We start from the raw sequence: 44,033 nt of genomic DNA on the forward strand, positions 1-44,033 counted from the left end.
CGCAGTTTGGCAACAGGGGGTTATACCCCAAGAGCAAACCACCCGTTGGACGGGTGGTTATGATTTGCTCAGCGCTAGCTGCAATATAAAGGTAAACCTGTGTGTCCATCTGTACGATTTTTTTCTACAAAAAGGCGAGAACTAAGGCGGCTGGCCAGCTCTATCGCGATCCGGGAAAGCGGGCAAGGAATCAATCCTCAAGTGAGCACTCGTCCGCATCAAGCTATCGCTCATTTGTGCCTCTAGAAAGACTATTCGAGAGGCGTATACTAAGCATTTTCAGGCGTAAATGAAAAGAACTCCGGGAGCTTCTCCAAAACTATAGGAGGCCAAAGAATAAGGTAAGGAACGGCCCTCGACTCCCCCAACACCCGCTGTAGAGAATCCGAAGGGATGGCCATAAGAACATACACCATCAAAGTCAGAATTAGGGTGGCCTCCAGCATACCTAAGATCGCCCCCAACCATCGGTTCAACCCGTTGAGTCCCGGTACCTTCGCCACTACATGAAGCACCCTCCCCAGGAACGACCAGGCGATTTTGACGATCAGAAATACAGCGGCAAAAGCTATCGCGTTGTAAATATAAGTTTCAAGCCGATAATGGCTTATCAAAAATTCATAGTTGGAATTAGAGGTAAACGTCTTGAGGGGGATCCACTCTGCCAGATAAGCGGCCACCTTGTCATAAAGGAAAAAGGCCGCCAGCAAGGCGGCCACCAAGCCAAGGACCGAAACCAACTGGCTGATCAACCCTTTGCGGAAACCGGCCGCGAAGGAGGCGATCACCGTGACGGCAGCTATCAAATCGATAATATTCATCATCGGTCCGCACGCTAGGCTTTCGGGCCGGTTTCATCAATCACCAGCTCGATCCATTCATTATATTCTTTCTTCAATTTCTCGTATTCAATCTCGAGCAGCCGGTACTTTTCTTCCAGTTCCTTATTCTGCTCTTTCTCGCGCAAAGCCCTCTCGTTCGCCAATTGCTCGTTTAATTGCTCAATGATCTGCAATTGACGTTTATTTTCCTGACTGAGCTCTTCCGCCAGAAGGGCTTGTCCCGTTTCCTTCTCGGCTGCTGCGCTAATTTCCTTACGGAGGCTCTCAACCTCCTGACGGAGCCGCTTCCTCTCTTCCTCACGTTCTTGCTGCTCCAGCTCCCATTCCTCGAAAAATTCCTTCATCGAGGCGAGCTCTTCCTGAGCGGCGGCAACCTCACTGCGGCCCTGCATCTCGATTCTGCGGAGCTTGTCCAGCTCGGACTGCTGCTTTCTCAGACGATCCTCGATCGCGACCTTCTCCTCCGTCCATTCGGATTGGCGGGCTTTCCATTCCCGATCCTCACGCCGCAGACGTTCCAGTTCGCGATTGAGCTCCTCCAGTTGCTGATCCCGCAGCTGCCGCTCTCTATGGGATGCTTCCAGATCGTTATGCAGCAGCCGGATAGTTTCTTCCAGGGAGACAGAACGTTCCCTCTCCTCTTTGCTCGTTGCCTTCACCTCCAGAAGCTCTGCTTCCAGGGCATGGATGCTTTCTTCCAACGAAGCGGTCCGTTCCTGCTCTTCCCGGCCCGATTTCTTCGCCTCGAGCAGCTCGGACTCCAATACGCGAACTTGATCCTTCAAGGAGGCGGCTTGATCCTTCTCCTCCTTGCTGGTTCTCCTCAACTCGGCAAGCTCCGACTCCAGTGTGCGAAGCTTCTCCTCCAGCGATGCCGCACGTTCCTTCTCTTCTTGACCGGACGTCATCGCCTCGAGAAGCTCCGTTTCGAGAACGCGAATGTTTTCCTCCAATGAAGCTGCACGCTCCTGCTCTTCCCGGCCCGATTTCTTCGCCTCGAGCAGTTCGGACTCCAATACGTGAACTCGCTCCTTCAAGGAGGCGGCTTGATCCTTCTCCTCCTTGCTGGTTCTCTTCAACTCGGCAAGCTCCGACTCCAGTGTGCGAAGCTTCTCCTCCAGCGATGCCGCACGCTCCTTCTCTTCTTGACCGGACGTCATCGCCTCGAGAAGCTCCGTTTCGAGAGCGCGAATGTTTTCCTCCAATGAAGCTGCACGCTCGAGGGTCTTCTGTTCGGCAGCCTTAGCGGCTTGAGCCGTATTTTGTAACTCGCCCATTTCCTTACTAAGGCTCTCTATCTTCGATTGCAAAGCAGCAATTTGCTCCTGCCGGGTCTTTTCGTTAATTGCTGCAGTGTTGAGAGAAGCCTGCAGCTTGTCTTTCTCCGAGGTTAAAGAAGTAATTCGGCTATGCTGCAGTTTCTTTAACTCGCTCGCTTCCTTCAGCTCCGTCTCCAACTGAAGCTTTTCCTTCTCCAGGCGTTCTTTCTCTTCCTGCCAGCCGGTCTGCTGAGTTTTCCAAGCGGCTTCCTCTTGACGCAGATTCTCTAATTCTGCACGGAGCTCTTCTATTAAGCCGGCCTGGCCCTGCTCGGCTTCCTTCGACTGGCGGACGGAGGCCTGCAGCTCTTCGATGGTAGCTTTCATCACGGCCGCCTCTTCCTGCTGGCTGAGCGCGGATTCTTTCGCTTGCCGGAGCTCGCCTTCCAGACGGAGGATTTCCTCATCCTTCGCCGCAGCCTGCTCCTTCAAGCTATGCTCAGCCTGCTTCGCCTGCTGGAAGGAGGTCTCAAGCTGCATCCTTTCGGATTCGAGAAGAGCGATCCAGTCCGTCTGGCTCTGAGCATTCTCCTCGGCAAGCTGCAGATCGCCTTTCAGCTTCTCGACCCGGCCCTCCCATTCTTTGCGCTCCTCGGCCCATGCAGCTTCAAGCTTGCCATGCTCTTCATGACCGCGTTGGAGCTTGTCCACTTCCTGTGTCAGCTCTTCGACACGGGCCGCCTGCCGCCTTCCGGCTTCCTGCGATTCAGCCAAAGCCGTCTCCAGCCGGGCGGAATGCTCCTGGACGGCAGCAAGCTTCTCCTTCATGTCTGCTTCCGCCCCTGCGGCCTCGTCCAATGCCGTTTGCAGCTGCCGGCAGTCTGCCTCCAGCGAGCTGATCCGTTCCCTGTAGCCCTCTGCCGCCTCCTCTGTCGCATTCAGCACAGAATAGAGCCGATTCTGCTCCGTCTCCAGCTCTTCCAGACGCGCACGCTGAATCTGGCCGCTCTCCTCCGCCTCCCTGAGCTCACTCTCCAGCTTGGCGACGGCAGCCTCCAGCCGGTTCCGGGTTCCTTTCCATTCCGCCTCCCGTTCCCGCCATTGTCCGACCTCAACCTTGAGCTTGTCGGCCAATTCGGTCAGCTTCCGCACTTCCTCGAGCTGCTCCTCATATTTGGCTTCTATTCCGCTCAGATGCTCGGCATCGGATTTCATTTTGAAATATTCATCCGCCATATTCACTGCGGCGAGCACGGCTATTTTCATGGAATCCAGCCGGGAATTCAGCCGGGATATGCTGTGCATCTGCTCATTCACATGAGCGGCCACTGCCTTAATATAATGCGGACTGGTGCTGCCCATTAATTTATAGTTGGTACCATATATGTCAACCATAACGCTTCTCTTTTGTTGTTCCTCGTCCATTAGCGCTCCTCCTCCCTACCTTGATCTCAGATGTCTATGATGTCAAAAAGAAGACCAGCTTTATCGTCACTAAAATAGTATTCGATAAAGCCGGTCATTTTCCTGCTATTTTCGAAGCTCCGCGCCAAAAGTTTGCTCCAGCGCCGCAATGGTCTGATCGTTTCGTTCCGTAACCTCTTCGTCGGTCAGCGTCCGGTCCGGATGCCGGTAGACAAGTGACAGAGCAACGCTTTTCTTGCCGGCAGGCACCTTGTCCCCGGTATAAATGTCGAACACCTGGATCGATTCAAGCAATGAGCCGGCGGCTTCCTTCACTTTCTTCTCCATCTCGCTTACAGCCACCTCCGCGTCGACCACAAGCGCGAGATCCCGAGTCATGGCCGGGTAACGCGGGAGCGTCTTGTATTGGATGGAGAAATCGGCATAACGGGCCAGAGTATCCAGCTCGATCTCCGCCATATATGTCTCATCCAAATCCTTCTCCTGCTGTAAATCGGGATGCAGCTGGCCGACCGTTCCGAGACGCACCGGTCCCTCGGCGGTGGATACCCAAATCTCGGCCGTTCTGCCCGGGTGGTAGCCCTCCGGATGAGCCGCCTTGTATTCCACGGTCAATCCGAAATAATCCGTCACCTTCTCCAGCAGGCCCTTCACATCGAAGAAATCGACCGGTACCGGCTTGGAGGACCAATGTGCGGGGCGATTGGAGCCCGTCCACAGAATGGAGAGCATCAGCCTCTCCTCCGGCTGCCTGGTCAGCTCCTTCTCATCGGTCACGAACACCCGGCCGATTTCATATACGGCCACATCGTCGATGCTGCGATTCCGGTTGTAGAGAGCCGTCTCCAGCAGATTCGGAAGCAGGCTGGTACGAAGGGTGCTTCTGTCCTCGCTCATCGGCGTCGACAAGCCAATAGGCCGTGCGTCCTTGTATTGTCCCGGCAATGATTCGATTTGCTTCGGATTGACGAACGTATAGGTGATAACCTCATGCAATCCGCTTTGCGACAGAAGCGAGCGGAGAGCGCGGCGAACCTTCTGCTCCCGGCTGAGGGAGCCCGGCGTCGTCACTCCGGTCATCAAGGTGGTCGGGATATGATCGTAGCCGTACAGACGCGCTATCTCTTCAATCACATCGACATCCCGCGAAATATCCCCGCGGCGGCTCGGTATCCGCACCGCAATCTGTCCGTCCGCCGTTTGCTCATAGGTGAAATGAAGCCGATCAAGCAGGGACAGGATCGTATCCGTCGGTATTTCCGTACCGAGGAAGCTGTTGATGCGGTCCGTGCTTACGGTCACCGTGACCGGCTCATGGCCGCCTGCTGCGGCTTCGGCGATGCCTTCGGCCGCCTGGCCGCCGGCATAGCGGCAGATCAGCGACGCGGCACGGTCCAGCGCCGGAAGCACCGCCTCCGGGTTCACTTCCTTCTCGAACCGGAGGCTCGCTTCGGAGCGCAGCCCCAGCTGACGCGACGTCCTGCGCACGGACGAGCCGGCGAATTTCGCCGATTCCAGCACGATGCAGGTCGTCGACTCCGACACTTCGGAGTTCGCGCCGCCCATCACACCCGCTATTGCAATCGGCTTGGCCCCGTCCGTGATGAGCAGCATGCCGGCGTCGAGGGTGCGTTCCGCGTCGTCCAATGTGACGAACCGCTCGCCCTCGGCTGCGGTCCGGACATCAATGCGGCCGCCCTCCAGCTTGTCGGCATCGAACGCATGAAGCGGCTGGCCGTACTCCAGCATGACATAGTTCGTAATATCGACAATATTATTGATCGGCCGCACACCGGCAGCCATCAACCGGTTTTGCAGCCACAAGGGCGAAGGCCCGATTTGCACCCCGTCTATACAGCGAGCCGCATAGTGGCTGCACAGCTCCGGTTCGCTGATCGTGATGTTCAGACGCTCCGCAGCCTTCCCGCCGCCGGTAACGAGCCCGTCCTCCGGCGCCGGAAGCTTGATCTCGCGCCCCAGAATAGCCGCGATCTCGTAAGCAACCCCGATCATGCTGAGACAATCGGAGCGATTTGGGGTTAAATCCAGCTCCAGCACTTCATCATTAAGTCCGAGCACATCCAGGATGCTGTCCCCAATCTGCGCATTCTCCGGCAGAACAAGAATGCCTTCCTGAATTTCCTTCGGCAGCAGGCGATCATTCATGCCCAGCTCTTTCGCCGAGCAGATCATGCCCTGCGATTCCACTCCGCGCAGCTTGGCCCGCTTGATCTTCAGTCCGTCCGGCAGCGAAGCTCCGACCAAAGCAACGGGTACCTTCTGCCCGGCATCCACATTTTTCGCCCCGCAGACAATCTGCAAATCTTCTCCCTGTCCGGCGTCCACTACACAGACATTCAGCTTATCCGCATCGGGATGCTTTTGCTTGGATTTCACATAGCCGACCACCACTTGGTGGACACCTTTATTTCTCGATTCGATAATGTCAACCTCAACCCCGCTTCGGGTCAGCTTCTCCGCCAAGTCCGCAGCGGAATATCCTGTCAGATCGACATAGTCTGAAAGCCACTGATAAGATACCTTCATCGTTTCTACCTTCCCCTCTGCTATAGGTTATACTCGTACAAATTGCTGCAAGAAGCGCAAATCATTCGTATAAAAATGACGGATATCGTCAATTCCGTATTTCAGCATCGCTATTCGCTCCACACCCATTCCGAAAGCAAACCCGCTGTATTCGCGCGGATCGTACCCCGCCATCTCGAGCACGCGCGGATGCACCATGCCGGAGCCGAGAATTTCCAGCCAGCCGGTTTGCTTGCAGGTCCGGCAGCCTTCGCCGCGGCACATCATGCAGCTCACATCCACCTCGGCGCTGGGCTCCGTGAACGGGAAGAAGCTGGGGCGCAGGCGGATCTTCGTATCCTTGCCGAACATCTCCTGAACGAATTGCAGCAAAGTGCCTTTCAAGTCGCTCATGCGAATATGGCGGTCAATCACCAGACCTTCTATCTGGGTAAAGACGTGGGAATGTGTCGCATCGTCGTCATCGTGACGGTATACTTTCCCCGGACAAATAATTTTGACGGGGACGTCGCCCTTCATTCTTTCCATAGTCCGTACCTGGACCGGAGAGGTATGGGTTCTCATCAAGATCTCGTCGGTGACATAGAAGGAATCCTGCATGTCCCTCGCCGGGTGATTCTTGGGAAAATTCAGCGCTTCGAAGTTGTAATAATCCGTTTCGACCTCGGGTCCCTCTTCGACGGTATATCCCATACCGAGGAATATATCCTCGATCTCTTCAATGACCTTGCTGAGAGGATGCACGGCCCCAGCCGGCTGCTTCCGGCCCGGCAGCGTAATATCGATCGTTTCCTGGCGCAGTCTCTTGTCGGTCTCTTCCTTGCGGAACTGCTCCTGCTTCCGCTCAATGACTTCCTCGATGGCCGTCCGGACCTCATTGGCCACCTGACCGATGATCGGCCGTTCCTCGGCGCTAAGCGAGCCCATTCCCCGCAAAATTTCGGTCAACGGACCCTTCTTTCCCAAATATTTGACACGCAGCTCATTCAATTGCTGGCTTCCGTCCGCTTGCTCCAATTGCAGCAGAGCCTCCTGTTTGAGTGCCTCCAACCGTTCTTTCATTTTCTCGCCTCCAATAACTGATTTTCCGCCTCCAGGCGGGATGATTCGCGCGCGGCAAGTTTGGAATTAGTTGCGGATCGCCGTCATCGGCAGTGCTTGAAATCGAATGATCTAGCGACCGCGACTGCTTTTTTCAACTCCAAACCTGCGGCTTCGTTTCCTCACTCATCTTACTTACGAAATCCGGCCGACGGATGAAAATGCTGCCTACCGTCTGACCGCATGCCGGATTTTGCTCCATCAAGTTGGCCCCTTTCTGCCGCCATAGTTACCCCTACGGTAAAAATACTTTGGCAAATGAGCCGCCAATTTCGTTTCGCCGGATAGATCGAAGGGGGATACGGGAACGGATTCTTAACAAATAAATAACCCCACAAAGTGACGTATACCTTCGAAGCTTATTCCGTCCGCACTCCAACGGAGTCGGCGTCTAAACCTTCCTCTAAACGCGGTCGCTCTTCCTGACCTTGCTTCGATAAATGTTTATACAGTACTTTGCGGGGAGCCCTGTAAATACCCCACAAAGTGACGTGTGACCTTCGAAGCGTATTCCGAGTACTTTGCGGGGAGCCCCGGAACTTAAAAAAGGCGATCCGCCCCCATCAAGGGACGAAATCGCCGTGGTACCACCCTTATTAAAATAACGAACCTTCTGCAGACCGCCCAAACCGGGCCAATCTGAAGGCAATCGCTATTTTCACTTCGCGAATAACGGCTCGTAACCGGTATCTCCTACTTCCACCACGTATCCGCAGGACGGGTTCAGAGAACTGCTCCGGAGCGAACTTCGGCAGCCTGTTTCTTCAAAGACGCTCTCAATCCGCGGCGTCTTCTCCCTGTAAGTCAGTACTGCTTACTCTTCTCCTTCATAGCATTTCAATTGAATTAGACACGGGAAGCAAGTTCCCGCACCATCTTTTATAACAGATATTATATGCAATTGTCTGCGTGAGTGCAAGCCGTGTTCCTACTTGTTTAAGTTGTTCCGCTTTGCAATCCTATATTCTGTCACAGGGATTATTTCATAAAGCCGGATTTCGGACCTACCAGTACAATGGAGGCGACAATCCTCAACGATAACGGGATTCTTTTGGTTAGCTTCTGCTTCACAGCCGCTCCCCTCCTTTCTAATATCCGTCCTATACCTGAACAATCTGGAGCCCTGTTTGCCTTCTATGCTTCTATTGTACAAATGTTTATGCCCGGGTCATACAGACTCCGGACGGACTTTAAGCTGGACAAAGGTCCAGCTTACTTGCGGGAATTTACATTATATAATGAGAGCAGAGCAAAGTACGGGGAACGCCTGACTGACGAATCGCGAGAAACCTTACAAATCTTTAAGGTTCTTGTCATGCAAATCGATAGGAGTTCCGGAGGAATCCGGCTAATATGTAAATATGGAGCCCTAAATGCCTTTCCTATTTGACAAGGAGGCTGAAATTCGTATGCATAAGACTGCCATTTATAAAACTAATCATAGACCGAATCAAGCACAAATCCGCCGATCCGGAAGGTCCTTCCATCTGTCTTTGCGCCAGATTCTGATCCTGTGTTCCGCTGCCTTCCTGTTGTTCATGACGGTCTGGATTTCCATGGTTCTAATCGGCCATGCCCTGATAGACGAACGGAAGCTGGCCGCATATCGCCATCCGGATTCGATGCCCGTTCAAGGAATGGATGCGCCGATTCCCCGTGATTACGTTCACCTTAACGAAATGCCCGATTATCTGCGGAATGCATTCGTAGCGATCGAGGATCATCGTTTCGAGAATCATATCGGCATTGATCCGATTGCATTGGCCCGTTCTCTATGGGTCGATTTGGTCCAGGGACACAAAGCACAGGGCGGCAGCACCATTACGATGCAGTTGGCCCGCAACATGTTTCTGACGAATGAGAAAACCTTCGACCGAAAGTGGAAGGAAATGCTCATATCCGTATATCTTGAACAGAGATTCTCCAAGGATGAAATTTTGGAAATGTATTTGAATAATATTTATTTCGGACACGGAATTTACGGAATTGAAGGTGCCGCAAGCTATTATTTCAACAAAACGGTACGCTACGGATCGAACGACAAGCCCTTAATCAACTTAAGCGAAGCCGCCATATTGGCCTCCCTGCCGAAAGCTCCGGAATCCTACTCTCCCGTCAGGAATTGGGATAAGGCGAAAGCCCGGCAGCAGCTTGTCCTTCGCCGGATGAACGATCTCGGATATATATCGCAGGATCAGCGAGAATCGGCTATCGGGCAGCAAGTCATCGTCAAGCCGGCATCCTGATCATTGGAAGCACTAAATGCATAAACAAGCAGCGTGCAGCTCCAAAGTTCCTTCATAAGTAGCTTAAGCAGCCCTCTCCTTTCGGAGGGGGCTTTTTTGTATGAAGGCTCTATATTGCAGATAAAATCGACATTGATGTTCCACCAATTCCCAAATCATAGTTACTTAAACTATTAATCTATTAAAAAGTCTATTTTTCTATCATAATGAGGCTCCCTGCATAATATAAACTATAATCGAAAAAAGGGGGAATTACTGTGAACTCGCCCAGCCCGCTCTGTCAGGATTTTGCAAGAATACTTGGGGGAACTGCGGAAGTTGTTAACGGGGTTTGTACGGTCACCCGGATCCGCAGCAATTTAAAGCCTCTAATCCAAGGCAGAAGAACGAGATCCGCCTTGGCCATTGCCGCTCTGTTCTCATTCGAGGATTTGGACAGCAGAGGCAACGCGTTGAACTTGGGAGAAACGGTTATTTTGCAGGAGGAGGTCAATCCCTTCATATCGGCTCTGCGCGCCCGTGGAATTGAAGTGACCGCTCTGCATAATCACTGGCTGCTTACCGATCCGGTGCTCATGTTCATCCATTGGAAATCCATTGAACCTCCTCTTTCTTTTGCAAGGAAGACGGCGGAAGCCTTCCGGGTATTAACGACCCGGACTATAGCTCCGAAGAAAAGCTCCTCAAGCGGAGGACACAGATCGAGCCGCTCCAGCCATTCAAGCAGAAAACGGAGATCCGTCTCCCGTTTTTCCGGCAGTAAGCACAGGTCCGTTTCGGGTCGATCCGGCAAATTATATTCCTCAAAAAGCCGTCGTGTGAAGTCTTTGCACAGATTAAGAAGTGTCAGACCTTCATCTGTCAGCCTTAGATCCCGGAAATTGAAGTAAACCGTGTGCCCAACAATAAGCTCTTGTGAGGAATATATTGCCGTAGGTGGGGCTATCAAGACGGGTGAACGAGATTTTGACACGATTGTAGTCACATGCGATAAAGCACATTAATTGCCTTGTGCCTCCATGCGGGAACTGCCACCAAATGCTTCTTAAATATTGCCCTGACATTAAGGTGATTTTGATTGATGCGCAAGGAATTCCTGTTAAAGTTGAAATGCCTCTAGGGCCTAAAATCGTATATTTCCAAGTGAATAGAGAGGGCGATAATGAGATGATATTGTGGTTTAGAAATTTGCCGCAGCCAAGTACGGATTTGTCTAAATGGACTCCTTTTATTAAAAATAATTGGTTTCGAAAGCATTATATGAAGCTAGTGTATCTATTGATGGTTATAATCTTTCTAGCACCCAATTGGCTCGGAATAAGGTTTGCTCATATGTCAATATTCTCCATTATTCTGACCGTTGTCTTTGTTTTTATATTACATGAAATCCTTCACATTCTTGTGATACATAAGAAAGCGATATTAGCTTAACGTTCAGCGGAATATTTTTTTGGCTTAATACAAATGCAATTCTATCCAAGAAGAGATTTTGGGTCTTTATGAGCTTGCCTCTTATTGTATTATCGGTAGTTCCTGCTATTAGTTCATTCTATTTATCGGGTAATATCAAAACATTTATGTTATTTATTAGTTGGATAAACTTGATCTTCTCCTCTTCCGATATCGTCAATTCATTTTTAATCTTAATAAAGCCTAATAAATCCGTATTTTGTAGAGGATATTATCGAGTAAAAAGCTAACGGGGAACGATAATCCAAATTGCCCGTACTATGACTGACTTACAGTTTCTTACAGGTTGATGACATCCTGGCAGGCCGGATGTCCGTTCAAGATGATCAAGGAAACCGTTCCATACAATAAACATAAAGAAAAGGAGTATACCCTATACCGCATATGATTGCCTAAGTTCATACGTTAAGGCATCATGATACGCTAAGAGGTATACCCCTATGAATTAAGCGGGTGATGGGAATCGAACCCACGCTACCAGCTTGGAAGGCTGGAGTTCTACCATTGAACTACACCCGCATATTAGCTGCTCTTCGGCCCGAAAAACGTTGGCCTTCAGGGCTTTTCTTCCCGGTTCAAGAATAACTTCGTTCGGAGTGACAAAAAATAATATATCATGTCCTATCCTAAAATGCAATGCTTATTTTTGATTATTTTCGCTGTACAATAGCATATATTACTTAAAGCCCGATATACGCTGAAACCAAAAGCTTGAGGAGGGTATGGCATGCCATCGCTGCTGCAGCTTCAACATAAAGAAGATTTTACTCCCAATGTCCGGCGGATTCTTGAGGAATGTCTATACCTTCCGGATGAAGAAAAGCTCAACAAGATCGTCGATCTATACCTTTCCGATTCCTGCCGTTTTTTTTACGCCTGGCATGATGACGAGGAAGAAGATGCCCGGGCGATCATCGGTATTAGCGTCCGTTCGGAAACCCAGTGCGCGGTCATCCTTCATATCGCGGTCAAGAAAGAACACCGCGGGAAAGGAATAGGACGGCAGATGATTGACAAGGTCATCGCCCGGCATGCCGTTCTTTCGGTACAGGCCCAAACCGATCAGGATTCCGTGCCGTTTTATAAATCATGCGGCTTTACGGTAACCAGTCTGGGTGAGCTCTATCCCGGCATCGAACGTTTCCTTTGCGAGAAAAGAATGACCTCCTACCCGATTTGCCGCACTCCGGAATAACCGGCGCTCCATCAGCCCATACCGCCGGGTTCCCCTGCCTTCTTAAACGGCCTGAATCCATAGTTGCAGTGAAACGCGGAAATACACAGTTATAACCGCTCCAATATGGCTGCCTGACGCTTGCCGATTCTGAGAGCTTCAAGCCTCCGGTAGCCTTCGTGCCTGATTTTCTGTCCCTTGTCCGCAATGACGATCAGCACGGAGGAATGGGCCGCTACTCTCTGCAGCTGGTCCAGCATCCGGTACAGGGGATCTTCCGCATCTTTAGTACCGCCCCATTGAGTTTCTTGCCCATAGGGAACATCCGCGATGATTAGATCCGGAGAAGGCAAGCCGGCGCTAGCCTTGTCCGCTTCCGCCATAATGTCGGCTTGAATACAGCCGGTACGAATCCCCTCTGTTCTTCCGATAACATATTCCTTAATTCGTTCGGCAGCGTGTAGAGCCTCTTGATGAGAATCCTTCCCGTATTCCGTCCAGTTCCTGCGAATTTCTTCCATCCTCCGCTCCAGCCCCTCCTCTGAAAGCAGCGACAGATTTCTTTGGGTAAGGGCGACCGCCTCTTCCCGGATGTCCGAGCCGTACAGCCCCGCTATCCTGTCCCCATGAAGCAGCCCAATCACCGTCAGTAAATAGCCTCCTCCGCAGCAAGGATCATAAACCGTATAGGGTCCGTCCACCCCTTTATTTTGCAGCCGGAACACCCCTCTCTGAAACAGCTCGCTGGCCAGCCTGACCGGAAAAGAAGTCATTCCCTTGCGGCTCTCGATGACTTTGCCGCTGGCTAAATCTTCGTAATTGCTTTTGGACGTGACATATTGGTATTCCATCTCTTTCTTTCCCTTCTGTCGTTTTCTTCCCCGGGCGTTCATTTTCTAATTCTATACCATTTCAAGAATGAAAACCCCTCCCCCTCTTTTTCTTCCGACATTCCCGCCTGCTCCCCATAGAAATAAAGCGACACATTTTGTTAACAACAATAGCTCTATTGAGTCATATGTGACTGCTGAAATTTGTAATAGACTCAAAAAGTATAGTGAATGCCGGAAGGGATACAAGCTTCCACTGATCAGCTCAGTGCCGGCAGTTGAAACCGGTCCTTCCCCCGCTTGTTGCAGGTGCCTCTCAAGCAGACTTGGCGGAAGGAACCAGGAAAGCTACGACTTCCGTCAGGAGGTGAATCGATGAAAGGATGGCAAGGCATCAAGAGGCAGCGCCCGGCGTTCTGGTTAATGATTCTGTGGATGCTCGCCGGATTGGTCTTCTTTTCCCCGTTCGGGCAGGTGGATGCCGCAGAGGAAGGAACTCCGCTGCAGCCGCTCATAGATCAGGTGGAAGCCGGCGGAACTTTAATTCTGGAAGCAGGCAGCTACATAGGACCCGCCACGATCAGCCGTCCCATCCATATCAAGACAGAGGGAACCGTCAAGATTACCGGCGACGGCGTACATCCCGTCATAACGCTTCAAGCGGACGATTCATCGATTACCGGTCTGCAAATTTACGATGAAATGGATGACCGGGAGAAGGCCGCGATCCTTGTAGAAGGCAGCCGGAACCGTCTGGAGAAGCTGCAGATTATTACCCGGGCCAGCGGAATCCAACTGCGGGAAGCGCACAGCAATGTGCTGGAAGGATTGACAGTGCAGCGGCCTCAAGAGACGAATCCCGTCCGCTTGTCGAGGCGGGGCAATGGAATCGACCTGTGGGGATCCAATGATAACCTGATCATTGGCAACCTGGTCAGCCATATGCATGACGGAATTTATGTCGAGAACAGCCAGTCGAACCGGGTGGAGAACAATCGGGTCGATCGGTCCCGTTACGGGTACCACTTCATGTTTACGAAGGATTCCTATTTGGTCGACAACGAAGGACAGTACAACGTAACCGGGGCCATGATTATGAGCTCGGACCAGACGGAGGTCACCGGGAATACCTTCTCCGAACAAAGTGAGAACGTTAATTCCCAAGGTCTTCTTCTGTTCGATGTCAATACGACGGTAGTCAGAAGCAATCGGGTGGAAGGCAACCGGATCGGATTTTATATCGAGCAGGCCAAGGACAGTCAGCTTACGGATAATTGGATTGCCCGCAACTTTATCGGTATCGAAATGCTGTCCTCGGAGGGCAACGAGCTGTCGGGGAACCATCTAATCTCCAATGTCAATCAGGCCCAGGCGGCCGACAGCGCCGACAATAGCGTAAACGGCAACTACTGGGATGATTTTAAGGGGATAGATTTACAAGGAGACGGGTATAGCGATCTGACCTACCGAACCAATCCGTTCTTCGTCACTCTCACGCAATCGGCCTCGGCTTACCAGCTCTTCTTCGGATCGCCGGGGATGGTTTTTCTGGAGGGAATGTTTCCGGCCGATCCCGAGCAATCTCTGGCGGATGAGGCGCCCTTGATGAAGCCTGTCATGGAAAGCGCCGGCCAAGGTGCTCTGAACGGATATACATTGGCTATTTGCGCGTTTCTGTTTGTCTGCAGTACATTATTTATTTATCTATGGGGGGTTAGAAGGCAATGAAAAAATCGGTATTCATTTTATTATCTGTAATGGTTATGATTATGGCATCCGCCTGCGGGAAGAAAGAAGAGTATACCCCGGCAGCGATCAATGAAGGAGTAGACCGCTGCGAAGTATGTAATATGATGATCGCCGACGATCATAACGCGACCCAAATTGTTCTCAAGGACGGACGTTCCCTGAAATTTGACGATATCGGCGACCTGTTCGTTTGGACGAAGAAGAACGGCCTGGACCAGGTTGGACAACGCTTTGTCCGGGATTATCACAGCAAGGAATGGCTGAAGCTGGAGGATGCTTATTATGCCTATGACAGCACATTCAAAACCCCGATGGCTTTCGGAGTATATTCCTTTAAAGATAAAGCTGACGCCGAGAAGTTCATCGAGGAGCAAGGCAAAGGGGTGCTGATGTCTGCCGCCGACCTGGATAGTCATTCGTGGGAATCCAATATGGAGCATGGGCACGATCATGGGCATTCGGAGGGACAGGAGGGACATTCCAAGGAATCTCATGGCAGCGGTCATGAAGAAGGCTCCCACGATTCGCATAAAGAAGGGACCGACAATTCCGGCCATGGTGACGAAAACAACAACAGCCAAGAACAACACAAAGAGACTGACGCTAAATAAACAGGCCTTCAGTCCTCTCGATAATTTATATAATTTGGCTTTCCTGAGCTAACCCGTTAATGATCAAATCTTGGCTATTATGCAAATAAGCCTCCCTGACAGAGGATGTGATATCATGCATTGGCTGACGGTAGCCCTGCGCGAGGTCAAGCTTGGCTTTCGCAACCCGTGGGCCTATTCCTTCATGGCGCTGTTTTCTCTCTTCAGCCTCGCTCTGCTGTTGATTCAATCGCAAGCCCAAATGAGCGGCTACACCAGCTCCACGGGAACGATGCTTAATCTGATTCTTTATCTTCTGCCGCTAATGACTTTGCTATTGGGCTCCTTTTCCGTTACGGCGGAAAAAGAAGAGGGAGGGTGGCAGCTGCTGTCCACCTACTCCATCGGCACGTCCTCTTATTTGCTTGGCAAATATGGCGGTCTGGCGGTAGTACTTTTTATCATCATCGGCTTCGGGTATGGCTTCTCCGGACTGGCCGGGGCATTGATGGGCAGATCATTCGCAGCGGATGCTTTCCTGCTGTTTCTCGCCTTCTCTGCCGGACTGATCCTGCTGTTTCTGGCCATCGCGATAGGAGTCGGCACCCTGTCCAGAAACCGGTGGCAGGCGTTGACCTACGGCGTGGCCATCTGGTTCTTCCTCATACTGGGCTGGCCTACCCTGCTCGTCTCCGTATTGGGGTTCTTGCCTTATCTATGGATCAAACCGGCCCTGGTCGGGTTAACATTCCTCAACCCTGCAGAGCTGGTCCGTGTTTATATGATCGTCAAGATGGGCGGCGGGACCGTCTTCGGAGCGGAGTATTATCAATGGGTGGAATGGATTCAGAAGCCGGCGGGAACCCCGATTTTTATCGGAATATGCCTGGCCTGGATAGGATTATGCCTTGCAGCCGCTATCATCGGATGGGAAAGAAGGCGATATCGTGGATAACTCGGTGCTTGAGCTTCATTATGTAACGAAAACCATCGGCAAACGCCCCATCGTTCAGCCAATCAGCTTGACGGTCCCTCCCGGTGAGGTACTGGCGCTATGCGGCGGTAATGGGGCAGGTAAAAGCACGATTCTGCGAATGATCGCCGGAATTATTCAACCGACCGCGGGAACCATCAAGGTGAAAGGGTGCGAGCGGAGGAAAAATCGCAAAGCCTACGCCGATCATATCGGGTATATGCCGGATGATTTCCTGTTCGGCCAGGCTTTGTCCGCCAAGGAGACGATTCTGTTCTATGCGGCACTACGGGGCGTCCCCAAGGCTAAAGCGCTGCAAACGCTGGAGCGTGTCGGACTCGGGGAGGTCCGGAACAAATCGGCCGCCTCCTATTCCAAAGGAATGAGACAGAGGCTGCTCTTCGCCCAGGCTCTGCTGGCCGATCCCGCCCTGCTGCTTCTCGATGAGCCTACTAACGGATTGGACCCGTTCTGGATGGAAGCCTTCGTAAAGTTTATTATAGAGTTAAAAGAAGCCGGACGAACCGTTGTTTTCTCCACTCACCAACTGGACATAGCCGAACAAGTGGCGGACCGGGTGCTGTTCCTGAATGAAGGACAGGTGATGTATTCCGGATACACGCATGAATACAGAGACAAGTACGGAAAGGCCGGATTATCGGCCGCTTTTACCGAGCTGTTCCAAGCGAAGCGATGAACCGATTTGAACGGATTAAGCGAATGCTTCGCTTGTGCAACCTTGAACTTGCTCTCATTTGCTTCTGCGCAGGTTTGCCGGAAAGCTTCATTTTATCGCCATCAACTATGAAATAGGAGGGAAAAGTATGGCACAGCGTACCCGCTCCTTCGTTCTCGCATGCTTGCTGCTGGTGTTTCTGACCGCTTGCGGCACCGTTCAAACCGGCCTTCCGGACGGGATTGCAGTCCCCGAGGAGCAAATTGCCCTGACGAGCGACCCCGAGCCTGCGGCCGCCGGCCAGGAAACGACCTTAAGCATTGAATTGAAGAATCTGCCCGAGCCGGATGACACCACAGTCGATCTGGAAATTCGCAAAGCGGGATCGGTTCGGGGGAAGTTTAGCAAAACCAAACCGGATAAGAGCGGAGAAATGTTTTCCACTGAGTACACATTTGAAGAAGCAGGCCGATATGAGGTTATCATTCATATCTATGCTCCGGACGTCCATCAAACCGTCCCCAGAGAATTGGAAGTTAAATAAACAGCCGCCGTCCGCTTAACAAGCGATTCGGTAGAGCTTATATGGCTTGAAACAGGTGATCAGGCTGATCAGTCCTGCTGCCCCACCCCGGTCATTCGCCCGCTAATACGGACCGGGGTCTTGCTTTACAGCCATAACTTGAGAGTTGCTGGCAAGAGAGGTAACATGGTAGTCAGGAGGGATGAACGATGAAATATCGCAGACTCGGCAAAACAGGTCTCAAGGTTTCCGTTATAGGAATCGGAACTTGGCAGTTCGGCGGAGAATGGGGCAAGGATTTCTCCCAGGACGAAGTAGACCGGATCCTGGGACGGGCCAAGGAGCTTGGCATCAACTTCATCGATACGGCAGAATGCTACGGCGACCATTTATCGGAGCGGTTTATAGGAGAATTTCTCCACAAGGACCGGCGGGAGGACTGGGTGGTCGCCACCAAATTCGGGCATGAATTTCACGGCCATCTTCATCGGACCGACCGCTATTCGCCGGAGGATGTCATTCGGCAGCTGGACGCTTCTCTTCAAGCGTTAAGAACCGATTACATCGATCTGTACCAATTCCATTCCGGCCCGAATGAAGCCTTCGACAACGATAAGCTGTGGACCACCTTGGACAAGCAGGTGCAAGCGGGAAAAATCCGCCATCTGGGCACCTCCATCGCCAAGAACGATAATCTGCATCAGACAGAGCAATCGACACGTGTTCAATCCAAAGTGATACAGGTCATCTACAACCGGCTGGATCGCCAGCCCGAGGAGCGGGTATTCCCTTCCTGCATAGAGCAAGATCTTGGAGTATTGGCGAGGGTGCCGTTGGCCAGCGGATATTTAAGCGGCAAATACAAGCCCGGTACCGTCTTCGGGAGCAATGACGTAAGGCATCGTCATGATCCGGAGCAGATCAGGCAGAGGCTTGCCAAAGTGGAAGAAATTCGTGCCAAGGAAGTTCCCGAAGGAATGGATATGGCGCAATGGGCCTTGGCCTGGTGTCTCAAGCACGATGCCGTTACAAGCGTAATTCCGGGCTGCAAGAGCGTGGAGCAGGCGGAGGCTAACGCAAGCGCCGCCCAATGGGTGAGCGATAATCACCCTCAGGCCTGGAAGGAAGAGGAATAAACCTCTCCTCTGATTGGCGCGAGGCATGGCTCCCAATAAGCGTCAAGCGTTATATATCGGCTCGTCATTATACGCAATGTAACAAGGATAAACGGCTATCGCCGTCCCTTGAACTGAGAGGCCTCTCCCGTTCCTTTACGAACGGGGGAAGCCTCTTTATATGTTGTGATTCAGTTATGGTCCAGTCGTTTTCTTCCGAAATAACCGTCATCCAGCCCATGATAATGATTGATTTTATCTTCCCCGAGCTTCCAGCATAAGAGTACCTCTTCACCATTGATCACGGCTGGAAAGTCTACCAGTCCAAGCTCTATATCTTTGAGCTCCGCCCCCTTATGAGCAATGCTGTTGGCGATCAATTGAGCCTCCATCTGAAGAAACTCCAATTCGGACTCGAGTAAGAAATAACGGTCCTCTCCGCTTGAATCCGATACGGGAGCCGTCTGCTTCATATGGCACAAATCCGCGTACATACGCTCAAAACGATTTTTAATCTCCTGCAGACTTTCCACTTCCTGCCGGATGATCGGCAGCAAGCCATTGGCTTCCTCCGGTGTAAACCATTTTTTCACTGGCTGCTCCCTCCTTCTCTTGAGAAGCCTGTCCAACGAATGAAACGATTATCGGCACTAAGCCTCCGTCCCAATAATCGGCAGAAGGCCCTTCGCCCTCGGCCGTTTTTCCTTCGCTTCATGGATGATCTCATGATCCGACAGACTCCCAATACTCTCTGGCTGCTGACAAAGCCAATTACAGATGCTCCAGCAGCTCGCTCATTTTGCTAATTTGGGCGATGAAAGGAACTTCGTTCGTTTCAAGCCCCGCTGTGTCGCAGCCATATAAAATAAATCTGGATCCGCCATCGCTAGCAGCTTTCCCGTCCATCCAGGAATCGCCTACGACTACCCACTCTTCCGCTGCAATATCCGGATACAGCTTATGCACATACAAAACTCCGTCGGGAGAAGGCTTCAAGCGGCCCATCTGCTCCCGGCCGACGATATGGTCGAAGTAAGACTTGACCCCGGTTTCCGTCAATGCCGCAAGTGCTGCAGGATAGGTGTTATTGGTCAGAATGACCATAGGGTAACGTCCGTAAAGCCGGTCCAGCACCTCATGAACCTCCGGCTCCAAGCCGGCCCCGGCCATGCCCTCCCTTTCAAAACGGCCAATAACGTCCCATACCCCGTCAAGCCACTGCCCACCGTCACCCGCCCGCTCCCTCGCCATCTCGATTAATTGGGCACTGGTATATTGTTGCCATGCGGGAAGGTCCGGCAGCAGCCGATGGCCGGATAAATAGGAGTAGACTCCTTCCTTCATTGCGGGAAAATCAATCGAGGAACGGAGCACCGTATTATCCATATCAAACATTAGTCCACGGATCGGCAGAAGATGTGACAATCGGTATTCCCCCTTCTTATTGCTTTTTAGATCCCCTCCATCTTGTTCTTCAAGCATACTCTATCTTTCCACCGGTTTCCATCCCTCTTTCACAACGCGCACCTCTTCCGTCGCGGTGGACAGTAAAAGCCCTTATTTTCATGCAAAAAATCAGACGGGGATTTCTCCCCGCCCGATTCCGATTCGCCCGGAAAACGAAGGCGCCTATAGTTTTCTTAGAGGGCTTGACCGATTTGGAAATACTCAATAGCGGTCCAAACTGCCTATACTGTCATTCGATCTATTAAGAGGACACTTGATGTATAGTGCCCAATCGGCCAATCTAATAGTCGGAAAAACGGGACTTGTCCGGCCATCCGGCAGCCGCGCGGCGGGCAAGTCCAATTATAAGCAGTGATGGACGTCGGCTATTTGAATTGGTTAAGGCTGGACCAGTACAGCAGAATTAACATTTTCAACGTCCAATCCAAATCTTTCAATCCAATTCCCTCCTTTTCTCTCAGGCTTCTCTAATATATGAGCGCTGAAAGAAAACGGAGTGGGGGCCGGTCTAATTCTATGAAAAAAATCACTTCTGTCCCGGAACTGCTAGATTTATAGATTTATAGATTTATAGATTAATAGATTAATAGAAAACGGATTTCCGCTGTGCATATTCCCTGCAGCATTCCAGCCAGCGGGCCGCCAAGCGCGGGTTGGAGGCAAAATGGATGTGCGAAAATCCGGCCACCAGGCTGCCGGACATATAGCCCTCGGCGTGCTCCCCTTTACGTCCCTTCACCCAATAAGCCGGCGGCCATTCCTCGTCAGGCTCCACAACGGAATAATGGAATTCATGGCCGCGGGCGGTTTCTCCCTGCCCGAACAGGAAATTCCGCTCCATTCCGTGAATTTCCCGGTAACCGAAGGACTGCAGCCGATCCTTCATCACGGTCGATCCCGGGATCAGGCCGATCATCGGATACTTCCCGCCGTCCCGGGTACGAATTTCGTTCGTCAAATACATGTACCCGCCGCACTCGGCCAATGTCGGCATGCCGCTGAGGACAGCGTCGCGAATGGACCGTTTGGGCAGCTCCTGCCGCGAGAGAATCGGGGCATATTCCTCCGGAAAGCCTCCGCCGATGTACAGACCGCTTGCATCCTGCGGAACCTCCTCTCCGGCAAGCGGAGAGAAATAGACGCATTCTGCGCCGTACGCTTCCAGCAGCTCCAAATTTTCCGGATAGTAGAAGTGGAAGGCGGCATCCTTCGCTATGGCGATACGCAGCGGATTCCGCTGCGCGGAGGCCCGGTCCGCAGGCTCGAATCGCGGAGCATGGGACGGCTCGGCCCCCGGGGGCCGCAGCGATAGCACCGGGGCGGCCGACTGCTCCGTCTGCGAGGCGCCCGGCTCGGGCCGGCGGAGCGCCCCGGGCTGCGGCGATGGCGGCGAAGCGGGGACCTGCTGCGGAAAGATGGTCCGCTCCGCAAGGACCGGCGGCGACTCCGCGAGGGCCAGCAAGCCATCGAGGTCGATCCCGGATTCCGCGAGGTCGGCCAGCCGCTCGAACAGCGGCTGCAGCTCGCCTCGCGCTAACGCCGGGATCAGCCCGAGATGGCGCTCTGGCAAGGCGACGGCATCGTCCCTGCGCAGCCAGCCGAGTGCGGGAATTCCGCACTCCTGCTCGATGGCTGCCCGGACGATGCCGTAGTGCCCCTCGCTTCCGACGCGGTTCGCGATGACTCCGGCTATCCGGATGTCATCGGCGAACCGCTGGAAGCCCTGCACGATCGCCGCCGCCGAGCGGCCCATGCCGCTGCAGTCGACGACGAGCACGACCGGGCATTCCAGCAGTTGGCTGATCTCTGCCGTACTGCCCGCATGGCTCGTCGGGTCTTTGCCGTCATAGAAGCCCATGACCCCCTCGATGACGGAAATATCCGCCCCCTGTGATCCGCGGACATAGATTTCCCTTACTCCCATCGGGGACATCATCCAGCTGTCCAGGTTGCGGGAGATCCTGTCCGTAATGGCGGTATGATAGCCGGGATCGATATAATCCGGTCCGCATTTGAACCCCTGCACCGCCTTGCCCCGTCTTCTCAATGCGGCCATGATTCCGAGAGCGGCCGTCGTTTTGCCGCTCCCGCTGCCCGTCCCGGCGATAAGAATCCGTCTGTCCGTCGGCTGTTCCGTTCTCAATTTTCTTCCCCCTTATATTCCTGCATCCGGCTGTGTCTCTAAGATAATACAACCGCATCACCGTATAGTTCCTATAAGCCTTTCTCTTCGCCCAGTATACCTGTTAAGCTTTGATTTTGCCATTCTCTTAAGCGATCGGGATGGCGGCCGACGATAATATAGGAGGAACTCTTGCTTCCATAAAGTGTGGACCCCGGCTGCTTCGCAGCAAAGCTTTGGATAATAATTAAGTAGGCGAAATTACTAGAAATAATAAGAGAAAGGGAGAATATGGATGAATAAGGGGCTATTTTTTTAATAGATTAAAATTAATAGAATTTTTAGAATATTTACATAATATTAAAACTCTGATAGGATTGCAGTAAGCTAAACACCAAACAAACACAAGATACCCAGTATCCTTATCTCATCTCCTCGACACAGCTGTTTACCGGAATGGGACCCTAAGGGCGACAGTGAATTGGAATTCCGATTCGAACCGCCATCCATATTAAAGAGCCCACTCCGTTAAATAGATATATACTCTTAGCGGGAAAGGGGATAGTCCAATGGAGCAGCGTTAGCGAAGCATGCTGTAATCAGGTTGCATGAAGGAAGAAGTCCCGTGACAGCTTTTTCCGTAATCTGTGGGCATGTGGGAACTCATATCAGCTCTTTCTGCCAAGCATGCATAGCATGTAAATGAAAGGGTTAACTAATAAGAAAGGATTGGACATGCTGGGCATGTGAATCGCAGGAGGTTAATGGAAGTAAAGTGAATATGGAAATTCAAAGATAAGGCTCCGTTTATTTTAATGAGAAAATAGACGGAGTCTTTTTATGTTCTTCACGATTTGCCTAACTACCATGAAGCACCCATTTGTAATGAACACGCATTTAAATTTCTCCGAGGCCAGCAAATAGCAAGTTCCGCCGCAGCCTGCCGATCCGTTTTTCCACTTGCCTTATTCAACCTCAATTGTGCAGGGCCCTTGTCCGATTTCGGTAACGGTCCCAACTCCGGATGATCCGCTCAGTGGACACATTTCCCTATTCACGCTATAATATAGTCGCAATGGCCGTTGCATCCTGTTGTTTTACAACTTCATAACCGGGGAGCTGGACTAGGCCGGCTGAGATTGTATCCCGCAAGATACTGACCCTTTAACCTGATCTGGGTAATGCCAGCGTAGGGAATACTGCATATGGTCCATCCATGTGCCGCCTATATGCTATTTTGCGCCCTTAGATCAGGGGCGTTTTTTTATGCATTTTTCCAACATGAACATAACAAGGGAGGAAGTAAGGGAATCATCGCCATTCAAGGGAAGAATGAACTCGCTTAAGCCATGCTGAATATCGGCTGGTCAGACGCTCGGAACGAAACCGATCACCGTGCGAAAGCCGGTTCGTGATCCGGCGGCAATTTTTTATCCGGAGACGAATATGCTCTACTGGTCCGGATTTCCGCCTATGCTGTAGGACTATCCCGGCAAAGGATTATCGGATTCATCCATATCTTCTCATGATGGAGTACACGAGTCCCCTTAACGTTAACTATGAAATCATTAACCTGGAAAAAACTAATGTTCGTCGCCTTGACCGCTCTTCTAATGCTAACCGCCTGTGGCAATAAAACCGAGCCGGCGCCGGACAGTGCTCCAAGCGATAAACTGACGGATGTCACTCTTGTTCTCAACTGGTTTCCGAATACCAATCATACCGGCTTATATGTGGCGCAAGACTTAGGATACTACGAAGAGGCCGGTCTGCGCGTCAATATCGTTCCCCCGGGGGTCAACGGATCGACGGCTATTGTCGGCTCCGGCGAAGCCGCCTTCGGTGTAAGCATCCAGGAGAACGTAACGGAAGCCCGCATTCAGGGAGTTCCGGTGGTCTCCATCGCCACATTGATGCAGCATAATACCTCCGTCTTCGCATCGCCCGTGGACAAAAATATTAAGAGCCCGAAAGATTTCGAAGGCAAAGTATATGGCGGCTTCGGCTCTCCGGCGGAGGAGGGAGTGCTGCAGTCCTTGATGCAGGCCGATGGGGGTGCCGATGTCAACACGGTGAAAATTGTCAACCTGGGCGAAGCCGATTTCTTCACCGCTGTTCAGCGGGATGTCGACTTCTCCTGGATCTTCTACGGCTGGACCGGAATCGAGGCCGAGCTGCGCGGGGTTCCGCTCAATCTCATCCCTCTTACGGATTACTCCGAGAAATTGGACTACTATACTCCGCTGTTAATCACTAACGAGGAGACCATTAAGGAACAGCCGGAGCTGGTCAAGGCTTTCCTCGCCGCAACGGCCAAAGGCTTCCAATATGCAATGGACAAGCCGGAGGAAGCTGCGAAAATACTGCTGAAAGCAGCGCCGGAGCTGGATGAAGAGCTGGTCATGGCCAGTCAGAAATGGATCAGCCCGCGTTATCAGGATGATGCACCGCAATGGGGCATTCAGAAAAAATCGGTATGGGTCAACTATGCGGATTGGATGAGAGAACACGGATTAATCGAGCAGGAATTCGATGCCGATGCTGCCTTTACGAACGATTTTCTGCCTGAGCCCGCACAATAACTGCAAGAAGGGAGAGCCGAATGATGGCGAATGCGCTCGTTAGCTTTGAAACGATCCCGAGAACGGAGGACGCTGTTCCATATATTGACTTGGCGGTAGACATTATACGGAAGTCTGGCGTCAAATATGTGGTCGGGCCGATGGATACGATGATGGAAGGAGAATTGGAGCAGCTGCTCGAAATTGTCAAGCAAGTGAACGTGGAGCTTGCGAAATTGGGCGGAGGCGGAATCTCCTCCGTTATCAAAATCCATTATGATCCCAAGGGAATTTCAATGGCACAGATGACGGAGAGGTACGAATAATGAGCGGCGGCTCCCGATGGAAAACCTGGCTGCCTCCTGTTGGGGCAGCCCTCCTCTTTCTAATCGTCTGGCAGTTATCCACTATGTGGTTCGATGTCCAGAAATGGATTCTGCCCGGTCCGATTCAAATCGTTCAGGAAGGAATTACCCAATGGCCAAGGGTGTGGATGCATACCACCACCACCATTCAGCTCACCCTGATCGGCTTCGCCTCCGGGATCGGAATCGGCTTGATCACGGCTATCTTCCTGCATCAGTTTCCATGGATCAAAAGAGCACTGTATCCGTTTCTGATCCTGACCCAGAATATTCCCATTATTGCCCTGGCTCCTTTACTGCTTATCTGGTTCGGCCTCGGCCTCTTCCCGAGAATAATCATTATTATTATCGTCTGCTTCTTTCCGGTCACTATCTCGACCTTGAACGGACTGAGACTGACCGACGCCAACATGCTTAAATTTATGGCAATGTCCGGCGCCTCCAAGAGACAGACCTTCTGGAAGCTGGAGCTTCCTCATGCAATTCCCAGCCTGTTCTCCGGCTTGAAAATATCGGCCACTTACAGTGTGATGGCCGCCTTCATCGCCGAATGGCTGAGCGCCAGCGAGGGCATCGGAACCTATATGAGGACCGCGAACTCCGCTTTCCGCGCGGATCGGGTATTTATCGGCATCATCGTCATCGTGGCGTTCAGCATGATTTTGTTCGGCTGCATCGTCCTCCTGGAAAAGTGGTTCACCCGGTGGAAAACGGCGAAATAATTATCTGTGAACATCCATCTTATCGCCAAAAAGGCGGCCAAATGTCCATCGGACACTTGGCCGCCTGATCTATCTCGTCGCGTTCGAAGCGCGCTCCTTGTTCTTGCCGATTATTTTACGGATGCTGTCTTCCGACAGATGAAAGGTCTGTATCAATTCCACCATCTTGGACCCGTTCTTATATTGACGGTAAATTTCTTTATTTCTCCGTTCCAGAAGCAATCGAGCCCCGTTATTTTCACCCCAGCCCGCACGTTTCTTCTCTCTCTTGGGGATGTAAATGATTTCTCCTTGAATATACTCCTGCAGCTGCTTCAAAAGGCTAGGGGGAAGAACATCCTTTCCATTTTTGTAGCTCACAGATGAAAACCTCCTCATTTATTGTCCTGCCGTTGCAACGGTTATTAAAAATAAGGTTAGCTGCTTTCATCTTGACACCTCCTTTTCTATATTATGTATATGCCCAGCGTTCGATAAGGAAAAAAAAGAACAAAAAAAACACGATAACCCAATCGTGCCTGTCGGTGATGCCTATATCATTCAGGTGACGGTTACAGATAATGCAAAGCTATTCAGTTAGAACCCCTTGGATAAAACGAATTTTTTGAATCATTGCTATCTTCTCCTTTCACCAGAATTTAAACTACATATTTCCATTATAAATTGTATTTGGAAGCCGATCAAGAGCTTAATTTCTTTTTTTACCACAATAGAATTTATAAGTTATTGCGTCCTGAATAACTTCAAATTCTATTTGGCGATAAAAACAACCTCTAAACGCGGTCGTTCATCTATGAAATACTCCGATAGGAGTTTTTCTCATAATATAGAAATTATAAGTTCTGGGTTCCCCGCAATGTACTGTATAAACCTTAACCGAAGCAAAGTCACGAAGATCGACCGCGTTAAGGAAGGTTTAGACGCTGACTCCGACTTGTGGGGATCTAAAGGGTGGGGGCCCGCGAGGACCCCCGCCGATCGAATCTCCGTATTAAACGGAGACCACCTCAGCTATTGTAATCAATCCGATCACACTCCTTTCCTCGGAATTTGCCGGCACCATTAATTTACTATTTCCTCGGTTCAGGTACAAGCGAAAGAATAGTTATAACCGTTCTTTCCTTTACTTAACCGATGCCATAAGGCCCCGGGATCGCTTGCCGGGTTAAGGAAGCTTCACTGAAACAAGCCCTTCATGCCCTAGCTGTCGCCAATGGATAGCTGTCCGTTATTTCAAGAACGCGTGCAACCTTTTTATAATCTATTGCGTCCGTAATATTGGTAAAGATTAGTACAAATACGAGGAGGCTTGCTTCATGAAAGCACCGAAAACTCTGCTTGCATTTGGTATGACAACAGCCATGATGTTTTCATTACTTCCTTCGGCTTATGCGGATCAGCCGGTCTCTGCTTCTCACACCTCATCTAAAGCCGTAACGGTTCTTCCGTCCCCTGCATTGCCTGCAGATAACGTAGCATCGGATAAAGCCAATGAGGAAGCGGCCGCACGGGCCAAGATCAGTAAGGAACGGGCCATCGAGCTGGCCAAAGCCTCTGCGGATGTGCCGGCAGATTATTCCCTTCAGAACATCAGCTTCAATACCTGGGGAGCGACCGGCAAAACCGGCGCCTGGAGCCTGAGCTTTGTCAAAGAGGAGCAGGATCGCTACTACGGAAATATTCAAGTGACCGTCAACGCGGAAACCGGAAAGATCAGCCACATAAGCAAATATGTCAATGATCCGGAAAACCGCCCTTCCTTCCCTCCCAAGGTAGAACTGCAGGAGGCCAAGACCATTGCCGGACAATTGCTGGAACGGTATAATCCGGAGCTGAAAGACGCCGTTCGCTACAACGAAGATATGGAAAAATGGGCGAAGCCGCCGCTGGACGGCAATGTATCTTATTCGATCAAATATGACCGGCTGGTGAACGGGATTCCCTTCCCCGGGAACTACATCCAGTTTACTATCGATTCGAACGGGAATATGACTCAATACGAGTATTACTGGGAGGAGCAGCTATCATTCGAGGAGGCCGCTTCCGCCCTTAGCCAGGAGCAGGCTCTGCAAATCATTAAAGAACAAGCCAAGCCCCATTTGAACTATCTTATGAACGGAAATAGCAGGGGGAAAAAGTGGGAGCCCGCGCTAACCTATTCGTTAAGAAATGTGCTGCTGGACGCCAATTCCGGAAAATTCATCAATGAAGCGGGCAAACCGGCTTCCGCTTCGGTCAGCTACTCTCCGCTAACCGATAAACCGCTCGCTCCGATGCCGCCTTCCAATCTGCAGTTAACGGAAAAGCAGGCCGAGGAACAGGTGAGGAAGCTGCTCTCGCTGCCGGAGAATGCCGAACTGACGGATGCATACTATAACGAAAATGTGGATTCAGGAGTGGCCACCTGGAACTTGAACTGGAAGGCCCCTCAAGAAGGCGGCAAGGACGAATATTGGATTTACGCCTCGGTCAACAGCTCGACGGGGGAGATCCTCTCCTTCAACAAAGGGCGGCCGATTGTGCTGGACAAAGAGTCTGAACAGCAGGAGAGCCAGTTAAATGCGGAAACCGCCAAGAAAACCGCCATCGAATTCGTTCAAAGCCTGTATCCTCACTACAGCAATCAGTTGGCGGTCGACGAGCAGGCGTTTAACGACTTCCCGGCGGAAAAAATAAGAATGGCCGAATCGGTCATTGTCCCTTTCAAGCAGCTCATTAACGGCATACCAACCGAATCGGAAGGAATTAGCGTACAAATTGACAGCGCAACGGGAGAAGTAAGCGGCGTTTGGACCAACCTGTATACTTCTCCGCATCCGGAGAACGTGCCTGAGCTGATGGATGACAAAGAAGCCCTGTCCCTACTGCTGTCCCATTATGACCTGCAGCTGCAATACGTCATTCCGATGAACCCGGGCTACCCGGTTCCCATCATATGGACTAAGTCCTCTACGTCTGAGGAGGAAGCGAAATCCGCCAAGCCGGTTTACCGTCTGGTGCCCAAGCATCCGTTGGACGGCTTGTTCCTGGACGCTTCCACCGGGCAATGGCGCAGCCGGGAGGACGGATCGCCGGCCAATCCGGAGAAGCAGCAGGCGTCGGATCTGGAAAATCATTGGGCACGCAAGGAATTGCAGTTGATGATGGACTACAACGCCATCGATGTCGTGGACGGCAAGGTTTATCCCGACAAGGAGATTACACGCGGAGAGATGATCAAGATGCTCGTCATCGCCCGCAATGGCGGCGGCTTCGTCCCTTATTTCGACCAGAGCCGCAAAGCGACGTTTGCCGATGTCGGCAGCTCTTCCCCATACTTCTCCTATGTCGAAGCGGCAGTTGACGCGAACCTGATCGACCGGAGCCAGTCCTCGTTCCAGCCCGATAGCCATATGAACCGGGAAGAATTGGCGGCTCTTCTGGTCCGGGCCCTTGGGTACAGCAAGCTGGCGGAGCATCCGGATATGTTCCGGTTATCCGCAGCAGATGCCGACCAGATCCAGCTTAAGGGGCAGGTCGCGCTTGTGCTCGGTCTGGGCATCCTTACGACATCGGAGGACGGCCGATTCCAACCCGAACAGAAGGTAAGCCGCGCGCAGGCGGCGACCAGCTTCTACCGCTATCTGGAGAAAAGGGCGACTCTACGAGACACCCCGATCCAATACTATTAATCTTGTTCCCCTCATCCCCCGGGCGATCCTGCATCGGGGGATGCTTTTCTGTCCGCGTTGATTACAGCGGGCCTTCCGTGTCTCTCTCTTCCCAATCGTCCTTTTCCGGAAGCTGCCTGAGCTCCATACTTTGACCGCAATGGTAGCAATACTTCGAAACCGCTTCATTCCTCGTGCCGCAGGAAGAACAGATAAGCTTGGGCGGCTCCCGCTCCTCAAATCGGTATCCGCAGGAGGGACAGTAATTGGCCTCTAACGGAACGTTGCGCCCGCATGCGCACTCTTTGATCTGCTTGACCTCCTTGATTTTCAGCTCCAGCTCCCGGATTTCCTGGCGAATCCGGATGATTTGTTTGCCCGCCTCCTCAATGAAAGGCTCCGCCTGGGATAAATCCTTGACGGTATAGGCGTTGAAGACTTCCTCTCCAATCGCTTCAAAATATTTCTCCACTTCCCGTTCCTTTGTGGAAATTTGCGCCTTCATCCGAGTGATTTCGAGCGTTTGCTGCGCCATCTTCGCCGCTTCTGCAGCGCCTTCCTTGAATTTGTTCAAGAACCCTTTCATCTTCGTCTTCCCCCGTTCTTATTCATTCCAGCTCTTTATCTCCGGCGATACGGTAACTATGGGTGCAAGTGACCATTACTCTTGCTGCCCTATATACGCTCCTACTACAGCTTATGATCCGGTTTACCGGGGTATGGTTAACGATTATGATCCCCTTCATAATATTTCGTTTTCATTACAATATTTGCGGGAAACGAAATAATCGGGATTGACAACCAATAGCACTACCCGACAAACTGAGGTATAAGGATAAAATTTCTAATACATAGCAGCGAAGGACTCTGCCCCCCCTTCGACGGATACAAATTATCCCTGCTTTAAAAGGAGGAACCTATAAAGTGACCCAATCCAAGCCCATGGAAGTTTCGCAACTGGATCGTTTGATGAAGCCTCATACCGAAGCACAATCCGGACTGGTATGGCTGTCCCCGCTTCATTCGCCCTTCCGCATTTCCGGCTTCCCCTGGCTCCGGCAGGACGGCAAATACCGGAGACTGCCCGTAGCTTCTCCATGGCCGATTCCACCTGCGGTGGATTCTCTCGCCAACTGCACTGCCGGGGGACAAATCGCCTTCATGACCGACTCACGCAAGCTTTCGATCAGAGTCCGTCTGTCGGGTCCGGCCAATATGCCCCATATGCCCTCTACCGGCCAATGCGGATTCGATTGTTATTTGGGGATGAACGGTGAGTTCACCTTCTATAGCACATCCAAGTACGATCATACCCGAACCGAGTACGAGGTGGATCTGTTTGCTTTGGAAAGCAAGCAAATGCGCGCAGTCACCCTGTATTTCCCGCTATACCAGGGAGTCGAGGAAGTGGAGCTCGGCCTGGAGGCGGATGCCCTTGTCCAGGCCCCTTCGCCTTATGCAAGCAGCAAGAAAGTCATCCTGTACGGGACATCGATTACCCAAGGCGGGTGTGCCTCTCGTCCCGGCATGGCCTATCCCAATATATTAAGCCGTTCCATCCCTTTGGAATTCGTCAACCTCGGTTTCTCCGGGAACGGACGCGGCGAACCGGAATTGGCTCGCATTATTGGCGAAATAGAGAATCCGGGGTGCTATATCCTCGATTACGAGGCCAATTCAGTCAGTCCGGAGAAGCTTCGTGAGACATTGCCCGAGTTTATCCGTATTTTACGCGAAAAGCATCCGGAGGTGCCTATTATCGTTGTGTCGAGAATCCAATATTCGATGGATCGCTTCGACTCCAGGCTTAACGCCAATCGTCTCGCCAACCTTGAATTCCAGAGGCAAACCGTCGAGCAGCTTAGAGAAAATGGGGATCGCCGCATTCATTTCTATGACGGGTCCTCCCTGTTAGGTGACCGTTATCACGAATGCACGGTAGACGGGATTCATCCTACCGACCTTGGCTTTCTCCTGATGGCCGACGGATTAAACCCTTTTATTCGCGAAGTGGTGGCGGAGCTGTTGGAAGACCATCCCCCGACGAAGTAATTGACGGGTCCACCCGTTGGCAAGGCTGGCTCCGTATGACAACAAGGCCGGAACAGGGCGCGGCGATTTCCATGCTTCGCGCCTGTTCCGGCCGATTGAATTAATGGAGGGGCAGCCAGATCGTAACGATCGTCCCTTGGCCGAATACGCTGCTGATCCCCATTCTCCCCTTATGAAGCTGCACGATCTCCTTACAGATGGACAGTCCGAGGCCGCTTCCCGGATAGCGGGTCGTGCCTTTAAAAAACTTTTCCGTAACCCGCTTAATATTTTCCGCCTGAATACCTTCCCCGGTATCCTCTACCTGGATTCGAACCTCCTCTTCCTCCCGGGCCGTCGTCAGCCGGATGGTCCCGCCTTCCGGAGTGAATTTGATGGCATTATCCAACAAATTAACCATGACCTGTTTGAGCCGATTGCGATCCGCTGTCAGTTCAAGCGGCCCTTCCCCCAGCTCCACCTCAATATTCAGCTTGTGGCGGTTACCGCTTGCGATGAACTGCTCCCCGATTTCCTCCACCAGCCGGTTGATATCGACAAGCTCACAACGGATACCCATGCCTCCCGACTGAAGCTTGGAGAAATCCAGCAGATCCTCAACCAGTCCGATGAGCCGATCCGTTTCTTTCGTAATGACTCCCAGCCCCAATTTCGTCTCCTCTTTCTCCTCCAGGCCGCCGGATAGCAGCGTCTCGCTCCATCCTTTGATGGATGTCAGCGGCGTGCGCAGCTCATGAGATACCGAGGATATAAATTCGTTCTTCAGCTTCTCGTTGCGAACGATCTCTTCCGCCATATAGTTCAGGGTATCGGCCAGATGGCCGACTTCGTCATCATACCGCTTCTCCGCCTTGCGGGAGAAATCCCCTCCGGCCATATATTTGGCTACCGTCGTCAGTTCTCCTATCGGGCTGACGATTCGCCGGGCCATTAACCAACTGACGAGAAGAGACAAGCAGACAACCGCCAGACCGACCCCGATTGCCGCGCCCGTTATCTTGTTCAGCACCTCATCGACTCTCTTGATGGATGTCGTATAGCGAAGAATGCCGATCATGCGGGAATCCTGCATCAACGGCTGGGATAAGGCCAGGATTCGTTCCTTCGTATCGGGATCGATGCCCATCCAGGTTTCCGCAGAACCTTTCAGAGCGGCTTGAATATCGGGGGTGGGCGTTTTTTTCCCAGGCGGTAGGCCATAGGAATCGATGACCAGATTTCCGTATAAATCGATCACTTCCACTCGGGTGAAATCTTCGGTAATTTCATTCTCGAAGATGTATCTGGATTGGTCCCCCAGGGAATATTCATCCAAATATTGACCGTAAAATCTGGCGGATACAGCCGCTCTTTCACTGAGCGCCTGGGTCGCGCTTCCGTAGTAATATTGTCTGACGGTTCCGACAAACAGCACTCCCAGAATAAGAACCACTCCGAGGATGACTATGCCGTAACCTAACATCATTCTGCCTCTGATCGTTTTCAATTCGGATGTCCCTTCCATAAATATCCGTATCCCCAGACCGTTTCAATATATTTGGGACGGGACGGATCAGCTTCGATTTTTTGCCGGATTCTGCGGATATTAACATCCACAATCTTTAAATCGCCTATATAGTGCTTGCCCCAGACGGTGTCCAGAATCTCGTCCCGGCTGACACTTTTATTGGCATTTTCCATAAAAAGCTTCATGATGGCAAATTCCGTAGGCGTTACATCAATTTCCTCTCTATTCTTGTATAGCTTGCGTTCGTCTAGGGAAATAGAGAAAGGACCGGATTCCAGTTCATTCTTCGCAGGATGGGAAGAGTTCAGCCTGCGCTGCAGAGCCTGGACCCTAGCCACCAGCTCGGTTGGACTGAACGGTTTGACGACATAATCATCCGCCCCGAGCTGCAGCCCGGTCACCTTATCCGTATCTTGAGTTTTAGCCGTTAACATAATAATTCCCATGTCCGGGTAGAGCTTTCGGATTCGCTCGCATACCTCAAATCCACTAATGGTCGGCAGCATGACGTCGAGAATGGCAATGTCCACTGCTTCCTGCTCCAATTTTTCGAGGGCTTCCTCGCCGGTTTCCGCCTCAATCACTTCAATGCCGTTTCGGCCTAAATTAATCCGTACAAATCCGCGGATAGCCTCTTCGTCTTCCAGAATGAGCACCTTCATCTCCATCATCCTTTCTGTCTATTAGACCCTTTTGTCAAAATCGCAGCTTGACCGCTCCCTTTCGTATAACGAATATTGGGCCGTTCACATTCCGTATCTAACAATTATTTCAATCATTGTGAAATCGCGTCTATAAAGGCACCTTGCCGTTATAAGTGAACGAAGTGAAACAGTTCCCGTGCCTGCTGTGCATCAATTCGCAATCTTTCGTACTCTCGGGCATATTTATCCGGAAGGTTGGGATTGCCTTCGGGCAGAACGGCAATGAAGGATTTATCATTCCTTTCTCCCAACGGAACAATAATCGCCTGCTTCTCCTTCCATTCCTTCTCCTTCTCCTGCTTCTGATTGCGCGGGAAGTAAGTGAGGGTCAGCAGCTCTTGCTTACGATGTTCTCCCGCTCCGATATATTCAATAACAATCGAGCCCGGAGAGGCTTCCTCGGCTTTTCTAATCGTCACCAGATCATGCCAACTTTCTGGAAAATCGAGGCGAAATCCCGCAGAGAAATCAAAATAGCTGTCTCGTACCCATTTAAGGCTTTCCTGCCCATCCCATTGATGCCAGGAATGAATCCAGGGGATGGAGACCAGCGGCATTTCTTCCGTTCCCACGGGCTGCTTCATTAAGTCGATTTCGATGATCCCGTCATTGTTAATATCTTCGCTTGTGACGGTGTAAGGGTTGAAAATCGCTTCAGGGGCTCTGCCCCTCCCGGCAAAGACGTTGCGAAGACGGCCGTCCTCGACCACCAACAGCGTTGTCTGGGAGGAGTGTGCGCCCACTCCTGCATCAATAAATATTCCTTTACGCGATTCCGTAGCATTCCCCAGCAGAATCTGCGAGTACCCGTTGATGGTTCCGTCCAATGCCAGCCTATCCGACGGCCTGAGCTTTCCTTCAATAAATCGATATAACTCTGCTTTGGATACATGCTCTGTACGGTCAAACTGGAACAGCACAATTTCCGATACACCATCGTTATCCAAATCGCCAACAGCCAGCTCGGTGTAGGAATGCCGGCCGATTTCTCTGGCTGACGTTCCTTCGAAGGAGTAGGCCGTTAATTCCTTCTTGACTTCCTCCCCGCCGCTCCAGCCGACAAGCATATCTTTGACCCCGTTACCTGTTACGTCCTGAAAATCAAGATAATGAACGGTGCTTCCCAGCTCCTGAATTTCCGCCATCTTCTCCCATTTGCCATTCTTTCTGCTCAGGATAATAGCCCCGAGCTCGAATTGGTTCATTTCCTTTTTATAAAATGCGACCGCTTCATTCTGTCCGTCCCCATTCAGATCTATTTCATTGATTGCCGCCGTGCCTGCCGGCGAGTGGGCCGGCAGAGTAAGCTTCGCCCCTGAAGGGAGGTGCTCGATCACAGCCAGCCTCATCTCCTGCAAATCAGCCGTGACCGACGGGGCTTTCAATAAGTCAACCGGCGGTACAGCAAAGCTGCATCCGGAGACCAACCCCAAACAGCAGAGAATGGCGGCACCGGTTATCCATTTGTTGGACATAATCAACCTCCTTACGATTTATCCGGACATGAAGAGCATGGATGTCTATCTATCCTAAGTCTGCAGCACCAAACCAGGTCCGGTAAATCAAAACACCCGGCCGCCTCCCATTGGAAAAGCGGCCAGGTCCGATAACAATCTCTCATGGAGACAATTCAGGAACGGTTACGATTGTGTAACCTTCCTCCTGCAGATAATCTATCAATTGAGGAAGAAATTCCACCGTATTGCTTAAATCGCTGTTCTTTCCTCCAAAGCTGTGCATCAACACAATGCCGCCGGGCTTCGCCTGCTTCTTGACGATGTTCATCATTTCGTCCGGTGAGGTGCCTGCCCAATCCCGAGGATCAACGGTCCATCCTACCAATTGGTATCCCTTATCGTCCAGGACGGATTGAACCTTATCGGACATGGCACCATAAGGCGCCCTGAACAGACTGATCTTCTGTCCGGTGATCTGAAATAGCAAATCACTCAACCGGTCGATGGCATGACCGACTTCCTTAGTGTTCAATTCCGTGAGCTTCTCGTGCCCCCATGTATGGTTCCCTACAAGATGACCTTCATCGATGATTTGCTGGACCATTTCGGGATAAGCTTCCGCTTGCTTCCCTACGAGAAAGAAGGTTGCCTTGATGTTGCGTTCCTTTAATATCTCCAATATTTGGGGAGTCCATTTCAAATCCGGACCGTCATCGAAGGTGAGGGCAATTCTCTTCTCTTCCCCGGCTTCGTCAGCACCCGTTCCCTGAGGCGGCGGAGACGTCTGTTCTTCCTGCCGGTCAGGCTGGGCTGAAGGCGAAGGATCCGCATTCGGCGTCTGCGATGGTGAAATGGAAGGTGAGGGGGGTACCGCCTTCCCGGTATCCGTTGTCGGAGTCGGGGTAGCCTTCGGTGGGGAGGACGTTGCCGCCTCCGGTGCCGGAGAAGGTGTCTCGCCTGTCAAACCACTCCCGTCAAGCTCTTTCCCATTCACAGCCGGGCTTCCGGTCACCGCCTTGCTTCCCCCGCCGGCAATCAATGCTTCCACTCTATTATACCCTATAGAAATAACGAGAATAAACAACAATACTAAACTAAACCGCCGCCAATTAATTCTTCTTTTTCTTCTTTTCATGTTTCCCCTACTCCCAATATCCATTCATATTTTATGTAACTTCCAAGGGTATTCTAGAGTTCCTCCAATTATTTCCGCTCCGTAAATGCCTCCTCCACAAGCTCCAATCGGCCCTTGCGCACGGACCATACGGACTCAACAGCCGCCAGATCCTCGGTATGAATGGCACCCGAGACGATCTGTGTCCCTTTCAAATCATAGATTCCGTCGCCGTTTGTATCGACAGGCACCAGGGAGACAAATCCTCCGACTGTCCCTTCCGCAGGCTGCATCAGCTTTCCTTGCGGATCATAGACAAGCGCACGGACGTATCGTTCTTTGGAAGGATATACATCCACTGTCTCCTTCCTGGAGGTTTCCCTGCTCGTTATTTCGGCTTTATAACCGTTCTTGAATATAACATCTAACTGCAATCCTTCATTTAACTGCTTCTGATCCACAATAGGGTGAAGCTCGCCGCCAGTGAATGTTAGCAAGCTATAAGCGCCCCCACCCAGCTTGCCCGGATACCGGGAATGGGGAAGGGTGACGAAAATATCTTTAATGCTCTCTTCAGTAAATCTCCCTATCCATATCTTTGGGTTATAGGCGCTATCGATCTCTCCCACGGAGCTGGTGCTCCATTCCCCGGTGGAACTTGATTTTATCGCTACCTTAATTGATGAATAGAGCTCTTGTGCGGCATCGATCTTGTTGCCCAGAAGAACAATGTGATCCCGGCTGCCGTCCCCGTTAACATCCGCATACTTGGAATCCAGAATGAAATATGGCCCGCTATCGGCCTGCTCGAGAATCGGTTCCTCGAATTTATCGTTTACCGCGTATAGGGGCGACGGCTCATTATCCCAGTCATACGGCTTCACGTCCAGCTCTGTCAGCCGAAACAGCCCGTTCTGAACCGCCCAACGGGACGTAATGGCCGCCAACCGGTCGCTCGCTGCAAAGCCGTACACATATTGACGGCCTTCCAAATAATAGGTCCCATCCGCCTTCTGAACTGGAATCAACGAGGAGTAGCGCTGAACCTTGCCTTCTAACGGTTGGAGCAATTTACCGTTCTCATCGTAGATTTCCCGTTTAATGTGCTCGTCTTTGCGGGACTCGATATCGATAACGACCGTCTCTCCGGCAGGAAGTCTCGTCAGCTCCGCCTTAAATCCATTCTGGAAGAGAACGCGGTAATCGACACCCGCATTTAACTGATCCGATTGCACCAGCTTGGCTGCCTGGCCTTCCTTGAATGTGAGCAAACTATAGGATTGGATTTCCCCTTGAGGATTACCGTCTATCGTCACGAATAAATCCGGAATTCCATCCCTGTCCAAATCAATAAGATCCATTCGTGGATTGTAGGCCGGATAATCTGCTTCTATCGGTACCTGGACATAACGGTTCTCCTGCAAGTCCTGAACCACGACCTGTACATCGTATACAGATGAATCTTCCGGGTCCCTCTTAGCTCCTATCAAAGAGATTAGATCGGCAAGCCCGTCTCCTGTCACATCCTTCTCCATGAAGGCCAACAGGACCCGCTGCTCCTGATCCTTCTCCTCCTCCGGCAAAGCTCGAGCGATTTCGACAGGATGAACAGGATCCGGTGAGACATCCCCGGGATGCCAGAACATCATCATTCCAGCCGCAACTACTCCGCCTATGAGCGCAGCGCTGGTATACTTCAAATAAGCTTTCATAATTTCAGTTCTCTCCATCCGGCTAATTGCAAGTTCAATAGTTTTATAGTAAGGCGAATAGAGTCGAAAGTAGTTACGGAACCATTACAAATATTTGCATAAACCGATTCTTGAGGAGGTCTTGAAAAGATTGTCGAAAGCTCTCGGGGAATTCCAGAAATTTCGGATGATGTCGATCACTTTATTAAGTATAAGACGTGATGGATTAGAAAAGAAGGAAATCTGTCGAATGATAAAAAATCCTTCCAAGCAAAGAATTCGTCTAGCTCGGAAGGATGGCGTTCGTTCATAAGATTATGAGCCGGCATTCGAAGTAAGGGGGAGAGATACTTCCACCGTAGTCCCGGCATTCACCTTGCTCTTGATGTTTAATTGCCCGCAATGGGCTTCTACAATGCGCCAGCATGTCATCAAGCCCAGTCCGGTGCCATAATCTTTGGTCGTAAAGAAAGGTTCTCCGATTCTGGTCATGAATTGCTGGGGAATCCCGATCCCCTGATCTATAACCTTGATGATTAATTTATCCGGTAGTCCATGCTCAGCCGTAATTCGGACCGTTCCTCCATCCGGCATCGCTTCCAGCGAATTTTTCAGCAGGTTAATGAACAACTGCTTAAGCTGATTCTCGTCGCACCATAACAGAGGCAAATCCGGCTCAAATCCGGTAGTGATCCGGACATTGCTCATAATAGCCTGGGTATTGATCAGTGAAATGACACTCTTTAAAATCGAAGTCACCGATGTCATACGAAAATTGACATTCTGCGGTTTGGATAGAACCATGAATTCGTTCACGATACTGTTGATTCTATGTAGTTCTGACAGCATGATATCGAAAAATTTATGATTATCCTCATTCTTCGACTTGAGAAGCTGGGTAAACCCCATCAATGACGTGAGGGGATTCCGGATTTCATGGGCTACTCCGGCGGCCAATTGCCCTACCACGGAGAGCTTCTCCGAACGGCGAATCAGTTCTTCCTTCCTCTTCTGCTCGGTAGTATCCCTCAGAACACTTTGGATGAGAGTCTGCCCCGTGTGATGATGTACATATTTCGACAGAACCTCCAGTTGAATCGTCCGGCCATCCAGCCGAACCGCCTGTAACTCATCTATGCTGGTTTGCATGGACGAATGACCGGCACGCTCCAGCTTCCTTCTCAGCTTCTCGCCCTCTCCCTCCGGAATAAGCTCAAAGATGGATCGGCCGGACAGCTCCGCCGGAGCGGAAGCCCCGAGCAATTCCGCTGCCGCTGGATTCACATATAGAATTTCTCCTTGAGAATGCAATACAACCGGTACAGGCGAGCTATCGATGTACTCACACTGGAATAGCTTCACACCAGATTCGTTATTGTGCTGATCTGACTGCTGTCGATCTCCACGTACGGATATTAGGCCGCTCAGCCATGCCAGTCCCATCAGCACCAGGAAATGGGTGACGAAATTAACAATGGCAGCCGGTTCCGGGACGCTCGCTGCTAACTGAAGCGCATACACGATTGCAAGGCTTCCTGCAAGAATATAAGTTATCCGCCTTCCCCAATAAATTGATGAATGGATAACTATACAATAAATAAGCGATAATAGAGGACTGTTGCTCCCTCCGGTGGCCAGAATGAGCCACAGGATTTGAACATATCCCCAAAATACCGCAAATTTCGACAACAACGGGTGAATATTTGCCGACCTTGGCACAATTAACGACGCAGCATGAAGGAAAATTAGGGTGCTTGCCCCATAGACAAAAACAGGAGCAATCCGGTTTGCATCTAATCCTAAGGCCGAGATTAAAGGTGTGGTATAGAAAAGGACGGCAAGGATAAGCCAGAAACCAATACTGATAAAGGAGCCGCTCACCTCGATACGGCGAGTCAAGGATTGTTTATTTCCCACATCGATCATCCTCGTATTTTTCCGACCTTTGCCTAAGGGATGACTACCCGTTATCCTACAGACCCTGCCCCTGGACGAGGCTAATGGACAGCGGCCATTAGGTTGGAAAATTTCATAAATATTAGTTGAATTTTGTCATATTTTATCTCCTATTATATAGTACTTTAGCATTAGAATGAACTCTTTTTTAAAAATAAGACTTTTAAAAGTCCTGGGGCTTCCAGTCAACTCTCTATAACAACAAAAAAAGCACTCACGAGCCTTGGCTCAACTATGAGTGCTTTCCATAATTGGACGGTAGTCCGGCTTCTTAATGAACGATGTAATGAAGCAGGGTACGGACCATTGCACCAGTGCCTCCCTCGGGATCGACTCCCCGTTCCTTCAGTAAATAGGCCGTGCCTCCCGTGTCCAGATGAATCCACGGCGTGTCCTCGGCAAATTCGCCTATGAACAATCCCCCGGTGATCGCCCCTGCCCAACGGTTGACCGTAGAATTTTTGATATCGGCGACCGAACTTTTCAACGCTTCCTTATACTCGGGGTATGCAGGCAGCTGCCACAGCCTCTCTCCGCTTCGTTCCGCGGCCTGCAGCAATTCCTTCATAAAAGCATCGTTATTCGAAACCGCCCCCGTCGCCAAGTCCCCTAGACTAACGAGAACGGCTCCTGTCAGGGTAGCCACATCGATAATGCGCCCGGCGCCGAGCTGTTTAGCATAGGTTACGCCATCGGCCAGGATGATCCTTCCTTCGGCGTCGGTATTCGTAACCTCAATGGTTTTGCCGCTAAGGGTAGAAATAACATCACCGGGCTTCAGCGCCCTGTCGGAAGGCATATTCTCTGCCGACGGTATAACCGCCAGAACATTGACCTGGGGCTTCATTTCCCCGATGGCCTTCATGACTCCAAGCAGGACAGCACCGCCGCCCATATCGCTAATCATTTCGTCCATGCCGTCCGCTTTTTTCAAGGAGATGCCGCCCGTATCGAAGGTTACGCCTTTGCCGACGAGCCCCAGAACGTTCTTCCATTCCGGCAGCCCCTGGTATTTTAAGACAATCATCCGGGGCGGGTGAATGCTTCCTTTGCCGACGTTATATAAGCCAAGCATCCCTTGCTCCAGAAGCTGCTTGTCATCGAGAACTGCACATTCCAGGCCATAAGCTTCGGCAAGCCGCTTCGCTTCCGAGGCCATGGTCTCCGGAACGAACGCATTGCCCGGCGTATTCGTTAAATCCCGGGCATAGTTGGTTGCCGATGCATAGATACAGCCTGTTTGAATCGCATCTTGCAGCTTGGCTTCTTCAGCCTTATCCGTGACATAATATTTCACTTGCTCCAGCAGCACACGGGAAGGGGCTGTTTTCTTGTAGGTTTGTCTATAGTAGCTTCCCAACATAAAGCCTTCCGTCAGTGCCCGAATCCGGGTTAGCGGATCGCTCTCCGTCTTACCCACGCTATCTGTCATAATCGCAAGTTTGCCGATCCCCCTTGCCAGCGCTTTGCGGACAGCCGCTGCCGCTGCTTCACGCCATGCTTGAGCATCGGCACCACTAGGGCCCAAACCAGCTATAATGATCTGCGGATAAGGGTTGAACCCAAGGGTGGGCAGCACTTCCGCTTCCCCCCTCCCGGCTGCAAACACTTTCGCTTCCGATAACCCAACAATGGCATCCTTCAGCTCCTGCCTCAGCAGCGGCGGGGGTGCTTCTTCCTGACTCATGAAATAAACCAGTGCCTCGTTCCGGTCGGGACTCCCCGCTTCAGGACTGTCATAGGTCCACGAGAAGAGCCGGGAGTCAGTGCTATTCCATCCGTTCATACCGTCACCTCAATTAGAAAAATAAGATACCGATTGCTGAATAACTGTCTGCATAGGGAGATGGTAAGGACACTTCTGTTCACATAACGGCTGTTCTTTGCACGGCTCATAATCGGCACACGAAAATAATTTATCCTTATGCTTCTGGTAGAAGGCATCACCCTTGGGAAGAAGTCCAAAATGATTGCGAATTCGACTGGAGATCATGACATCCGGGATAGGAATGCCGATTGGACAGGAGCAGTAATTGCAGCGCCGGCAATTGTGCCCGCCCAATTCCATTGCCAAGGATTCCAGCTCTTCCCGCTCCTCGGTACCTACTTCCTGCTCTTGCGCCCTAAGGTTCTCGCGAACCTCATCCACGCTGACCATCCCCGAAATCGTAACATGGACGTCCTGGCTGTAGGGATAGCGGATCGCTTTCTCTACCGGTTGAATGAAGCCTCCTGACAATGGCTTCATGGCCACCTTCCCCATCTGCTTCCGGGTTAACGCAGGAATCAATTGCTCCAGGGCAAAAGGTTGGGCGAGATTTAGATGGAACAAAACCTGATCGAAGCTGCCGGATTCAATCCATCGGGTCAATAGATCCGGCCGATGGCCGGTAATTCCGATAAACCGGATTTTGCCGGCCCCCCTCGCTTCCAAAGCGGCCCGATAGGCGCCATCCTCCGCCATAACTTTCTCAAATTCATGCTCATAATTGACATAATGAATTTGCAGCAAATCGATCGTATCGGTACGCAGCTTGTTCAGACTGTTCTCGATCTCCTGCCTGGCCGACTCGTAATCCCGTTTATTCGTCTTGGTGGCCAGAAAGTATTCATCCCGCCGTCCGGCGATCGACCGGCCTATGATCTCCTCGCTATTCCGATATGCTGCCGCCGTATCTATATAATTGATTCCTTGGTCCAATGCATAATTCAATGCTTTATCCGCTTGCTCGTAGGGAACCCCGGGCAAATTCATGGCCCCGAACCCTAATGAGGATACTTTGTACCCCGTCTTGCCGAAAATGCTGTACCGCATCGTTCTCCCCCTAACTATTAGAGTATAGAGTTTAAGCCATATTATTATACCTTGTATACTAAACAATGAGATAAACATATTTTATCATAAGTCGAGCCTGGCAGACGGTTTAAAGAAAAAAAGGAGCTGCCAAAGCAGTCTCCAAAGTTTGTTTCAATTCATGCTGCACTTTTGTTTGTTTTAGGGCAACCCGTGTCAGGAGGTCCATTTTAAGATTATGTATAAGTATATCTCAGGATTAAGAAAACCGATTTCTATGATCTTGTCCAAAATGGCAAAAAGACCCTTTCGGGGGCCCGGTTTCTACTTGTAGCCGTGATAAAAAACTTTATACGCGGGAAGCTGGTCCAGATTCATTTCCTCCCATTTCTCGTGCTCCTTATTTCGCTTCTCTTGATCCTTTCGCTGCTTTTCCTGCTCCTTACTCCGTTTCTCCTGTTCCTTTTCTTTCTCCTTCTCTTGTTCCTTCTGCTGCTTTTCCTGCTCCTTACTCCGTTTCTCCTGTTCCTTTTCTTTCTCCTTCTCTTGTTCCTGCCGCTGCTTTTCCTGCTCCTTATTCCATTTCTCCTGTTCCTTTTCTTTCTCCTTCTCTTGTTCCTGCCGCTGCTTTTCCTGCTCCTTATTCCGTTTCCCCTGTTCCTTTTCTTTCTCCTTCTCTTGTTCCTGCCGCTGCTTTTCCTGCTCCTTATTCCGTTTCTCCTGTTCCTTTTCTTTCTCCTTCTCTTGTTCCTGCCGCTGCTTTTCCTGCTCCTTATTCCGTTTCTCCTGTTCTTTTTCTTTCTCCTTCTCTTTCTCAATCTTTTCTTTCTCTAGCTCTTCATTATATTTTTCGCGATCTCTCCTTTCCTGCTCCTGCTTCTTTTTTTGCTCCTTTTCCAGCTCTTTCTTCTCTTTCTCCTGCTCCTTTTCCCACTTCTCTTGTTCCTTCTTTCGCTGCTGCTGCTCCTTATCCTTTGCCTTCTCCTGTTCCTTCTTTTCTTTCTCCTGTTCTTTCCTGATTTGCTCCTGCTCTTTTCTAATTTGCTCCTGTTCCTTATCCAGCGCCTTGTCGGCGTCCTTCTCTTTATTATCCTGCTTCAGGTTATCATCCTTGTCCTCGGCCTTTCCGTTGGAGTCTTCGGATTCGATAACCGCTTTATCGGCTTGATCGGTGAATTCCTTGCTTTGTCGGATAAGCTGGAGCTTCTTATCCAGGCTTCCGTTCTTCTCCTCCTCCCACAACTCTTTGATTTCTTCTTTGGTTAGCGGCTCGGGCCCGATTAATTCATTCAAGCCCCCTGCTTGCTGAGCCACAACATAAATTGATGTTTGTTTCATCTCGTCGATACTG

Annotated in this window: 33 protein-coding genes, 1 tRNA gene, 1 pseudogene, 1 riboswitch and 1 other annotated feature; of the genes and pseudogenes, 15 read left to right on the top strand and 20 right to left on the bottom strand. The window is 51.2% G+C overall.

Going from position 1 to position 44,033, the window contains the following annotated elements; all coding sequences use genetic code 11:
- Window positions 1-269: 269 nt before the first annotated feature.
- The 4 genes from ACFQ03_RS15740 to pheS all read right to left on the bottom strand — a co-directional run bounded on the left by ACFQ03_RS15740 (window position 270) and on the right by pheS (window position 7,135).
- Window positions 270-824, bottom strand: a complete 555-nt coding sequence (locus tag ACFQ03_RS15740; RefSeq protein ID WP_379289309.1) for a CvpA family protein — start codon at window positions 822-824, stop codon at window positions 270-272.
- A gap of 11 nt (window positions 825-835) precedes the next feature.
- Entirely contained in the window at window positions 836-3,526 is a 2,691-nt protein-coding gene (gene zapA / locus ACFQ03_RS15745; RefSeq protein ID WP_144939955.1) for a cell division protein ZapA, read from the bottom strand.
- Between the two features lie 105 nt (window positions 3,527-3,631).
- Complete coding sequence (gene pheT / locus ACFQ03_RS15750) at window positions 3,632-6,073, bottom strand: phenylalanine--tRNA ligase subunit beta (RefSeq protein ID WP_379289312.1); 2,442 nt, start codon at window positions 6,071-6,073, stop codon at window positions 3,632-3,634.
- A gap of 27 nt (window positions 6,074-6,100) precedes the next feature.
- Entirely contained in the window at window positions 6,101-7,135 is a 1,035-nt protein-coding gene (gene pheS / locus ACFQ03_RS15755) for a phenylalanine--tRNA ligase subunit alpha (RefSeq protein ID WP_379289314.1), read from the bottom strand.
- A gap of 602 nt (window positions 7,136-7,737) precedes the next feature.
- Window positions 7,738-8,014, bottom strand: a binding site (T-box leader).
- Window positions 8,015-8,583: 569 nt separating this feature from the next.
- On the opposite strand from pheS, the gene ACFQ03_RS15760 reads away from it, so the two are divergent.
- The 3 genes and pseudogenes from ACFQ03_RS15760 to ACFQ03_RS15770 all read left to right on the top strand — a co-directional run bounded on the left by ACFQ03_RS15760 (window position 8,584) and on the right by ACFQ03_RS15770 (window position 11,120).
- Window positions 8,584-9,420, top strand: a complete 837-nt coding sequence (locus tag ACFQ03_RS15760) for a transglycosylase domain-containing protein (RefSeq protein ID WP_379289316.1) — start codon at window positions 8,584-8,586, stop codon at window positions 9,418-9,420.
- A 257-nt stretch (window positions 9,421-9,677) separates the two neighbouring features.
- The gene (locus ACFQ03_RS15765) at window positions 9,678-10,310 is read left to right on the top strand and encodes a DUF1259 domain-containing protein (RefSeq protein WP_379289318.1); all 633 of its coding nucleotides are present in this window, start codon (window positions 9,678-9,680) and stop codon (window positions 10,308-10,310) included.
- A gap of 277 nt (window positions 10,311-10,587) precedes the next feature.
- A pseudogene (locus tag ACFQ03_RS15770) lies at window positions 10,588-11,120 on the top strand (DUF3267 domain-containing protein).
- Between the two features lie 218 nt (window positions 11,121-11,338).
- On the opposite strand, the gene ACFQ03_RS15775 reads toward ACFQ03_RS15770, so the two are convergent.
- Window positions 11,339-11,409 (bottom strand) — tRNA-Gly (locus ACFQ03_RS15775).
- Window positions 11,410-11,617: 208 nt separating this feature from the next.
- Here ACFQ03_RS15775 and ACFQ03_RS15780 point away from each other — a divergent pair.
- On the top strand, window positions 11,618-12,085 hold the full coding sequence (locus ACFQ03_RS15780; protein ID WP_144941471.1) for a GNAT family N-acetyltransferase: 468 nt from the start codon (window positions 11,618-11,620) through the stop codon (window positions 12,083-12,085).
- A gap of 89 nt (window positions 12,086-12,174) precedes the next feature.
- On the opposite strand, the gene ACFQ03_RS15785 is transcribed toward ACFQ03_RS15780, so the two are convergent.
- Complete coding sequence (locus ACFQ03_RS15785; RefSeq protein ID WP_186328512.1) at window positions 12,175-12,915, bottom strand: hypothetical protein; 741 nt, start codon at window positions 12,913-12,915, stop codon at window positions 12,175-12,177.
- A gap of 354 nt (window positions 12,916-13,269) precedes the next feature.
- On the opposite strand from ACFQ03_RS15785, the gene ACFQ03_RS15790 reads away from it, so the two are divergent.
- The 6 genes from ACFQ03_RS15790 (at window position 13,270) to ACFQ03_RS15815 (ending at window position 18,541) form a co-directional block, all read left to right on the top strand.
- A complete protein-coding gene (locus ACFQ03_RS15790) occupies window positions 13,270-14,622 on the top strand; it encodes a right-handed parallel beta-helix repeat-containing protein (protein WP_379289321.1) in 1,353 nt (450 codons plus the stop codon).
- Window positions 14,619-15,254, top strand: coding sequence for a nitrous oxide reductase accessory protein NosL (locus tag ACFQ03_RS15795; RefSeq protein ID WP_379289323.1), 636 nt, complete (start codon window positions 14,619-14,621; stop codon window positions 15,252-15,254). The genes ACFQ03_RS15790 and ACFQ03_RS15795 overlap by 4 nt, the downstream gene beginning before the upstream one ends.
- A gap of 115 nt (window positions 15,255-15,369) precedes the next feature.
- Window positions 15,370-16,188 (top strand): ABC transporter permease, encoded by an 819-nt coding sequence (locus ACFQ03_RS15800; RefSeq protein ID WP_379289325.1) that lies wholly within the window; start codon window positions 15,370-15,372, stop codon window positions 16,186-16,188.
- Window positions 16,181-16,903 carry an ABC transporter ATP-binding protein gene (locus tag ACFQ03_RS15805; RefSeq protein WP_144941461.1) on the top strand — a complete coding sequence of 241 codons (723 nt, stop codon included), beginning with the start codon at window positions 16,181-16,183 and terminating at the stop codon, window positions 16,901-16,903. Before ACFQ03_RS15800 ends, ACFQ03_RS15805 begins: the two co-directional genes overlap by 8 nt.
- 127 nt (window positions 16,904-17,030) lie before the next feature.
- Window positions 17,031-17,426, top strand: coding sequence for a hypothetical protein (locus ACFQ03_RS15810; RefSeq protein ID WP_379289327.1), 396 nt, complete (start codon window positions 17,031-17,033; stop codon window positions 17,424-17,426).
- A 188-nt stretch (window positions 17,427-17,614) separates the two neighbouring features.
- Window positions 17,615-18,541, top strand: a complete 927-nt coding sequence (locus ACFQ03_RS15815; RefSeq protein WP_144941457.1) for an aldo/keto reductase — start codon at window positions 17,615-17,617, stop codon at window positions 18,539-18,541.
- Between the two features lie 170 nt (window positions 18,542-18,711).
- On the opposite strand, the gene ACFQ03_RS15820 is transcribed toward ACFQ03_RS15815, so the two are convergent.
- From ACFQ03_RS15820 to ACFQ03_RS15830, 3 genes are all read right to left on the bottom strand, one after another.
- Complete coding sequence (locus tag ACFQ03_RS15820) at window positions 18,712-19,113, bottom strand: DUF2203 domain-containing protein (RefSeq protein WP_144941455.1); 402 nt, start codon at window positions 19,111-19,113, stop codon at window positions 18,712-18,714.
- Window positions 19,114-19,291: 178 nt separating this feature from the next.
- The gene (locus ACFQ03_RS15825) at window positions 19,292-19,945 is read right to left on the bottom strand and encodes an HAD family hydrolase (RefSeq protein ID WP_186328511.1); all 654 of its coding nucleotides are present in this window, start codon (window positions 19,943-19,945) and stop codon (window positions 19,292-19,294) included.
- A 625-nt stretch (window positions 19,946-20,570) separates the two neighbouring features.
- Entirely contained in the window at window positions 20,571-22,130 is a 1,560-nt protein-coding gene (locus ACFQ03_RS15830) for a cobyrinate a,c-diamide synthase (protein ID WP_379289330.1), read from the bottom strand.
- 1,081 nt (window positions 22,131-23,211) lie between these two features.
- Window positions 23,212-23,322, top strand: a riboswitch (TPP riboswitch).
- A gap of 373 nt (window positions 23,323-23,695) precedes the next feature.
- Here ACFQ03_RS15830 and ACFQ03_RS15835 point away from each other — a divergent pair.
- The 3 genes from ACFQ03_RS15835 to ACFQ03_RS15845 are packed head-to-tail and all read left to right on the top strand — an operon-like array spanning window position 23,696 to window position 25,757.
- A complete protein-coding gene (locus tag ACFQ03_RS15835; protein WP_379289332.1) occupies window positions 23,696-24,691 on the top strand; it encodes an ABC transporter substrate-binding protein in 996 nt (331 codons plus the stop codon).
- Window positions 24,692-24,711: 20 nt separating this feature from the next.
- Window positions 24,712-24,996 carry a thiamine-binding protein gene (locus tag ACFQ03_RS15840; protein WP_260982232.1) on the top strand — a complete coding sequence of 95 codons (285 nt, stop codon included), beginning with the start codon at window positions 24,712-24,714 and terminating at the stop codon, window positions 24,994-24,996.
- Window positions 24,996-25,757, top strand: a complete 762-nt coding sequence (locus ACFQ03_RS15845; protein ID WP_379289335.1) for an ABC transporter permease — start codon at window positions 24,996-24,998, stop codon at window positions 25,755-25,757. Before ACFQ03_RS15840 ends, ACFQ03_RS15845 begins: the two co-directional genes overlap by 1 nt.
- A gap of 69 nt (window positions 25,758-25,826) precedes the next feature.
- Here ACFQ03_RS15845 and ACFQ03_RS15850 read toward each other — a convergent pair whose 3' ends face one another.
- Entirely contained in the window at window positions 25,827-26,117 is a 291-nt protein-coding gene (locus tag ACFQ03_RS15850; protein ID WP_144941445.1) for a CD3324 family protein, read from the bottom strand.
- A gap of 956 nt (window positions 26,118-27,073) precedes the next feature.
- Here ACFQ03_RS15850 and ACFQ03_RS15855 point away from each other — a divergent pair.
- Window positions 27,074-29,428 carry a YcdB/YcdC domain-containing protein gene (locus ACFQ03_RS15855; RefSeq protein ID WP_379289337.1) on the top strand — a complete coding sequence of 785 codons (2,355 nt, stop codon included), beginning with the start codon at window positions 27,074-27,076 and terminating at the stop codon, window positions 29,426-29,428.
- 61 nt (window positions 29,429-29,489) lie between these two features.
- Here ACFQ03_RS15855 and ACFQ03_RS15860 read toward each other — a convergent pair whose 3' ends face one another.
- Window positions 29,490-29,993 carry a zinc ribbon domain-containing protein gene (locus tag ACFQ03_RS15860; RefSeq protein ID WP_144933679.1) on the bottom strand — a complete coding sequence of 168 codons (504 nt, stop codon included), beginning with the start codon at window positions 29,991-29,993 and terminating at the stop codon, window positions 29,490-29,492.
- 338 nt (window positions 29,994-30,331) lie between these two features.
- On the opposite strand from ACFQ03_RS15860, the gene ACFQ03_RS15865 reads away from it, so the two are divergent.
- Window positions 30,332-31,459: an SGNH/GDSL hydrolase family protein gene (locus ACFQ03_RS15865; RefSeq protein ID WP_260981996.1), complete on the top strand. Its 1,128-nt coding sequence runs from the start codon at window positions 30,332-30,334 to the stop codon at window positions 31,457-31,459.
- Window positions 31,460-31,559: 100 nt separating this feature from the next.
- Here ACFQ03_RS15865 and ACFQ03_RS15870 read toward each other — a convergent pair whose 3' ends face one another.
- From ACFQ03_RS15870 to ACFQ03_RS15910, 9 genes are all read right to left on the bottom strand, one after another.
- The gene (locus ACFQ03_RS15870; RefSeq protein ID WP_260981995.1) at window positions 31,560-32,963 is read right to left on the bottom strand and encodes a sensor histidine kinase; all 1,404 of its coding nucleotides are present in this window, start codon (window positions 32,961-32,963) and stop codon (window positions 31,560-31,562) included.
- Window positions 32,942-33,628, bottom strand: coding sequence for a response regulator transcription factor (locus tag ACFQ03_RS15875; RefSeq protein WP_144933677.1), 687 nt, complete (start codon window positions 33,626-33,628; stop codon window positions 32,942-32,944). The genes ACFQ03_RS15870 and ACFQ03_RS15875 overlap by 22 nt, the downstream gene beginning before the upstream one ends.
- Window positions 33,629-33,777: 149 nt before the next feature.
- The gene (locus ACFQ03_RS15880) at window positions 33,778-35,145 is read right to left on the bottom strand and encodes an FG-GAP repeat domain-containing protein (protein ID WP_144933676.1); all 1,368 of its coding nucleotides are present in this window, start codon (window positions 35,143-35,145) and stop codon (window positions 33,778-33,780) included.
- 142 nt (window positions 35,146-35,287) lie between these two features.
- Window positions 35,288-36,262 carry a polysaccharide deacetylase family protein gene (locus ACFQ03_RS15885; RefSeq protein ID WP_144933675.1) on the bottom strand — a complete coding sequence of 325 codons (975 nt, stop codon included), beginning with the start codon at window positions 36,260-36,262 and terminating at the stop codon, window positions 35,288-35,290.
- A 68-nt stretch (window positions 36,263-36,330) separates the two neighbouring features.
- The gene (locus tag ACFQ03_RS15890; RefSeq protein ID WP_379289341.1) at window positions 36,331-37,953 is read right to left on the bottom strand and encodes a hypothetical protein; all 1,623 of its coding nucleotides are present in this window, start codon (window positions 37,951-37,953) and stop codon (window positions 36,331-36,333) included.
- 294 nt (window positions 37,954-38,247) lie between these two features.
- On the bottom strand, window positions 38,248-39,849 hold the full coding sequence (locus ACFQ03_RS15895; RefSeq protein ID WP_379289343.1) for an ATP-binding protein: 1,602 nt from the start codon (window positions 39,847-39,849) through the stop codon (window positions 38,248-38,250).
- 310 nt (window positions 39,850-40,159) lie between these two features.
- Window positions 40,160-41,674, bottom strand: a complete 1,515-nt coding sequence (locus ACFQ03_RS15900; RefSeq protein WP_379289345.1) for a leucyl aminopeptidase — start codon at window positions 41,672-41,674, stop codon at window positions 40,160-40,162.
- 9 nt (window positions 41,675-41,683) lie between these two features.
- Window positions 41,684-42,703 carry an aldo/keto reductase gene (locus tag ACFQ03_RS15905; RefSeq protein WP_144933671.1) on the bottom strand — a complete coding sequence of 340 codons (1,020 nt, stop codon included), beginning with the start codon at window positions 42,701-42,703 and terminating at the stop codon, window positions 41,684-41,686.
- Window positions 42,704-43,006: 303 nt separating this feature from the next.
- Window positions 43,007-44,033, bottom strand: a 1,027-nt coding sequence (locus tag ACFQ03_RS15910) for a hypothetical protein (RefSeq protein ID WP_379289347.1), incomplete at its 5' end; no start/stop codon positions are given.

This window comes from Paenibacillus residui (assembly GCF_042677205.1).
Lineage (GTDB): Bacteria > Bacillota > Bacilli > Paenibacillales > NBRC-103111 > Paenibacillus_L > Paenibacillus_L residui.

Bases quoted from the DNA above. Each gene is read 5' to 3' on its own strand.
- ACFQ03_RS15815 (WP_144941457.1), top strand. From the start codon at position 17,615: ATGAAATATCGCAGACTCGGCAAAACAGGTCTCAAGGTTTCCGTTATA.
- pheT (WP_379289312.1), bottom strand. From the start codon at position 6,073: ATGAAGGTATCTTATCAGTGGCTTTCAGACTATGTCGATCTGACAGGA.
- ACFQ03_RS15790 (WP_379289321.1), top strand. From the start codon at position 13,270: ATGAAAGGATGGCAAGGCATCAAGAGGCAGCGCCCGGCGTTCTGGTTA.
- ACFQ03_RS15900 (WP_379289345.1), bottom strand. From the start codon at position 41,674: ATGAACGGATGGAATAGCACTGACTCCCGGCTCTTCTCGTGGACCTAT.
- ACFQ03_RS15890 (WP_379289341.1), bottom strand. From the start codon at position 37,953: ATGAAAGCTTATTTGAAGTATACCAGCGCTGCGCTCATAGGCGGAGTA.
- ACFQ03_RS15905 (WP_144933671.1), bottom strand. From the start codon at position 42,703: ATGCGGTACAGCATTTTCGGCAAGACGGGGTACAAAGTATCCTCATTA.
- ACFQ03_RS15855 (WP_379289337.1), top strand. From the start codon at position 27,074: ATGAAAGCACCGAAAACTCTGCTTGCATTTGGTATGACAACAGCCATG.
- ACFQ03_RS15880 (WP_144933676.1), bottom strand. From the start codon at position 35,145: ATGTCCAACAAATGGATAACCGGTGCCGCCATTCTCTGCTGTTTGGGG.
- ACFQ03_RS15740 (WP_379289309.1), bottom strand. From the start codon at position 824: ATGATGAATATTATCGATTTGATAGCTGCCGTCACGGTGATCGCCTCC.
- pheS (WP_379289314.1), bottom strand. From the start codon at position 7,135: ATGAAAGAACGGTTGGAGGCACTCAAACAGGAGGCTCTGCTGCAATTG.
- ACFQ03_RS15760 (WP_379289316.1), top strand. From the start codon at position 8,584: ATGCATAAGACTGCCATTTATAAAACTAATCATAGACCGAATCAAGCA.
- ACFQ03_RS15795 (WP_379289323.1), top strand. From the start codon at position 14,619: ATGAAAAAATCGGTATTCATTTTATTATCTGTAATGGTTATGATTATG.
- ACFQ03_RS15860 (WP_144933679.1), bottom strand. From the start codon at position 29,993: ATGAAAGGGTTCTTGAACAAATTCAAGGAAGGCGCTGCAGAAGCGGCG.
- zapA (WP_144939955.1), bottom strand. From the start codon at position 3,526: ATGGACGAGGAACAACAAAAGAGAAGCGTTATGGTTGACATATATGGT.
- ACFQ03_RS15800 (WP_379289325.1), top strand. From the start codon at position 15,370: ATGCATTGGCTGACGGTAGCCCTGCGCGAGGTCAAGCTTGGCTTTCGC.
- ACFQ03_RS15785 (WP_186328512.1), bottom strand. From the start codon at position 12,915: ATGGAATACCAATATGTCACGTCCAAAAGCAATTACGAAGATTTAGCC.
- ACFQ03_RS15780 (WP_144941471.1), top strand. From the start codon at position 11,618: ATGCCATCGCTGCTGCAGCTTCAACATAAAGAAGATTTTACTCCCAAT.
- ACFQ03_RS15875 (WP_144933677.1), bottom strand. From the start codon at position 33,628: ATGAAGGTGCTCATTCTGGAAGACGAAGAGGCTATCCGCGGATTTGTA.
- ACFQ03_RS15845 (WP_379289335.1), top strand. From the start codon at position 24,996: ATGAGCGGCGGCTCCCGATGGAAAACCTGGCTGCCTCCTGTTGGGGCA.
- ACFQ03_RS15870 (WP_260981995.1), bottom strand. From the start codon at position 32,963: ATGGAAGGGACATCCGAATTGAAAACGATCAGAGGCAGAATGATGTTA.
- ACFQ03_RS15840 (WP_260982232.1), top strand. From the start codon at position 24,712: ATGATGGCGAATGCGCTCGTTAGCTTTGAAACGATCCCGAGAACGGAG.
- ACFQ03_RS15835 (WP_379289332.1), top strand. From the start codon at position 23,696: ATGTTCGTCGCCTTGACCGCTCTTCTAATGCTAACCGCCTGTGGCAAT.
- ACFQ03_RS15885 (WP_144933675.1), bottom strand. From the start codon at position 36,262: ATGAAAAGAAGAAAAAGAAGAATTAATTGGCGGCGGTTTAGTTTAGTA.
- ACFQ03_RS15810 (WP_379289327.1), top strand. From the start codon at position 17,031: ATGGCACAGCGTACCCGCTCCTTCGTTCTCGCATGCTTGCTGCTGGTG.